A 57671-nucleotide genomic window follows, 5' to 3' on the forward strand; every position below is an offset into this window, starting at 1 on the left:
GTGGCGAAATAAGGTTAATCGCTGGTTTTCTTGTAGGCGCGTTTTCCAGCCACCCAGGTTTCGTCGACGTTGCGGTCGTCTCCCACGGCCATGACCCCGAACAGAAGCTCTGCGGCCTGATCCACCGTCTTTGGACCACCATCTTTTACCGTCAGGGACTGGCGCCATTGCATGGCCAGTTGCCCCGCGTTCCAGTCAAGAACCACGAAGTCGGCCTCTTTGCCCTTGTCGAAGTTTCCCAGGATGTCATCCAGATAGAGCGAATGTGCCCCGCCAAGGGTGGCCAGATAGAAGGCCCGATAGGGAGAGAGTTTGTTGCGTTCGGCCTCGGCCGGGTCCTGTTCACGCTGGCCCACCGAACCGTCGAGCATGGTGATATTGCACATGCCCACCTTGTAGGCTTCCTCAAGCACCCGGATCAGGGTGAAGGAGTTGCCGCCGCCCACGTCGCAGCCCACGGAAAGGCGCACCGGGTGTTCAGGGTCCTTGGCGCGGCCCAGGGGGAAAAGGCCGCTACCAAGGAACAGGTTCGACAGCGGGCAGAAGGATATGGCCGCACCTGATTTGGAGAAACGGCGCATCTCGTCGCGGGAAAGCCACACTCCGTGTCCGGCGGTGAATTTCGGCCCCAGCAGGCCATGTTTCTCCTGCACATGGGTGTAATCGGCGCAGTCAGGGAACAACTTTTTCACTGTACGGATCTCTTCGGGAGTCTCGGAGATGTGCGTGTTGATCCAGCAGTCCGGATACTCGTCCTTCAGGCGACGGCAGCAGGCCAGCAACTCGTCCGTGCACCCCACGGCGAAGCGGGGGGTGATGGCGTAGAGATTCCTGCCTTTGCGGTGGTACTGTTCGATCAGACGTTTGGACTCTCTGTGGAAGTCCTCGGGTGTGTTCAGATAGTCCGCCGGCGCGAAGCGGTCGATGCCGGTAAGCCCCGCGATCACTCGCATGTTGCGGCGGCTTGCTTCCTCGAAAAACTCCTCGGAAGAGACAGGGCTGGAGGTGGTGAAGGCCTGGCAGGTGGTGGTGCCCCCGGCCAGCAGGGCATCAAAGAAATGTTTGGCTGCCTCGCGCGCGTAGTCGCGGTCGCGGTATTTCAACTCCTCGGGGAAAACCCAGGTTTTCAGCCAGTCCAGCAGCTGGTTCCCGTAGGAACCAAGCACGCGCACTTGCGGGAAATGGACATGGCCGTCGATGAATCCCGGCAGAATGAGACGATCCGGCAGGTGGGTGAAATGGATTCCTGGATGGCGCGACGACACCTCGGCATAGGGGCCGAAGTCCTCGATGATTCCGTTTTTAACAACCAGCAAACCGTCCCGGATGAACCTCGCGGCTTCCTGTTCTTTCCCGGGATGATCCCACGGGTCGGCCACCAGGTCGAAAAACGATCCTCGGATCGCGCAAGAAGCGCCTGTCATAGTAAGTCCTGTAATACGGGCCTCAGCGCGTGTCGCAGTTCCCGGTTATTCTTTTTCGACTCTAACAGCGGTTCCATAGCACAGCACCTCGGTGACCCCTGCGGCCACCTCGTTGGCGTCGTAGCGCATGCCGATGATGGCGTTGGCGCCTTTTTCCATGGCGTGTTCCACCATGAGGTCAAAGGATTCCTGGCGGGTCCGCTCGCACAGCTGGGTGTACATGGCTATCTTGCCGCCAAAAAGCATCTCGAAGCCAGCTATGATGTTGCCCACTATGCTCCTGGACCGGACGATGATCCCACGCACAACGCCCAGGTGCTCCACGATGCGGTAGCCTTCGAATGAGAACGAGGTGGTCACGAATCGGTTGTTCATCTCTTTGGCACTCCAGTTTGTACCCACAAGAAGAAAGGGAAGCGTGGTTTACACGCTTCCCTAATATACCAGTTTGAAACCAGCCAGTCGATGCTCGCCGCAAAGCGAATGCGGGGTCTGGGGGGATCATCCCCCCAGCGGGTGCAGGGCAGCGCCCTGCCGGAACCAGCATGAAGCCACTGTCCCGTTTAGCCCTGGGGCAACCCTGGATCGGTCTTAAACAACGTGACTTCTCTTCTACGACTTTTCTACGAGCGATAGTCTCCGTTTATCTTCACGTAGTCGTACGTCAAATCCGAAGCCAGCAGCACATACTCTCCGTTGCCCGCGCCCAGGTCGATGCTCACGGCGATCTCGGTGCGGCGCATGTGCGGGGCGAGCAGGCTGTCCAAGTCTCCGGCCACGGGCTGGCCGTTCACAAACACAGGAATGCCGCCGATGGCCACTGTTACGTTGTTCGGATCGAACTCCGCCCCGGAACGGCCGACCGCGGCCACTATGCGGCCCCAGTTGGCGTCGCGCCCGAACATGGCCGTCTTCACCAGTGGAGAGTGCCCCACGGCCCTGGCGCAGGCCTCGGCCTGCATGTTGTCCTCCGCGCCGATGACGTCGATCCGGATGATCTTGGTGCCGCCCTCGGCGTCCTCCACGATCATGTAGGCCAGGGCCTGGCAGACTTCATTGAGCGCGGCGGCCAGTGCGGCCAGTTCCTCGTCCGAGTGGGCTTTCACCTTGGAGGCGCCGTTGGCCATGGCCAGGACGCAGTCGTTGGTGGAGGTGTCCCCGTCCACGGTCACTGCGTTGAAGCTGGCGTCCACCGCTGCGGCCAGCATGGCCTGCCAGCGGTTTTTTTCCACCTCGGCGTCACAGACCACGAAAGCCAGCATGGTGGCCATATTGGGGCAGATCATGCCCGCGCCCTTGGCCATGCCAAGAAGCCGCACCTCGCGCCCCCCGATCTCCACCGAGCCCCAGGCCATCTTGGGGAAGGCATCGGTGGTCATGATGGCCTTGGCTGTGTCCAGGGGGCTCGACTGGCCGAGCTTGGCCGCGAGCGCCGGAACTTCGTCGCGCCAGATGTCCATCTTCAGCTGAGGCCCGATGACCCCGGTGGAAGCGGGCAAGATCTCAGAGGCACCGAGTCCCAGGCGTTCGGCCGCGAGCTTCAAGGTCTCGCGGCAGTTGGCCTCGCCTTCCTTGCCCGTGCAGGCGTTGGCCTGTCCGGCGTTCACCAGGAAGGCGCGGATCGCTGCTGACTTCTTGAGGTTCTCTTTGGCCACCAGAACGGGCGCGGCCTGGAACAGATTCTTGGTGAAAACGCCAGCTCCCACCGCCGGGCGGTCGGAGACCAAGAGCGCCACGTCGTCGCGGCCCTGATAGCGAAATCCGGCGTTGTGCGCGGCAAAGCGAAATCCTTTGGGGATCGGTACGATCTGGTCCATGTTATTCCAGCCCCCTGGCTTCCCTGACCACTTCCATCAGGTACTGCCCGTAGGAGTTCTTGAGCATGTCCTGGGCGAGGTGCTCCAGTTGTGTATCATTAATATACCCCATCCTGAAGGCGATTTCCTCCAGGCAGGAGACCTTGAGGCCCTGCCGGTCCTGGATGGCCTGCACGAAGCTGGCCGCGTGGTGCAGGGACTCGTGGGTGCCGGTGTCCAGCCAGGCGAAGCCCCGGCCCAGAAACTCCACCTTGAGCTGGCCTCGCTTCAGGTACTCGTTGTTCACGTCGGTGATTTCGAGTTCGCCACGGGGCGAGGGTTTCAGGTTCTTCGATATCTCCACCACTTGATTATCATAGAAATAGAGGCCCGTGACGGCATATTTGCTCTTGGGCTTGGTGGGTTTTTCCTCAATGGATATGACATTCTTCAGGGCATCGAACTCCACCACGCCGTAGCGTTCCGGGTCGCGCACCTTGTAGCCGAAGACCACGCCGCCCTGCTCAACTTCGGCGCAGCGCTGGAGCACCTTGGCCAGACCCTGGCCGTAGAAGATGTTGTCCCCGAGCACCAGGCAGACCTTGTCGCGGCCTATGAACTCCTCGCCCAGAATGAAGGCCTGGGCCAGGCCTTCGGGCTTGGGCTGCACCTTGTAGGTGAGCTTGAGCCCAAGCCAGGAGCCGTCCCCGAGCATCTCCTCGAAGCGAGGCAAGTCGTGGGGAGTGGAGATTATCATGATCTCCCTGATGCCTGCCAGCATGAGCACGGACAGGGGATAGTAGATCATGGGTTTGTCGTAGATGGGCAGGAGCTGCTTGCTGACGACTCTGGTAATGGGGTAGAGCCTTGTGCCAGAGCCGCCGGCCAGGATGATGCCTTTCATGCACGTCCTCGCATGTGCGTGTTTTTTTGTAGTGGGCTTGTGGCCCATGCCCGCCAAATTTGCAACCGTCAAGGTGGTTTCCCATGAACGGCTCGGTTCTGCTCGCAGTAACCCAGGACACGACCATACTTCCCGGCCAGAGGGTATTCATCACCGCCGGAGCCCCCTCGGGCGGGCTCTCTCCCATACTCCCGGCCGTGGGTTCGCTCCCGGATCTCAAGGTGGGCGCCCACCTCGGCCGCATGTCCGATACGCCCCTGTTCCAAGTGGCCGGGCGCATGCGCTGGCCCGAGGGCGGGGCGGCACCCGCGCTCGAAGTCATCCTGGCCGACGCCCTGGTGGAAGTCTACCTGCCCACCGGGGCCACCACTTTGAGGTCCTGGACGAACGGTTACAGCTTAGCTTGGGTCACGCTTTCGGACAAGGGCGCCGCCGGACTCAGAGACGATGCGTCAGGCCCGCTCATCGGCGACATGGTGGCCACGGAAATCGGACTGTCCGTCATCCAGGGGCACATCCTTCCCGATGACCAGCGCGAGCTCAAGGCTCTCATAACCGACCTTGCCCTCTCACAGCGCTTCGACATCGTGGTCACCACCGGCGGAACCGGAGTGGCCCCGCGCGACATCACCCCGGAAGCGACGCTCGCGGTGATCGAAAAACGCCTGCCCGGATTCGAGGCGGCCATGACCCTGGCTGGAATCCAATCTACCCCACGAGCGGTGATCTCACGAGCCGTGGCGGGGCTTCTGGGCGAATGCCTGGTGATCAATCTGCCCGGCTCGCCCAAAGGGGTGCGCGAAACCCTTGCCGCCATACTGCCCGCCATGGAGCACGCCTTGGAGAAATGCCAGGGGGACCAGGGAGACTGCGCCACAACGTAATGGTGCTCGGGAATATTTTTCAACCGCGTCCCGTGTTGCTCCTGGAAATATTACTGGGAAAAGCATTTTCACTCTCCAATCTGTTCTTACTGGCCACGCATTGCCCGGAGTGTTCTGGTTCAATTAAGCCATACGTGATTCCCTACCTCCGTATTGCACGCCCTCCTGCTTGCCAGCTCCAGTGCGAGTGATTAGGTTGCTCCAGTCGCACCGGAGAAAAGTAGTATGCGCTTGTTTGATATGGCTGGATGCCTCTCCAGCGCCATGGACCTCGTCAGCCCGGAAGTTGTCGGTCACCACCGTCGCGTTGGGCTCATAGCCTCCAAACTCGCCGAGATCGCCGGACTTTCCGGACAAGCCAGGGCCGACCTGGCATTGGCCGGCATGCTCCACGACGTGGGGGCCTTTTCCTTAAAGGACAGGCTTTCCGCCTTGCACTTCGACACCTCCGACCACTCCCACGCCCAGACAGGGTACAGGCTGCTCTCAGGGTACCCAGGGTTCGCCCGGGTGGCCGAGCTGGTGCGCCTGCACCACACCGCCTGGGGGAAAGACGTTGCTACCAAGGGCGAGTCCTCCGAGTCCGCCCTCGGCAATCTCTTATGCTTGGCCGACAGGGTGGACACTTTGCTCCCGAGGACTCCGGGAGTGCCTGTGGACCGTGAGGCCACCGTCACCAGAATCGGGGCAGGACGCGGCTCAATGTTCGACCCCGTGTGGGTGGACGCTTTCGACGAACTGGCCGCCAGAAAGGGTTTTCTGGAAGAAACCGCCACCAGCGGAAACAACGGCCATCCGCTTATCCCGGACGAACACAACCCCGAACTCTCCGGCAAGGAGATATCGAATCTTTCCAGGCTGTTCAGCCAGATCATAGATTTTCGATGCCGCTTCACCGCCACCCATTCCCGTGGAGTATCAGCCACGGCCATGGCGCTGGCTCACGAACTGGCCTTGGAAGGTGACACCCGGGACAAGCTCGAAATCGCTGGAGAACTGCACGATATAGGCAAACTGGGTACCCCGGCTGAGATCATCCTCAAACCCGCAGCCCTGAACCATGCTGAAATGGCCACCATACGGCTGCACGCCGAGAACGGATTCAAGGCCCTTTCCAGCGCCCCTGGCTTGGGGGATGTGGCCGGGATTATGGTGAAGCACCACGAACGCCTGGACGGCACGGGTTATCCGCATGGATTGAAGGCATCACAACTAGGCCTTGCCGCACGGATTCTGGCCGTGTCGGACGTATTCACCGCTCTGGCCGAGGACCGTCCTTACAGATCCGGAATGGAACTTGGCAGGATTGTGGGTATGCTCGAGGATATGGCCCGCAACAATTCCCTGGACTCGGACGTGGTGAGCCTGGTGTCCTCCAAGCGCTCCCTCATCGACGAAGCCAGGCGTGCATCCCAGGCCCAAGCCCAGAAAGATTTTGAACGTTTTGCCGGAAGCCTTGCCCAGTAGGCTCGAACAGCCAGGACACCTCAAGCCTTAGCATTGTGCAAAATTCTTAAGCGTCACAGTATACTTTTTAGCAATAGGGGGGGCCGTTTCAGGACTAGAACATACGAGCAACTCGGACACCACATACACATCGATAAGACAACTGACGATACAACACTGAAAACTCCATAGACAGCTCTCAACCCTATCAATACACTCCCCTTTCATTCAAGTACATACCAAGAGCCTTGTCTTTTTCCATGAGATGGTCCGACAGCCACTTCCTTATAAATTTCTCGACAGCATCAGGTGCGTTTACCTCATCATAATGAAATGTCGACATCATGTTGATTAATACGATGAACTGTGAATGGTCGGTCTCATGTTCACTCGCATCAGGATATTGATGCTTCCTCATCAAGTCTTCTTCATATTTGAAATGATCCTGATAGCTTGATATCAACCTGAATACCAAGTCTTGATAGTCTTCATCGAATTCACGCGCATGCGTGATGCGTATGAAATCGTTCAACAAGCCTATTAAGTACTCATGCTGAGCATCTAAAGACTCTATGCCGACAGTCAGCTCATTACTCCATTGCACCTCCATAGCCCCCCCCTTTTCAAGGAAACGATGCGGCTCAGAAATCTGTATTATTCTTGTAATTCCGGCACGAATCGTGGGCAAGAAATATTTCATTAATGGAGGAAGGTTTTATTCTATAGCCATAACATGAATTCCTGCAACATGTTGCGGGAATTTGTAAAGAAGCTCACTGCGAGTACACTACACGAGCTCAGCTTCGTTTGCTGAAGGCCGGAGCAACGGGCATCGCAGAAAGCCTTCTGCCAGCAGCGGCCACCCAACATCCTAAAACCATACGCAAATCATTTCGGCCTAATGCCTGCCGGAGGCCTTGCCCCGTAGCCTCGAAGGCGCTAGGTTGCCTCAAGCGTCAGAGCGGGGTGACATGGATCAATACCGGGCCGACCTCCACGTACACTCAAAATATTCCCGGGCCACCAGCAAGGGCCTGACCCCGAGGCATCTGGCCGCGTGGGCCAGGGTCAAGGGCATCGACGTGGTGGCCACCGGGGACTTCACCCATCCGCAGTGGCTTGCCGAGTTGGAAGAACAGCTCGCGCCGGACGGCCACGGGCTCTTGCGCCTGAAGGATTCCAAGGATCTTGAGCCGGAAATCCCCTGGCTCTCCGGCTATCCCCTGCCAGGCCACGCCAAGTTCATCCTTTCGGCTGAGATAAGCTCCATCTACAAGCGCGGCGGCAAGGTCCGCAAAGTCCACAACCTGGTCTACGTCCCCACTTTCGACGCGGCCAAAAAGCTCAACGAGAAGCTTTCCCACGTGGGCAACCTGGCCTCGGACGGCCGCCCCATCCTGGGCCTGGACAGCCGCCACCTCTTGGAAATGGTCCTTGAGACCGATCCCCTGGCCTTTCTTGTCCCGGCCCACATCTGGACCCCCTGGTTCTCGATCTTCGGATCCAAGTCCGGGTTCGACTCGGTGGAAGAGTGCTTCGGCAGCCTGGCCCAGCACATCTTCGCCCTTGAAACCGGACTGTCCTCCGACCCGGAAATGAACTGGATGCTCTCGAGCCTGGACCGTTACCGGCTGATATCGAATTCCGACGCCCACTCGGGTGAGAAGCTCGGCCGGGAGGCCAACCTTTTTTCCGGCCCCGTTTCCTATGAGGGCATCTACCGGGCCCTGCGCGGCGAAGGGGTGGGACACGATTTTCTGGGCACCATCGAATTCTTCCCTGAAGAGGGAAAATACCATCTGGATGGCCATGTGGACTGCGGTGTGGTCATGGACCCCCACGAGACCAAGGCCAAGCGAGGCATCTGCCCGGTGTGCGGCAAGCCTCTCACCGTTGGTGTGCTGCACCGGGTGCTGGACTTGGCGGACCGGGAACAGCCAGTGCGGCCCCAGGGACAGCCCGGATTTGTCTCGCTTATTCCCTTGAACGAGGTGCTGGGGGAAATCCACGGGACGGGCTCGCTGTCCAAGAAAGTCCGGGCCAACATGTCCCGGTTGCTGGGCCGCCTTGGCCCTGAACTGCACATCCTCTCGGACGTCCCCCTGGAAGACCTGGCCAAGGATTCCCCTGTTTTGGCCGAAGCCGTGAACCGTATGCGCCGGGGCAAGGTGTTTCGCCAACCCGGATTCGATGGTCAGTACGGACGCATCCGGGTTTTCAGCCCGGACGAGCTGACCAGCATGATGCGCGGCGCGACGCTGGTGAGTTCGCCCAAGTCCGTCAGGACGACTCCCGAGAAAACCGCTGGCAACGCCGTATCCGGTGGCTCCCCCACTCTTTTTGAAACCAGTCCGGGAGATGGTACAGAAACCGCCGTGCAGCTCCCGGCCCCGTCCCAGGCCGTTTCCGCAGCCCCTCCCTTGAATGGTCGCCAACACCACGCCGCTACCAGCAAGGACCCCCGCCTTCTGGTTCTGGCCGGGCCCGGAACGGGCAAGACCCACACCCTCATGGCCCGCATACGGCATCTGCTCGAATCCGAAGTCGATCCCCGCAGCCTGCTGGTGGTCACCTTCACCCGGCGCGCCGCCCAGGAACTGAAGGACCGCCTGGGCGAGGCCCCGGTGAGGGCAGACACCCTCCACGCCATGGCCCACGAGTACTGGACCGAGGCTTACGGGGAAAAGCCTGTGATCCTCTCTGAAGAGGCCGCCCGCAGGCTCTTCGCCGAGGTGAACCCGGAGCTCACCGGGCCCAAGCTCAAGCAGGCCTGGCAGCAGCTCACCCTGGACCGCGAACGCATGCGCCGCCGGCCGCTTCCCGTATGGCCCAAGGCGCCTGGCCAGCCCAAGGAAACCCCTGAAGCCCCCTCCCCGGAGGACCATGCCGCGCGCTACGCCAAACAGAAGGCTTCATGGAACCTGGCGGACTACACCGACCTGTTGGAATTCTGGCTGGAAAAACTCGAGACCGGCATCTACGAGTCGGTTTTCAAGCATGTCCTGGTGGACGAGGTGCAGGACCTCTCCCCGTTGCAGTTGGCCATCATCCGGGCCCTGGCCAACGGCCCCACCCGGACGTTCTTCGCCATCGGGGACCCCAACCAGTCCATCTACGGGTTCAGGGGCGCCGTGAGCGATGCCACCCGGGAGCTCAAGGGTTTCTGGCCCGAATTGACCGTGGTCACCCTGGACGAAAACTACCGCTCCACCCAGCCGATTCTCGACCTGGCCCACGGCCTGTTCCCGCAGTCGGCTACTCTTACGGCCAAGCGGTCGGGGGATCCGGGCGAGATAATGGAGTTCACCGCACCCCAGGCCCTGCGCGAGGTGTCCTGGATGGGCGAGAAAATCAGGCAGCTTTTGGGCCCCACCTCGCTCACCCTGACCAAGGGCCAGGGCCAGACCCTCTCCCCAGGCGACATCGCCATCCTGGTGCGCTTCAAGGGGCTCATGGACCCCATCCAGAAGGCTCTCAACCGCTACGGCGTGCCCTGTTCGGTTCCTGAGTCCGAGGCCTTCTGGGCGGATTCGCGCGTGAAGGCCATCCTGAACGCCGCAGGGCGTTTTTTGGGCATGGCCGGGATGGAAGGTGCGCTCACCGTGGCCTGCCCGGACCGCCTGCTGGCCAAGGGGCCCAAGGAAATCGCCTTCTATCTGCGCGACGTGCCCCCCTTCGACCATCTTTTCTGGCAGAGCCCCGAATTCGGCGAACTGGTGAACACCTACACCAAGCAGGGAGGCTGGGCCGGACTTTTAAGCTTCGTGAACGCCCAGAGCGAGCTGGAGCTGGTGGGGCGGCGTTCCGAAAAGGTTCGCATCATGAGCCTGCACGCGGCCAAGGGCCTTGAATTCGAGGTGGTCTTCCTGCCGTCCCTGGAAGACGGCATCCTGCCTTTCGCGGGCATGGGCATGCTGACCGGCAAGCTTTCCCCCTCCGAGGTCCCGCCGGACGAGAATGAGGAGGAGCGGCTCTTCTACGTGGGGCTCACCAGGGCCAAGTCCCGGCTGTATTTGAGCCACGCCGAAAAACGCGAGCTATACGGAAGGCTTCTCATGCTCAAGCCATCGCGATTCCTGAAAAAACTCGACCTGGAGGCAGCCAGGCGCTCGCACCTGGTAGCCAAGACCGTACGCAAGGAGAAGCAGCTGGACCTCATCTGAGACCCTGCGCGTCCCCGGCACAAGCCTTTGGGAACGCGTCAGCCAAACCTGCCGAACCAAACCCGCCCTTTCCGGTCGCACTTGCCGAAATCCGTCCGGATGGCTATCTGCTGCGGGTACTTCGCAAACCTTCGGAGAAATCATGTCCCAGACCTACACCATCCACCCCATTGTTGCCGGCACCAAGCGTTTCGACAAAGGCTACATGACCTACCAGCAGGAAATGGGCACGCCCTACGTCATCCCGTTGTACGCCTGGCTGATCCTTGGGGGCGACAAGAAGATCCTGGTGGATACCGGGGAGCTGAAGCCCATCGTGAGCCCGGACCGCGAGGAGTTCATCGGCGGCAAGATCGAGACCATAGAGGAAGGCCTTGGCCGCTTCGGGCTCACTCCGGCGGACATAGACATCGTGATCCATACCCACCTGCACCGCGACCACTGCGAAAACGACTACAAGTTCGAGAATGCCAAGTTCTACGTGCACGAGAAGGAACTGGAGATCGTCCACGACCCGCATCCCATGGACTACCGCTACCAGGAGGACTTCATCCTGGACGTGGAGGAGAACGGGCAGATCATTCCTCTCACTGAAGACACCGAGGTGGTTCCGGGCATAAAGATGATCCACACCCCGGCCCACACCGAGGGCAGCATGAGCGTGCTGGTGGACACGGCCAAGGGTAAGGCGCTCATCACGGGTTTCTGCTGCATCATGGACAACTTCTACCCGCCCAAGGAAGTGAAGGGGCTGGGCATGGAGGTCATCCCGCCCTCCACCTGCTTGGACATAAAAGAAGCTTACGACATCGTGCTCAAATGCCGGGACATGGCGGACATCATCCTGCCTCTGCACGAGCCGCGCTTCGCCAAGGGCGAGCAGATCGGCTAGGAACAGAAACGGCCGGGCTCCCGGCCGAACAATGAACTCTCGCCGGTCAAGCCGGCGTCCGGAGCCTTGCCGCCATGATTACACGCCTGCTTCTGCTCTGCCTGCTGACGTTTCTTGCCGCCTGCGCCCGCCCCCAGAGCCCGAGCCTCTACCAATACGCCATCTTCGACTCCTTCGCGGCCGGGGAGTACGCAGGCAAGATCCCGCTGTCCGAGCTCAAGACCCACGGTGACTTCGGCTTAGGAACCACCGACGGTTTGACAGGGGAGATGATCGTCCTTGACGGGGTGTTCTATCTGGCGGACGCCCAGTGCCGTCTCACCCGGCTCGATATGTCGACACTTTCGCCCTTCGCCTCGCTTGCTTTCTTCAAGCCTGACGCAAAGCAAAGCATCTCACTAAACGACATCCCCGCGCTTATCGCGGAGCTCGACGCCCGGTTGCCCAAGGGCACGTTCGCTACCGCCAGGATCACCGCCCGGTTCAAGAAGCTGACCATCCGCAGTGTTCCGGGGTATGCGAAGCCCTACCCGCCTCTTGGAGAGGCACTAAAGACCCAGTTCGTCATGGAGTTAGATGACGTGAGCGGAACTCTCGTGGGCCTGCGCGGACCGGCCGAACCCACGGGTGCCTGGGTGGCTGGGTGGCATTTCCACTTCGTAAGCTCGGACGGGAAAGCCGGGGGGCACGTGCTCAAGGCCGTGGGACTATCCGGAGAAGCGGCCTGGATGGCGGCCAAGCGGTTCGAGCTAGAGCTTCCTTAATTGTTCCACTCACGAATCCCGCGAAGCTATCGCCGGGTCCAGGGGGATCATCCCCCTGGCCGCAGGAGGCATCCTGTTCTCTCTCAAGCAATCTCCGCCTTACATCTTCAGTGGGTCCCGACCGCTCTGCTTGAGCGCGGCCATGCCGCCGTGCAAGTTCTGTACGTCCTTGAAACCGGCCTGCTCCAGGGTGATCTGCCCCTCGTAGGAGCGGATGCCCGTATTGCAGATGAGCACCACGGTCTTGTCCTTGGGAATCTCGCCCAGGCGTTCACGAAGCTTGCCCTGGGGGATGTTGTGCCATTTGCCCGGATGGCGCTCCAGGTAGGGGCCGGCGTTGTCCGGCTCGCGGCAGTCCAGGAAGAAACAGGAATCTCCGTTGCCCGCAAAGAGCTTCTCGAACTCCTCGGGAGAAAGCCCCTGGTTCATACCGGCCAGCATGTTCTCGGCCACGGTTCCAAGGGTGTTCACGATGTCCATGGCCGAGGAGAACGGCGGCGAGTACGGGTATTCAAGCACGGACAGGTCCTCGGGCACGCACCCTTTCTGCATGAGCGCTGCCACGGCGCCAACCCGGCCCACCAGGGCGTCCCCGGAAGGGGCGAATCCCTGGATGCCAAGGACCTTGCGGGATTTTTTGTCCACTGTGAGCTCCAGGGTCATGAGCTCCTTGCCCGGGAAAAAATGCGCCCGGTCGAACTGTATCACCAGCGCGCTTAAGGCGTCGTACCCGGCCTGTTTGGCCTGTTCTGGTGTGAGCCCGGCCCCGGCGATGCTTCGTTCGAAAAGCTTCACCGCGAAAGACCCCACCGCGCCCGGGAACACCGCCTCCCCGCCCGCCAGGTTGGTGCCGATTATCCGGCCCTGACGGTTGGCCATGGACCCGAGCGGCAGGTGGATGGAGCCGCCGGTGACGGCATTGGCCACTTCCACGCAGTCCCCGCCCGAATAGATGTCCGGGTCCGAGGTGCGCATATACTCATCCACCAGCACGCCGCCGCGGGGCGACACCGTAAGCCCGGCCTCCCGGGCAAGCTCGCTGTTTGGCACCACGCCCGCCGCCAGGACAACCAAATCAGCATCCAGGGTGCGCTTGTCCGTGACCACGCGCTGGGCCTTGCCGTCGCCCTCGATGGCCAGGACTTTTTCCCCGAAATAGAGCTCGACGCCCTTTTCCAAAAGATGATGGCTCGCCATGTCGGCCAGCACAGGGCTTATGTTGCGGGGCAACAGGTGGTCCATCAGCTCCACCACGGCCACCTCCAGGCCCCACATCTCGGCCAGGGCTTCGGCCACTTCCAGCCCGATGAAGCCGGAGCCGACCACCACGGCCCGCCCTGCCTTGCCCGTGCTTATGAGCCCGCGGATGGCCGTAGCGTCGTGCAGGTTGGCCACGGCGTGCACCCCGGGCAGGGACTCCCCGGGGATGTTCAGCTTCCGGGGAGATGCCCCGGTGGCTATAACCAGTTTGTCGTATGGGATTTCGGATTGAACGCCGGTGTCCAGGTTGCGGGTATGAACGAGCTTCTTGTCCCGGTCAATCCGGGTTGCTTCAGTGCGGGTAAGAACATCTATATCCTTGCATTCCCTGAAGAATGCCTCGTCACGCACCAGTTTGAAGCTGGTGGTGCGCAGTTCCTTCAAGTCCGACACGTCACCGGAGATGAAATAGGGAATGCCGCAGCCGCCATAGGAGACGATCTGGTCGCGGTCTATCATGGTCACTTTTGCTTCTGGGCGCAGGCGTTTGTAGCGGCAGGCGGCCTTGGGGCCGAGAGCCACCGCGCCGATGATGACGACGTGCTCGGACATGGGCTGGACTCCTCATTATTCTTGAGGGCCCCTTGTACGGCACTTGGCCCGCCAAGCCAAGGAGTAGAGGACAGGAATTGGACTCGGTTCAGTTGGGGAGCGGATCCGGCTCTGCAGCGCCAAGGACGAGCCCGGCCAATGCCCGCTTGAGCAGATTGATATCGAGAGGCTTGCTGATAAAGGCCAAGGGGCTTGTTTCCTCGGCGCGCTGGCGGGTGGAATCGTCTGAAAATGCGGAAACGAATATTACGGGAACGTTCTTGAGCTTTTTGAGCAGATGCGTGGTTTCGATGCCGTCGAGCTTGCCGTCCAGGCGGACGTCCATGATGACCACGTCTGGGCAGTCCCCTCCAAACGCTTCCAGGGCTTCTTCACCGGAAGTGACATTGCCGCACACGATGAACCCAAGCTTCTTGAGCATCTTCTCGGTGGCCATGGCGGCTATCACCTCATCTTCCACGATCATGACTTTGGCTGGGCTCATGAGAGCTTCGCCTCCTTCAGAGGAAATACCAGCGAGAACAGCGTGCCCGTATCGGTCCCGACTTGCAGCTCGCCCCGCAGCTGCCGGGCAAGCTGCACGACGAGCTGCATCCCCAAAGTTTGCGTCCCGTTTATGTCAAAACCAGCTGGCAATCCTACTCCGTCATCTGTTACATCCGCTTGGATGTTTCCGTCAACACGCTTGACGAATACGCCAATCTTTCCTGAGCCACGCCCGTTGAAGGCATGCTTGGCCGAATTGGTCACAAGTTCATTGAGAATAAGCCCGAACGGGATGGCCTGATCGATAATAAGCGAGACATCCTGGACATCGACGGTACAGCCGATGCTTCTGCCTCCGCAGAAGGTGGACACCAGCCGGGGAACGAGCTTCTGGAGGTATTCGCGTATGTTCACCCGGGACAGGTTGTCCGACCGATAGAGCTCTTCGTGCACCAGGGCCATTGAGGAGATGCGGTTTCGGCTCTCCACGAACAGGTCCAGGGACTCCTGATCGCTCACCCGGTCGGCCTGAAGATAGAGGAGACTCGATATGACCTGGAGGTTGTTTTTGACCCTGTGGTGGATTTCACGAAGCAAAACCTCTTTTTCCTTCAAGGAATCGCTTACCGTCTGCTCGGCCTGTTTGCGCAGGGTGATGTCCTCCGCGACTCCGACGAAATACACCGCCTCGCCGGCATCGTCTCGTACAGCCGAAACCGTCAGGCGCACCCAGATAAGGCTCCCGTCTTTTTTCCGGCAGCGCTTGTCCATGGCGTAATTGCTGAGTTCCCCGGCGAGCATTTGGCGGGCATACGTCAGGTCGGTTTCCAGATCTTCTGGGAGGGTAAGAATGTTGAAGGTTTTACCGCGCAATTCCTCCATGGAGTAGCCACTGATATCCTGGAACCGATCATTAATCCTAAGGAACGTACCGTTCAAACTCAACTGCATGATGCCAACAGCAGCCTGTTCGAAGATGGCCCTGAACCGTCTTTCGCTTTCGCGCAGCTGCGTCTCTCCCGCCAGGATGCGCCCAGCCATGTCCTCTATCGCCAGCTCGAAACGGTTAAGCTCCGCGAATGCCGGTTTACGGTGGGCGCAGTACCCACTTCCCTCGGGAAGGCATTCCAGGTTCTTCGCGGATTCCGCCATGGGCCTGGCAATGGTTCTGTCCAGCTCACGGCGCAGAAGAATGGTCAGCATGATGAACACGGCCGACATCACCAACGCTACTCCGGCCACCGGAGCCAAAGTCGGCGCGAATGCCGTGATGGCGCGGGTGCGGACCAGCACCTTCCAGCCAAGGCCAGGCACTGCGGCCTGGGCTCCCAGATAGAACCTCCCGTCTTCTTCGAAAACGAGTCCTCCGAGTCCTTGTTTGGACGCCCTAAACAGGGGTGAATCCCCAATGTTGGCCTGGGTGGCCACCATTGCGGCGTCCGGGTGAGAGAGCACATTCCCGTAAGCGTCGCAGATGATCACCTCACCCCGCCAGGGTGTGGAAAGAGTTTCCACATAGTTGGTCATTTCGCGCAGGTTCAGCTCCCCGGCCAAAGTGACGCCGGTGTCGGTTGCCACGCCTATAAACACGGTCATGTTTCCGGACTGGGGAGACGGCAGGGGACGAGACAACAGCAGCCTGCGTCCTGCCGCGCTGTCGAAGCGGATGGGAAAATCCAGCCCTCTTGTGCCCTGCGGTTCAACCGAGACAATGGTGTTGTTTTTGTCGATCAAGAGGAGGCGTTCCATGACCGGCAGGACCGCGAGCATGTCCTTGAGTGACTGTGGAGATGCGGTGGCTGCGAAGTGCTCCAGCGAGTGCCACACCCCGTCCATATATCCCTGAGTGAAGATCGCCAGAGTCTTGGCGAACTCCTCGTTCTGACGCTCCACGGATCGTTTTTGCTGCACCCCGAGGTACAGTGTCAGAAGCCCCAGGCAGACCACGGCGGGAAAAAGCATGCGGAAAAACAGGCTGGTCTGGAGGATCTTGGCGATGGGTTTCGGATTCATCTGGCTCCGGCTCACTTCTGCACTGTGCGGAAGCGGGCGTCACGAATCGTGACGATGAAGTTTTCCCGGTTGACGTCGCCAGCTTGGTCCAAGGCAAAGTCACCGATCACGCCCTGAATCTGTCCGGTGGAAACCAGGGCCTGTTCGAGCCCCTGGCGTTGACCCTTGGTTATGCGCAGGGCCTGGGCGATGAGCTTGACCGCTTCGTAGGAATAGGCCGCAGCGAAATTCGCAGGCCAGCCGAAACGATCTTCGTAGCGTTTCCGGAAATCCTGAAAGGCGGGGGAATCGTTTTCCTCCGTATAGCTGGTGGAAAATATGATCCCTTCCACGCTGTCGCCGCCCGCAAGGAGTATTTCCCGGGTGTAGGGCCAAGTGGGGCAGAGAATCCCCATGCCGCTCCCAGCCAACGCTCGTGCCTTGGCGAACTGGGCCACATCTCTGGCGGAAGCGGCCATGACCACCGCCTGCGCTCCGGATGCTTCGGCTCCTTGCAAGAGTTCCCGCCAATCCGGCTTGTCCTTCGAGGAAAAATGGACGCTACCGGCCACGGCCCCACCCATTTGGGTGAAGAATTTCATGAAAGCCGTATTGAAGCTCTCCACATAGGAGATATTGTCCGAATCCCCTAGCATGTAGACCTTGCTTAGACCGAGCTTCGACCTGCTGAACTCGGCCAGAGTCTTCGCCCAGCTTTGGTTGTCCGGTATGAGGCGGAAGAACATATCCGTTTTTCCTGTCAGGGCCGGAGTGGCCGTGGTGGGAGAGACAAGCACGGCTCTTCGCTCTTCGATCAAGGGCATTGCCGCCATGGTCTGCGAACTGGTCATATGGCCGACAATAGCCACGGCTCCGGATGCGAGCAGGGATTCGTCAGCCTTTATTGCCCCCTCGGGGGTGTTGCCGTCGTCCACGGCAATCAGTTTCAGCCTGGAGCCGGCAACTCCTCCAGACGCATTCACATCCTCAATGGCCAAGGTCGCCCCGTTGCGTCCCTGGACGCCGAGGTCAGAGAACGTCCCGGTCAGTTGCCCGGAAAAACCGATGACTATGGCGGGGTCGGAACGACAGAAAACAGCAAGCATTGCCGCGGCGATGGTCAAGCCGACCAGGAGTGTTTGCCGTTTCATCCGTATCGCCGCCCATGTCCAGGTTAACGAGTCTTGCGGAGATTAACGACCCGGGGCCCGCCCCGGAGTCAATCACGGCAAACATTACGCCAGCCAAAGTATGTTGGCAATCTATTGGAGGAAAATATGCGGGACGATTCCTGTTTTCGTCCGGCTCCAGAGATGGTGCAGGAACTGCGGAGCCCATAACGAACGTGGGACGGGAACTTGGATGAGAGGAGAAGCCGTTTTAGCCGTTTCGCAGGAGGGCCTGGGCCTGATTCACCGCCAGTGGATGGGCATGGAGATACCCCTGCTGCAAACCGCATCCCAGCTCCAGCAGCATATCCCGCTGCCGCCCTGTCTCCACGCCCTCGGCCACCACGTCCAGCCCCAGGGCCCTGGCCATGGTCACCACGGCCTTTACCACCGCAAGATTCCCGGGCTGGTCGTCCATGGCCATGACGATGGACAGATCGATCTTCAGGTTCGAAACTGGCAGTTTGGTCATCAGGGCCAAGTTGGAATACCCGGTCCCGAAATCATCGATGGAGAGGTGCACGCCGAGCGAAGCCAGCTCGTTCAAGCGATCTATGTTCTGGCTGGAGGCCTCCATGATGGCCGTTTCCGTGATCTCCAGATGGAGCTTCTCCGGGTTCAGGCTGTGCTTGCCAAGGATTTGGCGCACCATGGGCGTAAAACCTGGATCCGCGATCTGACGGGGTGAGACGTTCACCGAGAGAAAGATGTCACTGGCACACTCGCTGTCGTCCACCCAGGCGGCCAGGGTTTGGCAGGCACAGTCCAGAACCCACTCGCCCAGGGTGATGATGAAGCCGGTGTCTTCGGCCAGACGGATGAATTCCATGGGCGCTATGGCTCCCCGCTGCGGGTGATGCCAGCGGCTGAGCACCTCGAAACCGGCCAAAGCCCCTCCCCTTCCCGCATCCACTATTGGCTGGAACACCAGATAGAACTGCCCGTTTTTAAGCGCTTCGGGCAACTCCTGTTCAATGAACTGAAGAGACTTGATGTTTTCCAGAAGTCTGGCGGTAAACGCCTTAGGACGTCTTCTTCTGAATTGCTTGGCGTGGTGCATGGCCAGATTGGCATTTCGGATGAGTTCATCCGGCGACGGGTCGCTTGGCGGATTGAGTTCGATTCCAATGGAAACGCTTACCTGCACACGCGTCCCATCCACCTCAACCGGCTGTGCGAGTGCCTTGGTCAGCCTTCTGGCCAGCCTGATGGATTCGCGCGCCGAGGGGATGGCGCGCACTAGCACCACGAAATCGTCCCCCCCGTACCTGGCCAGCGTGTCTCCTTCGCGCAGCATCGCCTGAAACCTTGCCGCCACCTGCTGCAGGATCACATCCCCTGAGGCGTGCCCAAGGCTGTCGTTTATGACCTTGAACCTGTCGATGTCGATAAAGAGTACCGAGTAGCATTCCTTGGGATTGCGCTTGGCCCAGGAGATGGCCTGCTGGATCCGGTCGCGCAGGAGAGTCCGGTTGGCCAGGCCGGTCAGCGGATCATGCAAGGCCATGTGGCGAAGCCTGGACTCCATGACGTAGCGCTCAGTGATATCACGGCCCTCGGCGATGAGCAGCAGAGGCTCCCCGACTTCACTCAATACGCCTTGCAGGGAAAACTCCACATGGAGAAGCTGCCCCTCGGCCCCCCTGTGGTTTGTTTCAAAAGTGACCACTCCGCCGGACTGAACCTTCTCAATGGCCTGTTTGAGCTGGAGTTGCTTTTTGGGGTCATCATTCCACCAGGGTGTTTCCCAGAAAGGCTTTCCCGCAACAGAATTCATGTCGACACCCGCCGCGCTGAGGGCGGCCGGATTGGCTTTCAGCAACAGGCCCTCTGGCGAAAGAAGCCCTATGAGCTCCTGAGTATGCTCGAAAAGGGCTCTGAATTTCTTTTCGCCATCAGCCAGCGCGGATTCGGCGATGAAACGCTGTTTCTCCCTCAGAAGCAGACTGTCGGCCATTTCGTTGAATGAGCGAGCCAGCACACCCAGCTCGCCCCCGGGGACATCCCCTTCCGCGATCGGGTGCAGGTTGCCCGCGCCTAACCGTTTTGCCGCCTGCACCAAGGTTCCGGCCGGGCGCAACAAGGCGCGGGTTCCGAGATAACGGGCCAGGCCCAGAGCAAGCAATGCCGCGACAGCCAACAAGAGCATGTTGCGCGCCAGCAGGTCAGTAGACATGGTCTCGATAGATTTGACCGGAACGGCAAGCACCACCGCTCCATATGGGCGCGGTTCCCCTTCCAGCCATAAGCGCATGAACGTATAAAAACGCGGTGTCCCATCGTACCCGGGGGCTTTGAAGAAACCTGAAGCCCCACCCTTATCCAACAATTCTAGTATATTACTTGCCACTGGCTCGCCTTCAGGACGTGAAGGCGACCTCGGATGGCGAAGCAGGCGGATTCCCTTGTTGTCCACAAGCAATAGAGCCCCGCCCTGGGGCATCTGGAACTTGTCCAGATACTGCTCAAGGAAATTCAGCTTAACCGCGGCGACTAACATGCCGCTGAACTCCCCTGCCTTGTCCCGCCTGGGTAAGGCGAAGTGGAAGACTGGCTCCTCGGTGGTGTGGCTGATGGCGTATTCCCCGGCGCTGAAACGCATGCTTTGTTTGCCCAGGACCCAGTAACGCCTGTTGGCCACGGAAATGTTTTTGGATACCGGCTTTGCCCCGGCCACGAGCAGGCCGTTGGAATCGACGACGGCGAACGTGACGTATGCCGGGTTGGCTGCGAGCACCTCGCGGAGGATCCGCTCGTTTCCGGCAATATCATCTGGGGGGATGTCCGCCAGGAGGCGATCCAAGGTCTCAAGCAGATTTTTCGTCTTGTCCGAGAACTGGCGCTGGAGGGTGAAAACAGCCTCAACCACATCCAGCGAGTCTCGCTTGAACTCGTCCACAATGAGCTTGCGCTGCTCCAGCCCGAGATAGGCTATCAAGCCCAAGGCCGGTACGGCTGCCGCCAGGGAGACGACGATGAGGGTCCGCCGAATATGACCAGCCAGACAATGGATTTTGACAGACAGCTTGCTCATGCCAGTATTGGAAAGCCTTGCTCTCTCTTCGAAATAAAAGGGTAGAGAGAATCCATTCTCATTAGATCATACGTGAAACCCTACCACAAACTTGCTCCTTACCCTACCTTCAGTTTCAACGAAATGCCAGACTGAAACTATTCGTTCTTTCTGTATTTTGTGTATTTTTCGCACCCGTAATCAATAATAACAGGCACAAACTCACCACGTTTCTTCAACGTGGTTGCGGCAAAAGAAACAGCCCCGCCAGCAGAGATGCTGACGGGGCCGTACACATAGAACAGAGGAGCCTTCTTACGCCGCGCCACCACCCACAACGAAGCCCTTGGGAACTCCGCCCGTGGCGGAAGGGGTCCCGGCGATTTTCGAAAGATAGGTGTCGCCCAGACTCTTGATGTGGCCGTCCACATTGTCGAAGTAATTAAAGTGCGCCTGCTCTTCGTCGATGATGGTCTCGAAGAGCTTTGCGCTGACACTGTCACCGCTTTCACGGCACACATTCAAAAACTGGTTGTACTGATCCACGGTTTCGTCTTCCAGATTGGAGTCGAAGGGGAAGATGGCTTTCACATCCTGGCCCTTTTTCACTTTGCCCGCGCTGTCGGTGGACGGCTCGCCGCCCAGCTCCTTGACGCGCTCGGCGAACATTTCGGCGTGTCGCATCTCGTCGATGGCGATAAGCTTCATGTTCTTGGCCAATTCCCCATAATCCATATTGTCCAGGTTGTAGTGCTGGTTCATGTACTGGGTGATGGCGTAGAGTTCCATGGACCGGGCCTTGTTCAGGACCTCGATCACCTTTTTCTTGCGGGCCTGCCTGTCTGCCATGAGTCTCTCCTTTTGGCGCCATGAAACCGGGACGCCTGGGTGTTCGAACCAATGAAGCTGTCAGCTGGATTGTCGCTTCGAGTACTACACGAATCCAAGCCTCAGAGGCAACCCACAGGCTCCACGATACGCACGACCGGCTTCAAACCCTGGCCGGCACACTCCAAATAACAAAACTCGGATTCACGCTGCGTGAATCCGAGTTCCAATGCGGGAGGGTTCCCGTCGGCCTTTTCACCATGAGATGGGGTGAGGCTGCAAGAGAACGTGTGTATCTCTTATTTCCCGGACAGACCGAAGTACCACTCAGCGGCCATTTCCAGGCCTTCCTTGATCTGAACCACTGGTTCATAGCCCAGGAGAGATTTTGCCAGGGAGATGTCCGCCAGGGAATGGCGAACGTCTCCGGGGCGCTCGTCCCGGTGCGTTGGCCGAGCGGTGGAAGCCTCGGGCTTGCGGGTCGCAACCAGGTCTCGCAGGAGAAAGTACAGTTCGTTTAGCGTGGTACGTTGCCCGCAGGCCACGTTGTAGGATTTTCCGGGAGCCTCAGGATGTTTGGACACCGCTGCCAGGATGTTGGCCCTCACGGCGTTCTCCACGAAGCAGAAGTCCCGGCTGGTCTCGCCGTCGCCGTTGATGAAGACCGTCTCGCCGCTCAGCAACGCAGCGAACCATTTGGGGATGACCGCAGCGTAGGCTCCCTCAGGGTCCTGCCTGGGGCCGAAAATGTTGAAGTAGCGCAGCCCTATCAATTCCATGCCGTAGCAGGAACCGAACACGCCGGCATAGAGCTCGTTGGCCCGCTTGGTAACGGCATAGGGGGAAAGCTGGTTTCCGATGCGCTGTTCGAATTTGGGAAGATCGGGATGGTCGCCGTAAACAGAGCTTGAAGACGCATAGACGAAGCGCGCCACCTTGGCGTCCTTTGCGGCTGTGAGCATGTTCACGAACCCGCCGAGGTTGACCGAATTCGAGGTGACCGGGTCTTCGATGGATCGCGGCACGCTGCCAAGGGCAGCTTGATGGAGAACGTAGTCGACGCCCTGGCAGGCCTTACGGCAAGCCTCAATGTCCTGAATATCCCCCTCGATCAATGAAAACCTGGTCCAGGCCTCTTCACCCACGGAGTTTCTCACAGAGTCCAGGTTGGAGCGGTGCCCGGTGGCGAAGCTGTCCATCACCACCACGGTCTGGCCCAGTTTCAAGAGCTTCGCCGTCAAATTGGAACCAATAAACCCGGCTCCGCCAGTTACCAGCCATTTCAAAGGAGACTGCTGCAGGGACAGGGCTACGGTATCGAACACTCTGAGGACCTCCGCATCAAACGATTATTCACTAGGACTATTCTGGGCCGTATGGAATCTAGGACGAGGCGCAAGTGCCCCGCTCTAGTGAACCACTTCTTTGGTCTTGGCAATCAAGAAAGCACACCATTGCCCACAATGGGAAGCAATGAAGCGCAACCGGCGAATAATGCAAAGGGGAGGAAGCCCTCAACAGGAATACATGGCTCAAGGCGTCGCCGGATAATCAGCGGGACAGACTCAGGCCGTGGCCTCGAAGCGCCCGGCAGCCCTGTTCTTGCGGACCTTTCCCGCTTCGAACACCACGCCGTTCATGCTGATGTAGACCCCGGGGGGAAGCGACTGCACCGCGCCCACGGCGCAGCCGATGTTGAAGCCCGCGTCCGAGCCCTTGAACCGGGCCGGGCTCAAGGCTCCGGTGAACACGATCACCTTGTCCGTAAGACCCATGAGGGCCTTGGCCGTTTCCGCCATGGTGTCGGTGCCGTGGGTGACCAGGATAAAAGGGCACGGATCGGCAGCGATGCGTTCGCGAAGCAAGGCTCTGTCCTCATCGGTCAGGTGCAGGCTGTCCTTGCGCAGCACCTCGTTGACCGAGAATTCGAACGCTGCCTGGGCTTCCTTCAAGATTTCACCCGCCTGGGGTTCGCCCACCACATAGTCCGAGAGGTCATCGAAGTAGATTTTGTCGATGGTGCCGCCCATGGTGTAAATTGCTATCTTCACGCTTATTCTTCCTTGCCGCTCGTGGAGGCCTGGGTCCCAGGGCGGTCCGAAGTGAAACAGACGTATTCGCGATTCGGCTGAGAGGGACGCAGCATGTGCTCGGGATTCAAAACATCGCCAAGTTTTGCGTCATCCCATCCCAAAAGCGTCTTGGCCGCTTCCTGCACCGTGAGGTTCTCCCGGGCAGCGTGTTGGGCCACTTTGGCCGCAGTGTCGTACCCGACGTAGGGGCACAGGGCCGTGGCAAGCCCCAGGCTCTGCTCCACGTTGCGGCGGCAGCGTTCCTCGTCGGCCTCTATGCCCTTAATGCATTTGTCAGCCAGCACCACGCAGCCCCGGCGAAGGAGCATGAGCGAATTGAACAGGTTGTGGGCCAGCACCGGTTCCATGGCGTTCAGTTCAAGCTGCCCGGCCTCGGCGGCCATGGTCACGGTCAGGTCAGAGCCGATCACCTGGAAGGCGATCTGGTTGACCACCTCGGGAATGATGGGGTTCACTTTGCCAGGCATGATGGACGAGCCCGGGGCCATCTTGGGCAGACGAATCTCGCCCAGGCCGCAGCGCGGGCCGGAGGACAACAGCCGCAGGTCGTTGCATATTTTGGAAAGCTTCACGGCCGTACGCTTGAGCACCCCGGAAAACTGCACGTATGCGCCCGTGTCCTGGGTGGCCTCCACCAGATTTTCGGCCAGAAGCATGCCCTGGCCGCTCACTTGGTTTAGGAGGGCCACCACCAAGGGGGCATACTCGGGCGGGGCGTTGATACCCGTGCCGATAGCCGTGCCGCCCAGGTTGATCTCCCGGACCAGGTCCAGGGCTTCGAGCAGGCGCTGGCGATCTTCCTCCACCATGATACCCCAGGCTTTGAACTCCTGGCCCAGGGTCATGGGCACGGCGTCCTGGAGCTGAGTACGCCCGATCTTTATCACATGGGCGAATTCCCGCCCTTTTTCCTCCAAGGCCTGGCTCAGACGCCCCATGGCCTTGTGCAGGGCCTGGCCCATGATCACCAAGGTGAGCCTGATGGCCGAGGGATAGACGTCGTTGGTGGACTGGGAGAGGTTGACGTGGTTGTTGGGATGCAAAAACTGGTAGTCGCCGCGCCTTTTGCCCATGAGCTCCAGGCCCAGGTTGGCGATAACCTCGTTGGCGTTCATGTTGCTGGACGTCCCTGCCCCGCCCTGGATCACGTCCACCCGGAAATGTCCCCGATGCTTGCCGGCCATGAGCAGATCGCAGGCCCGGCAGATCGCGTCCATGCGTTCGGAGTCCAGAAGCTCCATCCTGTGGTTGGCCAGGGCCGCCGCCTTCTTGATGGCGGCCAGAGCCTTGATGAACTCAGGGTAGTGGGAGATGCGCACCCCGGTTATGGGGAAGTTGTGGATGGCCCGCAAGGTCTGGACCCCATAGAGCACGCCCGCAGGGACCTGCATCTCGCCCAGGGAGTCGGATTCCAGGCGGTACTGTCCTGACGCGCCGCCGGAACGTGTGTCGACCATGGGATTATCCTCCCAGATAGGCTTCGCAGACGCGCTTGTCGGTGCAGAGTTCCTCGCCGGTTCCCTGCAGCACGATGGTACCTGTCTCCAGCACGTAGGCGTAATGGGCCACCTTGAGAGCGGCGTAGGCGTTCTGCTCCACGAGCAGCACGGTCATGCCCTTCTGGTTGATGGTCTTTATGATCTCGAACACGTCCCGGACCAGAAGCGGCGCCAGGCCAAGGCTCGGCTCATCCAGCATGACCACTTCGGGAGCGCTCATGAGCGCGCGGCCCACGGCCAGCATCTGCTGCTCGCCGCCCGAGAGCGTGCCGCCCCGCTGCTGCATGCGCTCGCGCATGCGGGGGAAAAGCTCGTACACCCATTCCAAGTCCTTTGCGATGCCGTCCTTGTCGCTTCGGCTGTAGGCCCCAAGCATGAGGTTCTCGTACACCGAGAGATGGGGGAAAATGCGCCGCCCCTCCGGAGACATGACAATGCCTGACTTCACGATATCCACCGGGTTCATGGCCCCGATGTCCTTGCCGCTGTAGGTGATGGACCCCTTCTTGTTCTTCACGAGTCCGGCGATGGCCCGAAGCGTGCTGGATTTTCCAGCGCCGTTGGCCCCGATCAGGGTGACGATCTTTCCTTGCGGCACTTCCAGGCTGACGCCCTTCAAGGCGTGGATGCCCCCGTAATGCACATGGAGGTCGGTGATCTTAAGCATCGATGTGGACCTCCTCTCCCAGGTAGGCCTCGATGACCTTGGGGTTGGACTTGATGGCCTCGGGAGCTCCTTCCGCTATGGTAACGCCGTAATCCAGCACCCACATGTGTTCGCAAATCTCCATGACCAGTTTCATGTCGTGCTCGATGAGAAACACGGTAAGCCCGAACTGGTCCCGGATGTCTCTTATGAACCGGATAAGTTCCTGGGTTTCCTGGGGGTTCATGCCCGCGGCCGGTTCGTCCAGGAGGAGAAGGCCTGGTTGGGTTGCCAGGGCCCGGGCGATCTCCAGCCTGCGCTGGGCCCCGTAGGGAAGGCTGTTGGCCTGCTCGTCAGCCAGATGGCCAAGCCCCACCACTTCCAGAAGCTCCATGGCGCGCTTGCGCATGGCCTTGTCTTCCTTCAAGTAGGCGGGAGTGAAAAATACGGCCTGGATCCAGCTGGTTTTCTGGCGCAGGTGGCCGCCGATCATCACGTTCTCAAGCACGGTCTCGTTGCCGAAGAGGCGGATGTTCTGGAAGGTGCGGGCTATGCCCTGTTTGCAGACCAGGTACGGGGGCAGCCCGGTCATCTCCTGGCCCATATAGAAGGAACGGCCTTCCGTAGGCTTGTAGAATCCGGTGATCATGTTGAAGCAGGTGGTCTTACCTGCCCCGTTGGGCCCGATGAGCCCGGTGATGCTGCCCTGGTGCAGCGAGGCCGTAAATCCATTGACCGCAGTGAGGCCGCCGAAGCGCATGGTCAGGCCCTTGACCTCTAAGATGATGTCCTTACTCATTACCGCTCCCCCTTCTTGCCAAGGAGCCTGGCCCAGCTGAACTCGCGCATGCCCATGAGCCCCTCGCGTCTGAAGAGGATGATGACGATGAGCGCCAGCGAGAACACCACCATGCGCATTCCGGGAATCCCGGCCACTTCGAAGCTGCCAAGCGAGATGGGGTTTTCCACCACACGCAGCCACTCCAGCAGCACAGTGATGCCCACTCCCGCCAGAACCGAGCCGGTGAGCGACCCCAGTCCGCCCGTGACCACGATCATGAGCACGTTGAACGTCAGGGTAAAGAGGAACATCTTGGGATCTATCGTGGTCACCAGGCTTGCCAGAAGCGCTCCGCCAATGCCCGCGAAGAAGGAGCCCACCGTGAAGGAGAGCAGCTTATAGCGAAAGACGTTCACGCCCATGGCCTTGGCCGCGATCTCGTCGTCGCGGATGGCCTTCAACACGCTTCCCGTATTGCACTTGAGAAGGCGCACGATGACGTAGAGGGTCACCAGGCACCAGCCGAAGTTCCACCACAGGTTGGCATGGGCCGGTATGCCCTTGAGGCCAAGCGAGCCGTTGGTGATTCCGGAAACGTTGGTAGCCACTACCCGCACGATCTCGGCAAAGCCCAAAGTGGCGATACCCAGATAGTCGTCGCCAAGGCGAAGCAGCGGAAACCCGACGATGAAGCCGAACACCGCAGCCACCAAGCCTCCCGCGACAACCGCGGCCAGGAAGGGGGCCTGGGCGTTCTGCACCCATTCGTAAGCGCCGCCCAGGATGTACATGGTGTCCTTCTGATCCGGGGTGAGGATCAAAATGGAGCACACATAGGCGCCGATGGCCATGAATCCGGCGTGGCCAAGGCTGAACATGCCGGTGAAGCCGTAGATGAGGTTCAATGACAGGGCCAGGATGATGTTCACCGCGATGAGGTTCAGTATCTGAATCTTATAGCCGTCCAGGGAGCCTTCGGCCCACCAAAGGAAAAGCCCCAAGACCGACACGGCCGCGATATTGAGGAGGAATATGGCGCTCTTGTTCATTATACTTTGTCCTCCACTCTCGCTCCGAACAGGCCCGTCGGCTTAATCATAAGAACCACTATGAGCAGAACAAAGGCGAAGGCGTCGCGGTAGCCGGCCAAATCCGGGAAGAAGGCCACGGTCATGATCTCGATGAACCCCAGAATGACGCCGCCCACCACCGCGCCGTGGATGGAACCGATGCCGCCGAACACGGCGGCGATGAAGGCCTTGAAACCTGGGATGGTTCCCATGATGGGCTGGAGCTGCGGATACCGGAGCGCCCACATGATGCCGCTGGCCGCAGCCAGGGCGGAGCCGATGCCGAAGGTGATGGCGATGACCCGGTTGACCGGCACGCCCATGAGGTAGCTTGTCTCTATGTCCTTGCTGATGGCCCGCATGCCAAGGCCCGTCTTGGTGCGGTAGACGATGTACAACAGCCCGAGCATCAAAACCACCGACAGCACCGGAACGAAAAGCGTGATGGGCAGGATGCGCACATTGCCCAGGATGAAGGGCTGCTCCATCCACTCGGGGCGGTAGACCGCGCGGGGTATAGCCTGAAAGAACACGATGGCCACGTTCTGCAAAAAGAATGAAACACCGATGGAGCTTATCAGTGCGGAAATTCGGGGCGCGTCGCGCAGGGGGCGGTAGGCCACCTTGTCCACCATGATGCCCACCCCGGCCGTGAAGGCGATGGAGAGGGCGATGGCCAGGGGCCAGGGCAGGGCCAGAAGGGTCACCCCCCAGAAGACGAAATAGGCGCCCAGCATGAATATTTCGCTGTGGGCGAAGTTGATCAGGCGCAGGATGCCGTAGACCATGGTGTAGCCTATGGCGATGAGCGCATAGAGGCTGCCCAGGGTCAGGCTGTTGAGCGCGTGTTGGATGAACGTTTCGACATTCATTGGTGAAAGTCCTTTTGTGGTGCCGTGAAAGGGCGGGGAGCCTTACGCCCCCCGCCCGGATCGTCGTCAACGGCGCGTGATGCGCACCCGGCTAAAGCTCGGGAGCGACTTCGCCCACGTAAACCTTCTTGCCGTCCTTGATCTCGATGAGACCGATGGGCTTCACCGCGTCATGGGTCTCGTTGATGGTGGTGGAGCCGGTCACGCCCATGAAGCCCTTGGTCTCGGCCAGGGCCTTGGTGATAGCTTCAGGTTCAGCCTTGCCGGCACGCTTGATGGCGTCGATGATGATCATGTAGGCGTCGTACCCCAGGGCGGCGTTCACGTTGGGTTCCTTTGAAAGGAACGTCCTCTTCCATTCCTCGGTGAACTTCTTGGCGGTGGCGTTCATGTCCTTCATGGAAGGATCGTAGGGGAAGGTGGTCTGCACGAAGCCTTCCACGGCCTTGCCGCCGATCTTGGTGATCTCGGGGTTGTCCATGGCGTCGCCCCCCATGATCTTGAAGGTCGCGCCAAGCTCCTTGGCCTGCTTCATGATGATGGCGCCTTCAGCAAAGTAGGAGGGGATGAACAGGACGTCGGGCTTCTCGGAAATGATCTTGGAGAGCTGCGCGGTGAAGTCCTGGTCGCCGGACTGGTAGTTCAGGGTGGAGACCACCTGACCGCCCATCTTGGTGAAGGACTTCTTGAAGAAGTTGGACAGGCCCACGGAATAGTCGTTGGCCACGTCGACCAACATGGCGGCCTTCTTCAGGCCAAGGGTCTTGTAGGCATACGTTGCCGCACCGGCGCCCTGCAAGGGATCGATGAAACACACGCGGAAGATGTACTTCTTGCCCGCGGTCACCAGGGGATTGGTGCAGCTGGTGCCCACCTGGGGGATGCCGGCCTTTTCGGACACTTCTCCGCCGGCCATGGCCAGGGAGGAACCGTAGGTACCGATGATGGCCTGAACCTTATCCTTCTCGATCAGGCGCTTGACCGCGTTGGCGGCTTCGACCTTGTCGGACTTGTTGTCCACAGTGACGATCTCGACCTTCTTGCCAAGGACGGTGTTCACTTCCTTGTTGGCCAACTGCACGCCTTCCAGCTCGAGCTGACCACCGAAGGCATTCTGCCCGGTCAGGGGCAGGAACACGCCGATGCGAACCGTGTCGTCAGCGGACCAGGCCAGACCCGCAAAAGCGAAGACCATGGCCATGCACAGGGCAATAATCCTTTTCATCGACATTCCTCCACGTTGTGCGTTGCACCCGGGGACCGCCCGCGCCACCGCGCGCACGGCCGGATGATATTCAAAGATTCCGGGCCGTTCCCCTGGAGGGGGAGACATCCTCCCCCTCCGTACTGCCGCCGCACCCAACGGTTCGCGTCCTGTTCACTTCCCGTGGAATGCGGACAAATACCAAAATTCAAGAAACAGGATACCGCGGCTATAGAGAAACCACGGCTGAAATCTTTTTGGCCAATTCCACCAAATAACCGACGAACCTGGCCTCGAATTCCTTCATGGAATACTGGTCCGTGGTGGAGTCGAAGCTGACGCCACCAACCACCTTGCCAGTGCGCAAAGAAAACAGGGGAGCTCCAATGGCTATGAGCCCGGGCACGAACTCCTCGTTGTTGACCGAATACCCCTTCTCACGCGCCGTTTTGAGGTCAGCCAGAAGTTCGCTCTTGTCCGTGATGGTCTTCTCGGTTTTGGCTGTAAGGTCCAGACGGTCGAGAAGCTGGTTTAAGTCCGTAGGGTCCATAAAGGCCATGGCCGCCTTGCCCGTGGCCAAATAATAGGGCTCGGAGGAATAGCTGAAGGAGCGAAACACCGAGGTGTCCTTGGATTCGTGCCTGTAGATGAGGTAGATGGCGTCTCCGGCCACAATACCCACGTCAACGTGGACGCCGTGTTTGCGGAAGGCCTCTTCCACGAACGGCTTCACCTGCTGCACCATCTCGCTCTTTTCCATAATGGAATGAGCCAGCGAGAGGGAGCGCACTCCCAGATGGTACAAGCCGGTTCGCTCGTCGCGGCGCAGGTAGCCCAGCTCGCGGAAAGTATTGACGTAGCGGTAGACGGAGGTCTTGTTGAGGCTGACCCTGCCGGCGATCTGGCTTAAGGTGAACCCCGCATCCTCGACGCCGAAGATGTCCAGGATTCTCAGTCCCTTTGCCAGAGTTTCCGAGGCGTTGTCCTTCCCCTTCACGAGCGTGCTCCTGAAACCGGATTGTAGCGAAATGATTTGGAATATCAGCGTGCTCGCCGCGCCCAGGCCGTTTCTCTCAGCGAAACGATTGATGCACAGCAGGAACGATCTATTCCTTTCAGGGCGACTTTGTCAACAAAGTTACGATCAACAATTCCGTTAAATTGGCGAGACTCACCCCGCCACCGAATCGCGAGTTCGCGCAGCCTGCACCAAGATGACGTACAGCCAGAAGCATTTGGGATCACGCCATTTTTGACCAAGCTTTTCCCGGATTCAGCAGCAATAAAATGGCGCCGACCTCCGAATACCGGAGACCGGCGCCATAAAAGGGATCACAAAGATTCACTCCCCGAAGCGAACGACCAGAGGGGAGCGCCCTTCCGGCGACCCGGGACATCGTCCCTCTTTTACTCAGTCCAATCCAGGATGACCTTGCCGCTTGATCCGCTCATCATCGCTTCGAAGCCTTTCTCAAACTCCTCGGCCGCGAAGCGGTGGGTGATTACGGAGCTTATGTCCAGGCCGCTTTGGAGCATGGCCACCATCTTGTACCAGGTCTCGAACATCTCGCGCCCGTAAATGCCCTTTATTTCAAGCCCCTTGAAAATCACATGATTCCAGTCGATGGCCGTGTTCGCAGGCGGAATCCCCAAAAGCGCGACCTTGCCGCCATGGTTCATGTTCTCCAGCATGGACACAAAGGCCTGCGGGGCGCCGGACATCTCCAGGCCCACGTCAAACCCCTCGGTCATGCGAAGTTCCTGCATCACTTCGGGAAGCTGCTGCCGGGCGACGTTCACTGCCCGGGTGGCGCCCATGTTGCGGGCCAAATCCAAACGGTAGTCGTTCACGTCGGTTATGACCACATGGCGCGCGCCGACATGCCGACAGATGGCCACGGCCATGATTCCTATGGGTCCGGCGCCGGTAATGAGCACGTCCTCGCCCACCAGATCGAAGGACAGGGCGGTGTGGGCCGCGTTTCCGAAGGGATCGAAAATGGCGGCCAGGTCGTCGCTTATGTCGTCGGGAATCTTGAAGGCGTTGAAGGCCGGTATGGCCAGATACTCCGCGAAGCATCCAGGCCTGTTCACCCCCACTCCGAAAGTGTTGCGGCACAGGTGCCTGCGCCCGGCTCGGCAGTTGCGGCAGAACCCGCAGGTCACATGGCCCTCGCCGGAAACCCGGTCGCCTATTTCAAAGCCGCGCACCTCCTGGCCGATCTGCACGATCTCGCCAACATACTCGTGCCCCACGTGCATGGGGACGGGGATGGTCTTCTGGGCCCATTCGTCCCATTTCCAGATGTGCACGTCCGTGCCGCAGATGGCGGTCTTTTTGATCTTGATGAGAACGTCGTTGTGCCCCACTTCGGGCTTGGCGGTCCGGATGAGCTTGAGTCCGGGACCGCGCTCGGTCTTGGCTAGCGCTTTCATATGGTGTGTCGCCTTGTCGTTTGCCTATTGTATCGCGCCCAGGGTCTTGCCCACTTTGGCGAAGGCCGCCACGCAGCGGTCGATCTGTTCGGGGGAATGGGCCGCGCTCATCTGGGTGCGGATGCGCGCCTTGCCCTTGGGCACCACGGGGTAGGAGAACCCGACAACGTAAATCCCTTCCTTAAGGAGTTCCTCCGCCATGCGCCCGGCCAGCACGGCATCGCCCAGCATGACGGGGATGATGGGGTGATCACTGCCGGCCAGGGTGAATCCCAGCGCGGACATGCCGGCCCTGAACCTGGCCGCGTTTTCGCGCACCCGGTCGCGAAGCCCGGCCCCTTCCCCGCTGCCCAGCAGCTCGAGCACCGCCAGGGAGGCGGCCGCGATGGACGGGGCCAGGGAATTGGAGAAGAGATACGGACGGGAACGCTGGCGCAGAAGCTCCACTATCTCCCTTCGCCCTGAGGTGTAGCCGCCGGACGCGCCGCCCAGGGCCTTGCCCAGGGTGCCGGTGATGATGTCCACCCGCCCCAGCACACCGCAATGCTCGGGCGTGCCGCGTCCTCCCTGGCCTATGAACCCCACGGCATGGGAGTCGTCCACCATGACCAGGGCGCCGTACTTGTCGGCCAAGTCGCAGACGCTCTTCAAGTCGGCGATGATGCCGTCCATGGAGAAGACTCCGTCCGTGGCGATCAGCTTGAACCGCGCTCCTTCCGCATCGGCCTGCCTGAGCTTGGCTTCCAGGTCGGCCATGTCGTTGTTTGCGTAGCGAAAGCGCTTGGCCTTGCACAGGCGTACGCCGTCTATGATGGAGGCGTGATTGAGTTCGTCGGAGATCACGGCATCTTCCGCGGAAAGGATGGTCTCGAACAGCCCCCCATTGGCGTCGAAACAGCTGGAATAGAGTATGGTGTCGTCGGTTTGAAGGAACTCCGACACCGCTGCTTCAAGCTTTTTATGAACCGTCTGGGTGCCGCAGATGAACCTGACGGAAGCCATGCCGAAGCCGTAACGGTCCAGGCCGTCTTTGGCGGCCTTTATGAGCCGGGCATCGTCGGCCAGGCCCAGGTAGTTGTTGGCGCAGAAATTCAGCACATCCTGCCCAGCCGCCAGGTGAATGCTGGAGGACTGGGGACTCTCTATCACGCGCTCGGATTTATAAAAGCCGTCAGCGCGTACCTGCTCCACGGTTTGGCGCAGTTGGTTCAGGAATTTTTCACGCATTGGGTGCTCCTTGCCCCTAATGGATCGTTCCATCAGGGAATCGTCCCTCTATCCCTCCCGTCAACCACAGGCAACACCTTGTGTGAGCTCAATTCTCGGGGAATGATCTCAGGGACTTCCAGCCCGAGCTGACTCGCTGGATTCAGCCGATTGCATGTCGAATAGACCTCTTTGCGAAAGAGAAACCCGGGTAAAGAAACGATCCTGTAACGCCAGTTGCTTGCACGCCTCAACACACTCCGGTTCGGCAACTTTCAGGGAATCATTCGTTGATGAAGGGATAAATCGTCATATTCTCGGACTATTCCCTGGCCAACATATTCGGCACAAAAACACGTAACAGCCCTTGGAATCAGTCTGTTTCGCCAGAGGCACTCAGGGGTTCTCAACGAGACATGGAAACAACCTTGTCACTGTAGGTATTTTAGAGTATTCAATGAATAAAAACCAATATGGCAGATATATGACCCTATTCTCCAGCTCCCCGCTCCTACTGCGCAAAACTACGCCCATCAGCGACGAAGAGTTCCGACAACTCCGCGACTTCATCTATTCGAAATGCGGCATATGGGTGGACGAAAAGCGCAAGTATCTTTTCGAAAACCGGTTCCAACCACGCATAGCGGAGTTGGGACTGAAAACATTCGGCGAATATATCAAGCTTTTGAGTTATGGCAGGGACAGCGTCAAGGAGCTCGAACGGGTTTACGAGCTTGTCACCACAAACGAGACGAGCCTGTTCCGAGACACCAAGCAGCTCGACGGCTTTACCGCAAACGTGTTGACCCCGCTTATAAACGACCTGCGGCAAAAGAATAAATTCGAATTGAACATCTGGTCAGCCGGGTGCTCCTCCGGTGAGGAACCTTACACCCTGGCCATAATCATCCATGAACTCCTTGGGCTTGAGCTTAAGCGCTGGAGAGTGAACATCACAGGAGTGGACCTTTCCCCCCCAATGATCGCCAAGGCAAAGGAAGGCGTCTTCGGCGACTACTCCTTCAAAACAACCCCCGACGCCATAAAAGCCAAGCACTTCACCAAGTGCGCGACCGGCTACAAGATTTCGCCCGCAGTGGCCAGCTTGGTGAACTTCCAGGTAATGAACTTAAACGACTCCCTGGCGCTTAAAAGGCTTCCCAAGTCCCACATCGTCTTTTGCCGGAACGTCATCATCTATTTCGACGTAAACATGAAGAAGAAGGCCCTTGCGGCGTTCTACGACAACCTTCTTCCTGGTGGAACGCTCATGCTCGGGCACTCTGAATCCCTGCACAGCATAACAAACGTGTTCAGGCCGAAAATGCTTTCGAACTGCATCGCGTATCTCAAAGTATAGAACGGAGTTCCTGCAACCATGCCAACGATAGGGATCAAGCAACTCCAGCCTGGCGCGACAACAGCAAAGGACGTCACTTCCCCCGACGGCCGCGTGCTCTTGGCCAAAGGCTGCACGATCGAACCCTGGCACCTAGGACTTTTTCAGGGACTCGGCATCACGGACGTGGAGATCGAAGATCCGAACGCGCAAAAACGCAGGGATCAGGCAATAGATTATGTCCGGGAATTTTTCGCCTTCGTCAATCCAGACAATCCGACCGTCATTTCGTTGTACAATTTCGCGGTGGACCTTGTTGAACAAAAGCTGGACCAAGGCTGGTCCCTGCCTTCCCTGTCTGTGCGCCGCGCGGAAAACGTGGAACACCTTGCGGACGTTTTCCCCATGGAAATCGTCAAGCCGGAACGCATCGTCGATCACGAGACAAAACTGGCCAGCTTCCCCGACGTCTACTTCAGGCTGAGAAAGGAAATAGACACCCAGAAGGCCTCGGTGAACCGCCTGGGCGCACTTGTGAGCCAGGACGTCGGACTTGCCTCGAGGCTGCTCAAGCTGGTCAACAGTCCCATGTATGCCGTGGCAAAACCTGTCGAAAGCATTGACAGGGCCATCTCCATCATCGGCATCAACGAGCTCTCGACGCTCGCCCTTGGGATTTCCGCGATCAACTATTTCAAGGGCATCCCCCCCGAGCTCATCGACATGGCCACGTTCTGGCGCCACTCCATCTCAAGCGGAATATTCGCCAACATACTGGCCAAGGCCATGGGCGAAAAGAACACCGAGCGCTTTTTCATCGCCGGCCTTCTGCACGATGCGGGCAGGCTCATTCTCTTCAAGGAAATGCCGTATGCCTCCTCGGACGCGCTGATCTTCGCGCGGGAGAACGTTCTGCCCATTGTCGAAGCCGAACAGACCGTCTTCGAATTCACGCACACCTCGGTGAGCGAGCACCTGCTGCGTCAGTGGAATTTCCCACCCCAGCTCTCGGACCTCATCAATTTCCACCACGACCCGCTTTCGGCCTCGAATCCTCGGGAAGCGGCAGTCATCCACGTGGCGGACGTGTTTGCCAATGCGATGGATATCGCAACGGGGGGCATGTACGTTCTGCCTCAGTTTGAGGAAAAGGCATGGGATCTTCTTGGAATTCCGGCTGACTCGGTGGCCAATATCTGCCGGGAGCACGAGACTCAGGTTGATCAAACCGTGAAGGCCTTCTTCTAGCGCTCCACGGTCAACCGAAACGCCGTAAAGACCCTTCTTTCACTGACCAAGCCATGACGCGCTTTGCCCCCCTCGGGTATTGGGCAAAGCGTGCACTCTCTTCATTTACCTTTGCTGTCCGGAATGATGGTGGCTGCGAGTTCAAGCCTGGCCCGTCTGGGCTTTTGCCTCAAGCCTCTGGCAATGCGCCAGAAACGCCCTGGCCTCTGTGAACTCCGGATTCACGGCCAGGGCTATGTTCAGATGACGGGTGCACTCCTCGATCATCTGTTTTTCATAGAAAGCCCTGGCCATGTTGAAATAGACATTTTCATCCATGGCATTGAGTTCGAGGGCTTTTGAGTAGAAATTCAACGCCTCGTCGAACATCTTGTTCTTACGCAGATTGATTCCGAAACTGTTGAATCTCTCCCTGTGCTCCTCACCGAAAGCTTCATCCAGGTTGAGCAGTGTGTTCAGCACTTTCCTGAGCTTGGAGAAGTCCTTCTGCTCGGAATAGACGTCGCCCAGCCCATAATTCGCCGTAACGTTGAGATCGTCTATCATGAGCGCCTTGATGAAAGACTTCTCGGCCTCGTCTATCTGCCCGTTCTCAAGCTGACCCTGCCCCTTGGCGAGCTTTTGCGCCAAGCTGTTCAACGCCGGGACAGTGTACACCTTATAATACTGCGGCTCCGGAGTGTAATTCACCAGGAAATCCCTGGCCCCCAATTCTTTTTTCACGCCAGACGGTACGTGATGGACATTGAGCGGCTGCACGTCGAAACGCTCCTTGTCCAACTGCCGGGCGAACCAATAGGTCACGGTCTCGCGCTTCATGGCGGTATCGCCCACACCGACCGCGGTCTCCTGTTTCAGGGAGTAGACGCCAAGTATGACGGGATACTCAACCATGCCTTACGTTCTCCTCGTCCGTCTTGTGAAAGAAGAATGCAGCAACAGGACTTTCCAGACCGCCCAGGTAGCAAGAGACGATACTCGTGCCGTTGCTCATTTGTGGTGTACTCTCATGCGGCTTGCCGCCGCAAGTACCTTGAAAGGCTCCTTTCCCGCTACTCCGCCCCGGAAGGATCACGCTTGCGGAACCAGCTAAGAGTCCGGACACCGTCAGCCGTGTACAGCGCCACTCCGAGCCAGATGAGGACAAAGGTGGCCGACTGGGACACCCCGAACGGTTCTCCGTAGGCCAGCACGCCAAGCAGGAACATGCCTGTGGGACCTAGGTACTGCAATACGCCAAGGGTCGTCATGGTGATGCGCCGCGCCCCGAAAGCAAACGCCAGCAGAGGCGCCGTCGTCACCACTCCGGCTCCGGCAAGGAGCACGTCGATAGCCAGGCCCTGATGCCCGAATTCCCCGGAGTCCGTGGCGGCAAGGTACGCCAGGTACGCCCCGGCAGGCACGCTGAGAATCAGGGTCTCGGCGAAGAGCCCCTGCAGGGATTCCATGGACATGAGTTTGCGCACCATTCCGTAGAGTCCGAAGGTCATCGCCAGGACCAAGGCAACCCAGGGCAAGCGACCCTGAACGGCCACCTGCACGGCCACTCCAGTCGCAGCCAAGCAGACCGCCAGGGTCTGGGCCCGGTTCAGGCGGTCGCCGAAAACAGCCATGCCCAGGACAACGTTCACAATGGGGTTGAGGTAATACCCGAGGCTTGCCTCAAGCACATGCCCCTCATTCACGGCCCAGACGTAGAGAAGCCAGTTCACGCCGATAAGGCTGCTGCTGCAGGCCAACAGGAAGAGATTCCTGCCGGAGCCCAGAGCGCTCCGAAGCGTACCCAGGCCGCCCAGAAAAACGAGGAGAACCCCTGTACAGGCCAGGGACCAGACGATGCGGTGGCAGATGATCTGCAAAGCCGGCACCCCTGAGAGGGCTTTCCAATATATGGGCAGGAGTCCCCAGCACAGAAACGCCGAGGCAGCAGCCAGGACTCCGGGAGTAGAATGCTTCATTTGCATGGTCACATCCAGTTGAAAAGGGATGCACATTGCCCCTTTCCATCAGGTTTGTGAAGTCTAGAAATGGCCTTCCGATGCAGGCTCCGTCCTGGTCTGCCCGCCAGGTTCCAGGGGGTTGAGGCCCCAAGGGACTCAAGGGCCCACCACAGTCACATTCCAGATCTCCAAGAACCGACCTTTCGTGAGGGTTCTCCAGGTGCGAACGACGTGGCGACAGTCATCGCCGGGTTGCCGTCCAGCCTTACCGGTACTCGGTCCCCGGGAAAGGATACTCAGGTGGTAGGTATTGTACTGACATCAGCCAACGGAGCAGACATAGGAAAAAAATGCATAAAATTGAAATCAGGGGTTGCATTACTTTGCACAGTAGCGCAAAAGAGGTGAACCCTACCGATAAAAGTGACGTGGACGGATCATTATCCGGCCATGATATCTGCCTCGCTGATGATACGGGCTGTACCCGTGATGCAAGCCCTCGTGCGTTTGCTGTCGCGGAGCTTACAGACATTCACATATCTCGATGCTCTTTTGTTGCCTCCTTATTCCGGAGGTGTTCTCTGACGTATCTGAGCTACTACAAGGAGTGATCTTCGTGGCAGACTACGCAACGATCGATTTGCTTTATGTGGCTGCGTTCTTTCTCGGCGGATTAAGCTTCGCGATTGGTCCCTTTGTCATAGTATACTTTCTCTCCCCACGCTCGACCAGGAACACTAAAAAGAAGACAACGCAGTTGATCGAGTGCGGCATCGACCCTATCGGGGACGCCTGGATCAAGTTCGGTGTAGTTTACTATCTTTACGCATTGATGTTTGTCGCCTTTGCTGTGGACATACTGTTTCTGTTCCCGGCGGCAATTGTCTACAACAAACCAGGTATTGTTAATGACCTGCAGGCCTTCATTGAAATTCTGATGTTTGTCGGCATCCTCTCTCTTATTATACTCTATGCCTGGAAAAAGGGAGTGTTCAAGTGGGAACGCAAGATTTACAACCATCAGTAGTCCAATTTGCCCAGCTCGACAAACTGCTGGCTCTTTGCCGGGCGAACTCCCTATGGCCCATGACTTTCGGCCTGGCGTGCTGCGCCATTGAGATGATGGCCACAGGCGCGTCGCGGTTCGATCTTGCCAGATTCGGCGCCGAAGTGTTCAGGCCCTCTCCACGCCAGAGCGATGTGATGATCGTCAGCGGAACCATCAACAAGAAAATGGCTCCCGCCGTCGAGACTCTCTACGACCAGATGCCTGAACCGAAATGGGTTATAGCGATGGGCAACTGCGCCATCTCCGGGGGGCCTTTCGTCTTTGAAGGCCAATACGGAATAGTCGAGGGAGCACATAAACTCTTTCCTGTAGATGTAATAATTCCAGGCTGCCCGCCCAGGCCGGAAGCACTTATAGAAGGAATACTGACCCTTGAGGAAAAACTGACCGGCTCCCGCAGGTGGCCTAGAGTGGAGGCAGGTTGATCATGAAGCTTTCCTCGATAAAACAACATCTGGAAGCCGTACCCGGCGCAAAAGTACAAGAAACAGAATACTCCAAAAAAGGGTACTTGCTGGACGTCGCGGTATCCCCCGAGCACCTCGTGGAGGCCGTGACCATAGTCGACAGGGAAGGATTCTTCATCGAGACCATCACCGGCGTTGACTGGCTCGGGGAAAAGGAAGCCGCCGTCAAGGAAGCGGCTGCCAAGGCGGCTGCGATTGCGGAAGCCAAGGCCAAGGCCGCTGCGGCCAAAGCCGCCAAGGCGGCGGAAGAGGCCGCGGCTGCCGGAGAAGAAGTTCCGCCCCCGGCTCCAGTGGAGGCAGCGCCCGAGGCCGCACCGGAGCCCGCCCCTGCCGCCCCGGCGAGCGTGCAGATCGACGACCTGGAAGCCGTGTACGACTTCAACCGTTACGATGAATTCTGCCGGGTGGTGATCAGGGTGCGCACTCCTCGCAACAATCCCGTGATACCAACCATTTCCCACATATACCAAGCCGCGCATTGGCACGAAAGGGAAACCCACGATTTCTTCGGCATCAAGTTTGCCGGGCATCCGTATCTTGTGCCGCTGCTCTTGCCTGAAGACGCCGACTTCCATCCTCTTCTGAAGGATTTCAACTCATGAGAGCCTACGCCCAAAGCACCTGCAACGAGACGTTCGTTTTGAACCTTGGGCCGCAGCATCCGGCAACGCATGGCGTTCTTCGCGTCAAGCTGACCATGGACGGCGAGTACATCGTCGAAGCCGAGCCCGTGCTCGGCTACATCCACCGGATGCACGAGAAGATGGGCGAAAACCGGACCTGGCTCCAGTTCATGCCCAATACCGGGCGGATGGATTACCTGCACGCCCTGGCCTACAACCATGGTTTCGTCTGCCTGGTGGAACGTGCCATGGGCATCGAGGTGCCGGAGAGGGCCGAGTACATCAGGGTGATCACCTCCGAACTGAACCGGATATCAAGCCATCTCCTCTGGTTCGGGGCCTACATCCTGGATCTGGGCGGCTTCTCCCCCCTGCTCTACGCCTTCGACGACAGAGAGCAGATACTGGACCTTTTGGAATCGGTGACCGGCTCGCGCCTCACCTACAGCTACTTCCGCTTCGGGGGCGTTTGCGACGACATCGACGAGAACTTCGTGGCCGGGGCCAGGGCGTTCGTCACCCGCATGCGCGAACGCATGCCCATGTACCACAGCCTGGTCACCAAGAACATCATACTCATGAAGCGCTTGCAGGAGATCGGACCCATCTCCGCCGAGATGTGCCGCAAGTACGGCGCCACCGGCCCCGTGGCCAGAGGCTCGGGCATCGACTTCGACGTGCGCAAGCACGAGCCCTATTCGGTGTACCCGAACCTGGATTTCGACATCCCGGTATACACCGAGTGCGACTCCATGGCCCGCTACATGGTCCGCATGGACGAGATACTGCAAAGCCTGCGCATCATCGAGCAGGCCCTGGACAAGCTGCCGGAAGGCCCCATCATGCCGCCCAAGGCTCCCAAGGTGATAAAACCGCCCAAGGGGGACTACTACCAAGCCGTGGAGACGGCGCGCGGCTCCCTGGGGATGCGGGCTGTCAGCGACGGCACCAACACCCCGTACCGGCTGAAGCTTCGGACCCCCGGTTATTCCAACCTGATCGTGTTCGGCGAGGCCTGCCGGGGGATGCTGCTCCCCGACGCCCTCGCGCTGTTGGGCAGCCTGGACCTGGTAATTCCCGAGATAGACCGGTGAGGAGCATTCGCTATGAGCATTCATCCTGAAGTGTTGCGCCTGCTGGCATTCCTGCTCGGGATCATCGGATTCGTGGCCATGAACGCCGCGTACCTGGTGTGGCTCGAGCGCAAGGAAGCAGGCCATATCCAGCGGCGCATCGGCCCCAAGGAGGTCGGTCCTTTCGGGCTCTTGCAGCCCATGGCCGACGGCCTCAAGCTGATGACCAAGCAGCTCATCGTTCCGGAAGGGGCGGACGCCATCCTCTTCAAGCTGGCCCCAATCCTGGTGATGACTCCGGCCATCATGTCCTTCGTCACCATTCCCTACGGAGAGACCCTGGTCCCCAGGAACTTGGACGTCGGCCTCCTGGCCGTGTTCGCCTTCGCCTCGGTGAACGTGCTCGGGCTTCTGCTGGGCGCCTGGGGCTCGCGCAACAAATACGCCATCATCTCCGCGGCCCGCGTGGTCTCCCAGAACGTGGCCTACGAGATCCCCATGCTGGTGGTGGTGGTCACCCTGGTCATGATCACCGGGACGCTCAATCTGCAGGACATCGTCATCCAGCAGGCCGGCGGATTCTGGCACTGGAACGTGTTCAAGCTCTCGGCCAGCCCGCTCATGCCGGTGGCCTTCATTATCTTCTTCATCTGCATGCTGGCCGAAACCAACCGGGCCCCCTTCGACATGGCCGAGGCCGAGAGCGAGCTCATCGCCGGGGCCTTCACCGAATACCCCGGCATGGGTTTCGGCGTCTTCTTCATGGGCGAGTATGCCAACATCGTGGTCGGCACCAGCATCGCCACCATCCTGTTCCTTGGAGGCTGGCAATGCCCCTTCGGGCTGTTCCCCGGGGTGCACTGGTTCATGATCAAGATGTACTTCCTCATCTTCACCGTCATCTGGATCAGGTGGACTTACCCGAGAACCACTTTCTACGGGCTTCTGAACCTTTCCTGGAAGATTTTGATCCCGATCTCCTTCTTCAACCTGATTCTCACCAGCGCCATGTTGAAGGTTTTCTAACATGATCAAGTACACCCAAGAGATCGTCAGCGGGACATGGAGCCTGATCGTCGGCCTGGCCATAACGATCAAGTACTTCTTCATGCCAGTGGTCACATTGCAGTATCCGCATGAGACCCTGCCCATGACCCCGCGCTATCGCGGCCACATCGACCTGGTGTTCGACGAGAAGCTCGGCGGCACCAAATGCATCGTGTGCGGCAGCTGCCAGAAGGCTTGCCCGTCGAACTGCATCACCGTGGCCGGAGAAAGGCCGGAAGGCGCCAAGCTCAAGGTGCTGACCCAGTTCACCCTGGACTTCACGAAATGCAGCCTGTGCGGCCTGTGCGTGGAGAGCTGCGCTCCGGGAGCCATCGACTTTTCCAAGGAGTACAACTTGGCGGGCTACAAGAATGAGGAATTCATTTTTGACCTCCTGAAACGGCTGGAGGCGAAGAAATCATGACTCCTTCCCTGATCTCGGCCGAGAGCCTTTCCGGCCTGTTGTTCCTGGGCTTTATAGGGATCACGCTCTTCGGCGCCCTGGTGGCCACCGGCGCCAAGCGGCTCATCCGAAGCGTCGCGGGCCTTGCCCTGTGCTTTCTCGGAGTGGCCGGACTCTACTACTACCTGGCCAGCCCCTTTTTGGCCTTGATGCAGCTCCTTATCTACGTGGGCGCGGTGTGCGTGACCATCATCTTCGCCGTAATGCTCGCTGAGACTTCCGAGAACAAACGGGTGGTAAGGCGAAACCCCTCGGCCATGGCCTTGGCGATCATCGCAAGCGCCGGGCTCGTGTGGGCGCTCGTCACCCTGGCCTTCAAGACGGAGTGGAAGTCCTTCCAGGCTCCGGATGCAAGCGGCAGCATTGAGAAGATCGGCCAGTCGCTGCTTACCACGTACAATTTCAGCTTCGAACTCATCTCCGTGGTGCTTCTGGTGGCCATTGTCGGGTCGCTGGTGCTGGCCCGGTCCGGAAGGAGCAAGACATGAACATACTCCTTATAAGCAACTGCCTCACCACCTACCTGGTGATAGGCGCGCTTCTTTTCGGCATCGGCGTTTACGGCATGGTGCAGCGCCAGACCTTCATCGGCATGCTGATTTCCGCGGAACTCGTATTGAGCGGGGCCTCGGTGAACTTCATGGCCTTCAACCGCTTCCTGGCTCCGGACCCGGTGGTCGGCCAGGTGTTCACGCTGTTCATCATGGCCATCGCCGCTGCCGAAGCAGCCATTGCCTTGAGCATCATCATCGCAGTCTACCGCAACTATAAATCCATCGAGACTGACGAGACCGTGGATTTGAACGGCTAGAGAGGAAAGGGAGGGTCGTAATGGATGTTATTGTTTCCATAAAGCCGCTGCTTGCCATTCTTGCGGCCCTGGCAGGCTCCATGTTTGTCTTGATTTCAGGGCGCAATCCCAATGTCCGGGAGTCCTGGTCGTTCGTCGCCGCGGTGGTCATGTTCTGCATCATCGCCTCGATGGTGCCCACGGTCGCTCCCGCCCCCCTGGGTTTGGGCAAAACGCTGGTGTACCAGCTATTCAAGATCCTGCCCGGGCTGACCGTCACCTTCAGAGTGGACGCCTTTTCCATGGTGTTCGCCCTGGCCGCCTCCTTCCTCTGGATACTCGCGGTCTTTTATTCCGCAGGCTACATGAGGGGGCTGCACGAGCACGCCCAGACGCGGTTCAACACCTGCTTCGCCCTGGCCCTGTTCGGCGCCATCGGCGTGGCCTTCTCGGACAACCTCTTCACCCTCTACCTCTTCTACGAGATCGTCAGCGTCTGCACCTACCCCCTGGTCGCACACCACCAGGACGAGGAGAGCTACGAGGGCGGCAAGAAGTACATCCTGTACCTGACCACCACGGCCAAGGGCCTTGTCCTGCCGGCCATGATTTTAATCTACGTGCTCACCGGCACGCTCGATTTCGCGCACAACATCCACAGCGGCATCTTTGCTTCCGGCACCAACGGAACCTTGATCACCATACTCTACGCCTGCTGCATCCTCGGGTTTGCGAAAAACGGCATCATGCCGTTCCACAACTGGCTGCCAAGCGCCATGGTCGCCCCGACCCCGGTCTCGGCACTGCTGCACGCGGTGGCGGTCGTCAAGGTCGGCGTGTTCTGCACCACCCGGGTCATGCTCTACGTGTTCGGCACGGACACCATGCAGGCCCTGAACCTTGGCATACCGACCGCGTACTTCGTCTCCTTCACCATTCTCACCGCATCGATCATCGCCCTCACCAAGGACAACCTGAAGGCCCGGCTGGCCTACTCCACAGTGAGCCAGCTGTCCTACATCGTGCTTGGCGTGTCGCTTCTGACCATCGACGGCATACAGGGCGGCATCATCCACATCGCCAACCACGCCTTCTCAAAGATCACGCTCTTCTTCTGCGCCGGCGCCATCTACGTGGCCACGCACAAGAAGGCCATCTCCGAAATGGGAGGGCTTGGCCGCACCATGCCCTTCACATTCGCGGCCTTCGCCATCGCCTCGCTCAGCATGATCGGGGCGCCGCCGGTGGCCGGTTTCGTCACCAAGTGGAAACTCCTGGTGGGCGCCATGGAGATGCCCTCGCACTACATAGGCATTCTCCTTATCCTTCTGGCCAGCACCATGCTGAACGTGGCCTACTTCGCCCCCGTTACCTTCAAGGCCTTCTTCGGAAAGCCTCCCAAGGGCGAAAAATTCGAGGGCATCAAGGAAGCGCCCCTGACCATGGTGATCCCCATCATGATCGCGGCGCTCATCTCGGTGGCCATCGGCATCTTCCCTGACTTCTTCATGACTTTCGTAAAGGCGGTGACAGGATGATAGCCAAATTCATTACTTTCCTCCGCGACCGTTTGAAGCTGGTCATCCGGTGCTGCTACGTTGCACTGGCGGCTCTCGTGGCCTGGGACCTGGCCTTCGTGGACAAGTCGCACGCCCACACCTTTGCGGAAAAGATTCCCGGATTCTGGGCCGCGTTCGGCTTCGTCGCCTGCGTGCTGATCATAATCGTCTCCAAATGGTACGGCCATCTGGGCATCATGACTCGCGAGGACTACTATGATGAATGAGTACTGGTTCCACCCGGCACTGATTCTCATCGCCGGAGCCTTCATCCTTCCCTTCATTCCAAGGGCGCTGAAGAAGGCCTACCTGGTCACTGTGCCGGTGCTGGCGTTCATGGCGGTGCTTCGCATGCAAGGGCACTACGGCACCTACGGCGTGGTGCAGTTCATGGACTGGACCCTGACCTTCGGTCGCGTGGACGCATTAAGCATGGTGTTCGCCTACATCATGACGCTCATGTGCATCATAGGCTCCATCTACGGCATGCACGTTGAGGAGGATTTCCAGCACATCGCGGCCTGGACCTACGTGGCCGGTTCGCTAGGGGTCATCTTCTGCGGAGACTACCTGGTGCTCTTCCTGTTCTGGGAAGTGATGGCCTTCTCCTCGGTCTTTCTGGTCTGGTTCCGCAGGCGCAAGGAGTCGTTGTGGGTGGGCTACCGCTACCTCATGGTCCACACCGCGGGCGGGCTGTTTTTGCTGGCCGGCTTCGTGCTGCGCTACCATGCAACAGGCGGTGACCTGTCTTTCGGCCCCATCGGGGTGGATAACCCGAGCCTGTACACCTACCTGATCATGATTGGGTTTATCTTAAACGCCGCGGTGCCGCCCTTCCACGCATGGCTGCCGGACGCCTACGGCGAAGCGACCGTGAGCGGCGCGGTGTTCATGTGCGCCTTCACCACCAAGACGGCCGTGTACGCCCTGGCGCGCGGCTTCGCGGGCATGGAGATCCTGGTGCCCTTGGGGGTGTGCATGGCGCTCTACGGCGTTGTCTACGCCGTGCTCGAGAACGACTCCAGGCGACTGTTGGCCTACCACATCATAAGCCAGGTCGGGTACATGGTGGCCGGCGTCGGCATCGGCACGCAGCTGGCCATCAACGGCGCCTGCGCCCACGCCTTCGCCCACATCCTCTACAAGGGCCTTCTCTTCATGGGGTGCGGAGCCGTGCTCCACATGACCGGCAAGAGCAAGTTCTCCGAGCTTGGCGGCCTGTACGCCAAGATGCCCCGGACGTTTATCTTCACGCTCATAGGCGGGCTCTCGATCTCCGCGTTCCCGCTGTTCAGCGGCTTTGTGAGCAAAGCCATGATCGTGGCCGCAGGCTTCGAAGAGCACAACTACTGGGCGGCCTTCCTGCTCACCCTGGCCTCGGCCGGAACCTTCCTGCACACTGGCCTCAAGGTCCCCTACTTCATCTGGTTCGGCAAAAACAACTGCAGCAAGGAAACCATGGCCAGGGCGGCTGATCCGCCGATGAACATGCAGGCCGCCATGATCGCCGCCTCCATCCTGTGCATCTTCATAGGCTGCTACACGCCGTACCTGTACGACATGCTGCCCTACCCCGAGGTGGCGGCCGGGTACCACCCCTATACCGCGTACCACATCTCCGAGACCTTGCAGATTCTCCTCTTCACGGCCTTGGGCTTCTTCCTGCTGATTAAGAAGCTGACTCCGGAACCGTTGATCAGCATCGACATGGACTGGTTCTACCGCATGGGCGGACGGGCCTTCTACTGGCTGGCCAAGAAGCCCATCCAGGGCGCGGACAACGGCGTGAACGAAGCCTACCGCGTCATCGGCCTGGTTCCTCTCATGAAGACAGCGCGCTTCTGGTCCTGGTTCGACTGGCACGGCATTGACGGCGTGGTGGACGGAATCGCCCACGCTGTGCGCGGCGTCGGCACCACCCTGCGCCACATGCAGAGCGGCCGGCTCCAGTACAACATCATCTATGCGATGTCCCTCGTTGCCATTGCGCTCGTCGTATACGTTTTCGCCTGATCCACAACCGGGAGGAAAGAGGGAATGGACGTTTTGATCATGAACGAGATGGGGTTTCCCATCCTGAGCACCCTGATCTTCCTGCCCCTGGCCGGAGCGCTGGCCCTGTTGTGCATTCCCGGGGACAGTGCCGCGAAGATCTGGTCCTTGGTAATCACCACGGTAACCGCGGCCATCTCTCTGCCGTTGTACTGGAACTTCGATCTGACCACGGCCAAGTACCAGTTTGGTGAGCACACCCCCTGGATCAGCTCCTTAAACATCAACTATACCCTTGGGGTCGACGGCATTTCCCTGCTGCTCGTGCTTTTGACCACCCTGATCATGCCCCTTTGCGTGCTGGGATCGTGGAAGTACATCAGCAAGCGGGTCAAGGAGTTCATGATCTGCCTGCTGCTCATGGAAACGTCCATGCTGGGCGTATTCATGGCCCTGGATTTCGTGCTCTTCTATGTGCTCTGGGAAGCCATGCTCATCCCCATGTACCTGCTCATCGCGGTCTGGGGCGGGCCGAGGAAGGTGTACGCCTCCATAAAGTTCTTCCTCTACACCCTGGCTGGCTCCGTGCTCCTTCTGGTTGCCATCATCGCCCTCTACCTGAGCCAGGGGACGTTCTTCATCCCGGCCATGATGGGCCAGGCCTACTCCACCAACTTCCAGATACTGGTCTTCCTGGCATTCTTTTTGGCCTTCGCTATCAAGGTGCCGATGTTTCCCTTCCACACCTGGCTGCCGGCCGCGCACGTGGAAGCCCCCACGGCCGGAAGCGTCATCCTGGCCTCGGTGCTTCTGAAGATGGGCACTTACGGATTCCTGCGCTTCTGCCTGCCTATCACCCCCGAAGCCACCATGATCTTTTTGCCCTATGTCCAGTGGCTGTCCGTGGCCGGCATTCTCTACGGCGGGTTCACGGCCCTGGCCCAGCAGGACATGAAGAAGCTGATCGCCTACTCCAGCGTGGGGCACATGGGATTCGTCACCCTGGGCATCTTCGTCTTGAACCAGCGCGGCATCGAAGGGGCCATCCTCCAGATGATCAACCACGGCATCACCACCGGCGCGCTGTTCTTCTGCGTGGGCATGATCTACGAGCGCACCCACAGCCGCGAGCTGGCCTCGGCCGCTGGCATCGGCAAGTTCATGCCCTTCTACGTTACCTACTTGGCCTTCTTCTCGCTTTCCTCTCTGGCATTCCCGGGAACAAACAGCTTCGTGGGCGAATTCCTTATCCTGGCGGGAAGCTTCGCGGACAACAAGATACTCTCCGCCTGCGCCATACCCGGCGCCATTCTCGCAGCTGCCTACATGTTCAGGATGCTGCAGCGGGTGGTCTGGGGCGGCACGAAGAATCCCGGCCATCCAGGCCTTCTGGACCTGAACCTTCGCGAGATCATTACCCTGGCCCCGCTTCTTGTGTTCGTTTTCTGGATAGGGCTTGCGCCTGAGCCGTTCATGGATGTGATGCACGTAAGCGTTACCCAACTGATCAAACAGACCGGCATTGCCTCGCACGGAAGTGTTTCCGTTACGAGCCTGATGATTCCGTAGGCATTTAAGAACACTTAAGGACCAAGCAAAGGCTACAATATGAAGCTCACGTTGTTTGCCCCTGAATTGCTCCTCTTGATGGGCGGCCTTGTCCTTTTTCTGATGAGCACCGGCAAGACCAGCGGCAGGACAGCCAGGGCGATCACCCTGGCCATGGCCCTGCTCAACATTGCCGTCTGCGTCGGCTGCCTTCGCTTCGAGGGGGCGCTGTTCTACGACGCCTACAAGATCGACCTGTTCTCCCAGTCCCTCAAGCTCGTCATATCCGTAGGCTTCGCCATTGTGCTGCTTTTCGGCACCGAGCTCAAAGGAGTCGCCGACGATGTCCGCCCGGAGTACTACTTCTTCCTGACGTTAAGCACGCTCGGCCTTCTCATGCTGGTCAGCAGCGTCGAGCTGCTTACCATGTTCATCGCCCTTGAACTGTCGTCCTACTCGCTCTACCTGCTGGTCCCCATGCGCGACGACCATTCGGGTCTGCGCATGCAGATGGAATCCGCCATAAAGTACGTGCTGTTCGGTGTAGTGGCCACCGGCGTGATGCTTTTCGGCATGAGCTACATGTTCGGCCTGACCGGCACCACGTACTTCGTGAAGCTTCTGCCCGCCCTGCAGCAGATGATGGGCAACCCTGTGGCCATCGTGGCCATCGCCATGGTCATGGGCGGCTTCTTCTTCAAGCTGGCGGTGTTTCCCTTCCACTTCTGGGCGCCGGACGTCTACCAGGGCGCTTCCAACGAGACCACCGCCTTCATCGCCTCCGTGCCCAAGATAGCCGCAGTGGCCATTCTGATCCGCATCGTCACCTTGGTGACCCCTGAGGGGCAGGCCATCATCACAATGCTCATGGTGTTCTCCATCTGCTCAATGTTCTACGGCAACCTGATCGCCCTGGTGCAGACCGACGTCAAACGCATGCTCGGCTTCTCCGGTATCGCACACGCGGGCTACGTTTTGCTGGGTCTGGTCACCCTGCAGGACGCCGGGTACGCCACCTCGCTCTACTACATCGTGGGTTATCTGGTCATGAACATCGCTGGCTTCCTTGTGGTGTGCAAGGTGTCGCAGCAAGGTGAGAACGTGCGCATCAGCGACTTGAGCGGCCTCTACAAGCGCTCGCCCCTGCTGGCCTTCACCATGGCCGTCAGCATGTTCGCCATGGCAGGCATTCCGCCCTTCGTCGGCTTCATGGGCAAATTCATGCTCTTAACCGGCGCTTACAAGGCCGGCTACGTGACCCTGGTCATCCTGGCGGCCATCAATACGGCCATATCGCTCTACTACTATCTGTCCGTGGTCCGGGTGACCTACACGGCCAGCCCTGGCGACCGCCCCGCTCTGGTGGTGGACGGCACCACCAAGGCTGTCAGCCTGGCCCTGGTGGTCATCATCATCGCATTGGGCGTCGCCCCGGACAGCATCCTGAAGATCGCCACCGATGCGGTGCGCACCATCCTGTAGGACCGATCATATTTAACGCTGACAAAATGCCGCAGGCGCCCTGAGCGGACGCCTGCGGCATAAATTGTTTGGGGAGGCTCTCTCCCCTATTGGTTAAAGTTCGTCTGAAAACGAGGGCTCTTCACTTGCTCCGCATCCGCTTCAACGGATGTCTCCCGCCTCAACCGGCGATATCCTCGCACAGATACCGGCCTATCGAGCATTTGAACCTGTATTTGTCTCCCCGGTAGATGGCGTGGGTGAATTCCACCGCCCGCCCCTTGTCGTTGAACACCACCCCTTCGGACCAGATGCACGGGCATCTCTCCCCAATCTTCAGAAGCTTCCGCTCGCTCTCGCTTGGCATGACGGCGCCTATCTCCTGGCGTGAATGGATGAGGTTCATGCCGTATACGCTGTCGATTATTTTATACAGAACAGTGTCCAAGGAAAGCGTCAGCAGATCGGGAAACAGCTCGGCCGGAAGAAAACAATGCTCCAGAACCAGGGGGACGTCGCTTGCGAGCATGAGACGATACAGGGAGATGACCTCCGACCCCACAGCGACCTTGAGATGCGCCGCAACCGTTTCATCGGCAGGGATGGTCTTGGCTTCGAGTGTTTTGTAGCGCGGCACCAAACCCGCTTTGGCGATATCGTCGTGGTAGGTGGAGATAGTTTCCAGGGACCGGGTGAGCACCGGCCTTTTTTCGGAGAGCAGATACGTTCCCTTGCCGCGCTTGCGCACCAGCATGTGGTCGCTCACGAGCTTGTCGATGGCTTGGCGCACCGTCATCCGGTGCACTCCGAACATCGTGGAAAGCTCGCTCTCGTTGGGGATTTTGTCGCCAGGGCGGAACGCCTTGCTGGTTATCTGTTCGGAGAGCCATTCGTAAATGGCCATGTATTTCGATTTGGTGGTCAAAATCGCCTCCGTCAAGTTTTCATGCTTTCCGAGAATACCATGCGCTGATGCCTGCCCCATCGCAAGAACCAGCAGAGCACAGACGCTGCGGCTTTTCACTCTGTGCTTGCAGCACACCATAGCCGGAAAGAACGGTCATGGTCGAGCCTGTGTTGCCTGGTGTTCCAGTCTTCTTTTCCACTTTCCTCCTCCTGGCGGATATCGCCATTTTTTTATTAAACGACATGGTCATTTAAATTCAAGATGTTATCGCAGCACCACACATTGAATTTGCCAATATTTTTTCATTATTGAAAATTTTTGCACTCGCAGCTTGACAAATTCACGCTAGCCCTCCACCATATTGTCTAGACAACCTGGAGATCTTTTTCCGCTCCGGGAAGACCATGGGATTTTCTAAAAACCGCTTGACAAAAAAATAACAACCTCACATCATCATGTCTAGACAAAGTTTGCGCAGGCTTCCTGCACTCCCAGGAAAGGCAAACACCCGCGCAGGCACAGGAGTCGAAATCGAACCCAGGGCGGATGAATATCCGTCACCCGAGATACTCCGAGGAGGGACATGATGAACAAGTCCGAAACAGTAAGCCCGGAAGCCTATGCCCAGTCCGACCTCACGCACGTGTGGCACCACCTGGTGCAGCACCAGGCCTTTGCCGCCAAAGGGCCAATGATCGTGGTCGAGGGTGACGGATTGCGGCTCAAAGACATTAACGGCAAGGAGTACCTGGACGCCACCTCCGGCGGGGTTTGGTGCGTGAACGTGGGCTACGGCAGGGACCGCATCGCGGACGCAGTCTGCGCCCAGATGAAGAAGATGCCCTACTACGCTGCCACCGCAGGCAACATCCCCTTCATCGAGCTCGCCGAAGAGGTCACCTCCCACATGCCCGGGCTTACCCGGATTTACCTGTCCAACAGCGGTTCCGAGGCCAACGAGAAGGCCTATAAGATCGTACGCGCCCTGGCCCACATCACCGGCAACACCACTAAGAAAAAGGTCCTGTACCGCAACCGCGACTACCACGGCACCACCATTGCCGCGCTGAGCTCCTGCGGACAGCCCGAGCGCAGAGAGTGGTTCGGTCCGTTCGTTCCAGGTTTCGTGGAGTTCCCCCACGCCTGCTGCTACCGTTGCGCCTTCGGCAAGACCTACCCCGGCTGCGACATCGACTGCGCCAAGTCGGTCGAACGCATCATCCAGGAAGAAGGCCCGGAGACCATCGGCGGCCTCATCGTGGAGCCCATCACCGCCGGAGGCGGGGTGATACCCCCGGTGAGCGAATACTACGACGTGCTCGCGGAAATCTGCCGCAGGCACGGGGTTCTCATAATCATGGACGAAGTGGTCTGCGGCATGGGCCGCACTGGCACCATGTTCGGCTACCAGCAGTACGGGGTGACCCCGGACATCGTGACCATGGCCAAGGGCGTGGCCAGCGCCTACATGCCGATCTCCATCACCGCCACCACCGAGGACATCTTCAAGGCCTTCCTGCACGACCCGGCCGACAAGCTGGCCTACTTCCGCGACATAAGCACCTACGGCGGCTGCGCCGCCGCCTGCACCGCCGCCCTGGAGAACATGAAGATCATCGAGGAAGAGAATCTCCTTTCTAACGTCACGGCCATGGGCGCCTACCTGCTGGATGGGCTCAGAGGCCTCCTTACCCATCCCAATGTCGGGGACGTGCGCGGCAAGGGGCTCCTGTGCGGCGTGGAATTCGTCGAGGACAAGAAATCCAAAAAGCCCCTGCCCGAGAGCAAGGTCATCCAGATCGTCGGTGAAGCCGCCGCCCAGGGCGTGCTGCTCGGCCGGACCAACCGCAGTTTCCCTGGACTCAACAACATCATCAACATGGCACCGGCCTATGTGGTTACCAAGGCGGACATCGACGCCATCGTTTCCACCCTTCGCCAGGCAATTGCCAAAATCCTGGGCTGACGCGCCAACCTGCAAGGAGACACACACATGAAAGTCGGCGTTTTAAAAGAGATAAAAGTCAAAGAGAACCGCGTTTCCATGACCCCGGCCGGGGTGCTGGCCATGCGTTCGGGCGGGCACGAAGTTCTTGTGGAAAAGGGAGCAGGGGCCGGGGCGGGCTTTCCCGACGACGACTACACCGCTGCCGGGGCGTCGCTGGCCACGGCCGACGAGATCTTCGCCCAATGCGGCATGGTCATGCACGTGAAGGAGCCCCAGCCGTCGGAATTCGGCAAGCTCCGCAAGGACCAGATACTCTTTACCTACCTGCATCTTGCCGCGGACGAAGCCCAGACCAAGGCCCTCATGAAGGCCGGCAACGTAAACATCGCCTACGAGACCATCCAGAAAAAGGACGGCAGCCTGCCGCTGCTCACTCCCATGTCCGAAGTGGCCGGGCGCATGGCCATACAACAGGCGGCCAAATACCTGGAAATCCCCACTGGCGGCATGGGCAAGCTGATGGGCGGAGTCCCCGGGGTGGAGCCGGCAACCGTGGTGGTCATCGGCGGAGGCGTGGTGGGGCTCAATGCCGCCAAGATGGCCTGCGGCTTAGGCGCCCTGGTCTACCTGCTGGATATGAACCTCGACCGCCTGCGCCACCTGAATGACATCATGCCCCCCAACTGCATCACCATGATGAGCGGGGCCTACAACATCCGCAAGCTTCTGCCCCTGGCCGACGTGGTGGTGGGCGCCGTGCTCATCCCGGGTGCAAAGGCTCCCCACCTGATAAGCCGGGACGACTTAAAGCTCATGCGCAAGGGCGCCATCCTGGTGGACGTGGCCATCGACCAGGGAGGCTGCTTCGAGACATCACGGCCCACCACCCACAGCGACCCGGTCTACGAGGTGGACGGTGTGCAGCACTACTGCGTGGCCAACATCCCCGGTGCCGTGGCCATCACCTCCACCTTGGCCCTGACCAATGCCACCCTTCCCTATGCAGTGAAGATCGCCAACATGGGCTGGAAGGACGCCTGCCGCGCCAATGAAGACATCCTGAAGGGACTCAACGTGGTGGACGGCAAGATAACGTACGCCGCGGTGGCCGAAGCCTTCGGGCTGCCCTACACCCCGGCCGATCAGGTGCTGTAGCCGCAACAACAGGGGGAGCCCGCCGTGGAAGAGAAGGACCAGCGCAAGGTCAAGATCGAGGTCAAGAACCTGACCAAGAGGTTCGGCGAGCTCTTGGTCCTCGACGACATCTCCTTTGATGTGGCCGAAGGTGAATTCGTGGCCATCGTCGGCCCGACAGGGTGCGGCAAGACCACGTTTTTGAACGCCCTGTCGCGCCTCATTCCCATCACGAGTGGCCAGATTCTCATAAACGGCGAAGACGCGGACCCCAAACGCCACAACATATCCTTTGTTTTCCAGGAACCCACTTGCATGCCGTGGAGCACGGTGCGCGACAACGTGGCCTTCGGCATGGAAATCAAGGGACTGCCCAGGAATGAGATAGAAAAGCGCCTGGACCGCATCCTCGAAATGGTGGGCCTTACCCAGTGCGCCCATCTGTTCCCCAACCAGGTCTCGGCCAGCATGATGCAGCGCATCGCCGTGTCGCGCGCCTTCGCCGTGGACCCGGATCTTCTGCTTATGGACGAACCTTACGGGCAGCTCGACGTGAAGCTCAGGTTCTACCTTGAGGACGAGCTGGTCAACCTGTGGCGAGACCTCAAGAGCACGGTGCTTTTTATCACCCACAACATTGAAGAGGCAGTCTACGTGGCCGAGCGCATCCTGGTGCTCTCCAACAAGCCCACCACCATCAAGGCGGAGATCAAGGTGGACCTGCCTCGGCCCAGGGACTTCATGGACCCGGAATTCGTGCGGATCCGGCGGCAGGTCACGGACCTGATCCGCTGGTGGTGATCCCCGCGCCCGGCGCGGGATATGCGGCGTAGGAAGTCTAAAGCTCAAGACTCGAAACAACGGCCGACAACGAGGAGGTTCGCGTATGCTTCAAACGAAACGTTGGATGGCAGCCCTCGCAGCCTGTGCGCTCCTACTGGCTCTGTCGATCTCCGCCCAGGCTCAAGGCACGCCCAAAGTTCTCAACACAACCTGGCAGGCCGAACACGAGACCTTCGTCCCGTGGTACGCCAAGCAAAAAGGCTGGGACAAGGCCCAGGGATTCGAATTCAAACTGCACATGTTCGATTCGGGCATGGCCCAGATCGAAGCCCTGCCCGCCAAGCAATGGGTGGTCGGCGGAACCGGCGGCGTGCCCATGATGTTCGGGGCCCTGCGCCAAAACGCCTATCTCATTGGCATCGGCAACGACGAATCCGTGACCAATGCCGTGCTCGTGCGCCCGGACAGCCCCATTTTGAAGGCCAAGGGCGCCAACCCCAAATACCCTGACGTGTTCGGCTCGGCCGAAACCGTGAAGGGCAAGACCATCCTGTGCACCACCATCTCCTCGGGCCACTACGCCATGAGCCTGTGGCTCAAGGCTTTGGGCCTCACCGACAAGGACGTGGTGATAAAGAACATGGACCCGGCCCAGTGCGTGGCCGCATTTGAGAAGGGCATCGGGGACGCCGTGGTCCTCTGGGCCCCCCAGATGTACAACGGCCTGAAAAAGGGCTGGAAAGTGGCCTCGGACGTGAAGAAGGCCGGCGGGTTCGTGCCCATCGTGCTCATCGGCGACAAGGACTACTGCGACAAGAACCCCGAAGAAGTGGCCAAGTTCTTGAAGGTCTATTTCCAGGGCATCGACCTTCTGCGCAAGGAAGGCGTCAAGCTGGCTCCGGAATACGCCAAGTTCCTCAAGTGGGCCGGCCTCAATATGACCGAGGACGAAGCCAAGATGGACCTGGAGCTGCACCCGGTGTTCACACTGGAAGAACAGCTCAAGATGTTCGACTCTTCCAAGGGCGAAAGCCAGGTGCAGGCCTGGCAGAAGGATCTGGTCAAATTCTTCACCGAACTCGGCAAGCTGAAACCCGCCGAGGGCGAGAAGCTCCAGACCGGCTTCTACATCACCGACAAGTTCCTGAAGATGGTTCCCAACGTAAAATAAACGCGTAAGCCCGCCCGGGAGGCCTTTACAGGAGGGCCTCCCGGGCGATCCAACCCTTGATAGAGGGGGATGCATGACAGCCTACAGGGAGATCAAAGTCCACACGCCGCTGGCTCTGAAGATTCTGCCGGTGGTGAGCGTGGCCGGGTTCTTCGCCGTCTGGGAGTTCGTGGTGCGCACCGGCATGGTGCCGGAAACCATGCTGGCCGCCCCGAGCACTGTGGTGGAGCTGCTCTTTCTGAAGCTGTGGAACGCCGATCCGGATGGCGCGCTGCTGCACGAGCATGCCTGGATAAGCATTCAGGAAGCCTTCAGCGGCTACTTTCTGTCCCTCATGGTCGGGCTGCCTTTGGGATTAGCCATGGGCTGGTTCGTGGCGGCCGAAGGTCTGGCCCGTCCCGTGTTCGAAATCATCCGCCCCATACCTCCCGTGGCCTGGATTCCCCTGACCATCTTCTGGTTCGGCATCGGCCTGCCAGGCAAGATATTCATCATCTGGATAGGCGGATTGGTCCCCTGCGTCATTAACGCCTACGTGGGAGTGAAGATGACCAACCCGACGCTTATCCAGATGGCCAGGACCTACGGGGCAAGCGACTGGCAGATCTTCAAAAGGCTGTGCATCCCCTCGGCCCTGCCCATGGTTTTCGGAGCCCTGCAGATCGCCCTGGCCTGCTGCTGGACCAACCTCGTGGCCGCGGAGCTTCTGGCCGCCGACGCGGGGCTCGGATTCATGATCACCATGGGCCGCAGGCTGGCCCTGCCGGAGATGGTGGTGCTCGGCATGTTCATGGTGGGGCTCACGGGCGCGGTCATCGGAGTGGCCATCGACAGGGTGGAAAAACGGCTCCTGGCCGGGATCAGGAGATAACTCATGTCCAAAAAAACACCACACTGCACCGCAGTAGCCAACGAAACCGTCTCGGGGTGTTCGGACCACGGCCCACTTACCCTGAGGAGGGTGCTCGGCAACCGCTGGTTCCTGTACTGCGTCTCCCTGGTCGCGTTCTTCACCACCTGGGACACGGTGGCCCGCTTCGGAGCTCTCGGCGGCGGTACCAGCGCCCTGGCCACTCCCGTGGAGGTACTCGAACAGCTGGTGTACCTCTGGGACAACGAACTGGCCGAAATGACCCTCTGGGGTCACATCTGGGCCAGCACCCAGCGCGTGCTGGTCGGCTTTTCCATAGCCGCGGCCATCGCCGTGCCCCTGGGCCTGTTCATGGCGCTCAACCGCTACGTGAACGCCCTGGTCAAGCCGCTCTTCGACCTTTTGAAGCCCATGCCGCCCATCTCCTGGATATCCATCTCCATCCTGTGGTTCGGCATCGGAGAGACTTCCAAGGTCTTCATCATCGTCCTGGGAACGTTCGTGCCCTGCCTGCTGAATGCCTACAACGGCGTCCGCCTGGTTGAACCCGAGCTCTACGACGTCATCCGGACCCTGGGCGGCAACCGGCGCGACGAAATCCTGCACGTGTGCTTCCCGGCCTCGTTCCCGGCCATCTTCGCCGGGCTTCAGATTTCGCTCTCCATAGCCTGGACCTGCGTTCTGGCCGCCGAACTGGTCAGCGCCCGGTCCGGGCTCGGGTTCATCATCGTCCAGGGCATGAACCTCTCCCAACCGGCTCTCGTGATGGGCGGCATGGCTGTCATCGCCATGGCGGCCTGGGGCACCACGCTTCTGGTCACCGCCTTGGAGAGAAAGCTGTGCCCGTGGAAACGAAAG

The 57671-nt window shown here is 59.4% G+C and carries 52 protein-coding genes (1 of these 52 cut by a window edge); 26 read left to right on the forward strand and 26 right to left on the reverse strand.

Annotation, left to right across the window (positions count from 1 at the left end):
* Window positions 1-14 precede the first annotated feature (14 nt).
* From guaD to rfbA, 4 genes are all read right to left on the reverse strand, one after another.
* Window positions 15-1424, reverse strand: a complete 1410-nt coding sequence (gene guaD, locus HY795_12265) for a guanine deaminase (protein MBI4806000.1) — start codon at window positions 1422-1424, stop codon at window positions 15-17.
* Between the two features lie 45 nt (window positions 1425-1469).
* Window positions 1470-1799 (reverse strand): YbjQ family protein, encoded by a 330-nt coding sequence (locus HY795_12270; GenBank protein MBI4806001.1) that lies wholly within the window; start codon window positions 1797-1799, stop codon window positions 1470-1472.
* A gap of 248 nt (window positions 1800-2047) precedes the next feature.
* Window positions 2048-3241 (reverse strand): bifunctional glutamate N-acetyltransferase/amino-acid acetyltransferase ArgJ, encoded by a 1194-nt coding sequence (argJ, locus tag HY795_12275; protein MBI4806002.1) that lies wholly within the window; start codon window positions 3239-3241, stop codon window positions 2048-2050.
* A gap of 1 nt (window position 3242) precedes the next feature.
* Window positions 3243-4124, reverse strand: coding sequence for a glucose-1-phosphate thymidylyltransferase RfbA (gene rfbA / locus HY795_12280; GenBank protein ID MBI4806003.1), 882 nt, complete (start codon window positions 4122-4124; stop codon window positions 3243-3245).
* Between the two features lie 83 nt (window positions 4125-4207).
* Between rfbA and HY795_12285 the strand changes: the two genes are divergently transcribed.
* Both HY795_12285 and HY795_12290 read left to right on the forward strand, forming a co-directional pair.
* Entirely contained in the window at window positions 4208-5008 is an 801-nt protein-coding gene (locus HY795_12285) for a MogA/MoaB family molybdenum cofactor biosynthesis protein (GenBank protein MBI4806004.1), read from the forward strand.
* 225 nt (window positions 5009-5233) lie between these two features.
* Window positions 5234-6475, forward strand: a complete 1242-nt coding sequence (locus HY795_12290) for an HD domain-containing protein (protein ID MBI4806005.1) — start codon at window positions 5234-5236, stop codon at window positions 6473-6475.
* Window positions 6476-6662: 187 nt separating this feature from the next.
* Here the strand turns inward: HY795_12290 and HY795_12295 are convergent, their stop codons facing one another.
* The gene (locus tag HY795_12295) at window positions 6663-7142 is read right to left on the reverse strand and encodes a bacteriohemerythrin (GenBank protein ID MBI4806006.1); all 480 of its coding nucleotides are present in this window, start codon (window positions 7140-7142) and stop codon (window positions 6663-6665) included.
* Window positions 7143-7425: 283 nt separating this feature from the next.
* Here HY795_12295 and HY795_12300 point away from each other — a divergent pair, with 283 nt between their 5' ends.
* From HY795_12300 to HY795_12310, 3 genes are all read left to right on the forward strand, one after another.
* The gene (locus HY795_12300) at window positions 7426-10617 is read left to right on the forward strand and encodes a UvrD-helicase domain-containing protein (protein MBI4806007.1); all 3192 of its coding nucleotides are present in this window, start codon (window positions 7426-7428) and stop codon (window positions 10615-10617) included.
* Between the two features lie 142 nt (window positions 10618-10759).
* Window positions 10760-11509, forward strand: coding sequence for an N-acyl homoserine lactonase family protein (locus tag HY795_12305; protein MBI4806008.1), 750 nt, complete (start codon window positions 10760-10762; stop codon window positions 11507-11509).
* Between the two features lie 74 nt (window positions 11510-11583).
* Window positions 11584-12273: an acetolactate decarboxylase gene (locus tag HY795_12310; protein MBI4806009.1), complete on the forward strand. Its 690-nt coding sequence runs from the start codon at window positions 11584-11586 to the stop codon at window positions 12271-12273.
* Window positions 12274-12372: 99 nt separating this feature from the next.
* Here the strand turns inward: HY795_12310 and HY795_12315 are convergent, their stop codons facing one another.
* The 17 genes from HY795_12315 to HY795_12395 all read right to left on the reverse strand — a co-directional run bounded on the left by HY795_12315 (window position 12373) and on the right by HY795_12395 (window position 33401).
* A complete protein-coding gene (locus HY795_12315) occupies window positions 12373-14085 on the reverse strand; it encodes an FAD-dependent oxidoreductase (GenBank protein ID MBI4806010.1) in 1713 nt (570 codons plus the stop codon).
* An 88-nt stretch (window positions 14086-14173) separates the two neighbouring features.
* The gene (locus tag HY795_12320) at window positions 14174-14569 is read right to left on the reverse strand and encodes a response regulator (GenBank protein MBI4806011.1); all 396 of its coding nucleotides are present in this window, start codon (window positions 14567-14569) and stop codon (window positions 14174-14176) included.
* Window positions 14566-16584 (reverse strand): PAS domain S-box protein, encoded by a 2019-nt coding sequence (locus HY795_12325; GenBank protein MBI4806012.1) that lies wholly within the window; start codon window positions 16582-16584, stop codon window positions 14566-14568. The genes HY795_12320 and HY795_12325 overlap by 4 nt, the downstream gene beginning before the upstream one ends.
* Window positions 16585-16595: 11 nt before the next feature.
* Complete coding sequence (locus HY795_12330) at window positions 16596-17714, reverse strand: ABC transporter substrate-binding protein (GenBank protein ID MBI4806013.1); 1119 nt, start codon at window positions 17712-17714, stop codon at window positions 16596-16598.
* A 229-nt stretch (window positions 17715-17943) separates the two neighbouring features.
* On the reverse strand, window positions 17944-20766 hold the full coding sequence (locus tag HY795_12335; protein ID MBI4806014.1) for an EAL domain-containing protein: 2823 nt from the start codon (window positions 20764-20766) through the stop codon (window positions 17944-17946).
* Between the two features lie 294 nt (window positions 20767-21060).
* Window positions 21061-21594: a bacterioferritin gene (locus HY795_12340; GenBank protein MBI4806015.1), complete on the reverse strand. Its 534-nt coding sequence runs from the start codon at window positions 21592-21594 to the stop codon at window positions 21061-21063.
* A 278-nt stretch (window positions 21595-21872) separates the two neighbouring features.
* Window positions 21873-22898, reverse strand: coding sequence for an SDR family oxidoreductase (locus HY795_12345; protein MBI4806016.1), 1026 nt, complete (start codon window positions 22896-22898; stop codon window positions 21873-21875).
* Window positions 22899-23138: 240 nt separating this feature from the next.
* Window positions 23139-23624, reverse strand: a complete 486-nt coding sequence (locus HY795_12350; protein MBI4806017.1) for an asparaginase — start codon at window positions 23622-23624, stop codon at window positions 23139-23141.
* 2 nt (window positions 23625-23626) lie between these two features.
* Window positions 23627-25123 carry an aspartate ammonia-lyase gene (locus HY795_12355; GenBank protein ID MBI4806018.1) on the reverse strand — a complete coding sequence of 499 codons (1497 nt, stop codon included), beginning with the start codon at window positions 25121-25123 and terminating at the stop codon, window positions 23627-23629.
* 4 nt (window positions 25124-25127) lie between these two features.
* The gene (locus HY795_12360; GenBank protein MBI4806019.1) at window positions 25128-25832 is read right to left on the reverse strand and encodes an ABC transporter ATP-binding protein; all 705 of its coding nucleotides are present in this window, start codon (window positions 25830-25832) and stop codon (window positions 25128-25130) included.
* Complete coding sequence (locus HY795_12365; protein ID MBI4806020.1) at window positions 25825-26610, reverse strand: ABC transporter ATP-binding protein; 786 nt, start codon at window positions 26608-26610, stop codon at window positions 25825-25827. Before HY795_12365 ends, HY795_12360 begins: the two co-directional genes overlap by 8 nt.
* Window positions 26610-27641 carry a branched-chain amino acid ABC transporter permease gene (locus HY795_12370; GenBank protein MBI4806021.1) on the reverse strand — a complete coding sequence of 344 codons (1032 nt, stop codon included), beginning with the start codon at window positions 27639-27641 and terminating at the stop codon, window positions 26610-26612. The genes HY795_12365 and HY795_12370 overlap by 1 nt, the downstream gene beginning before the upstream one ends.
* Entirely contained in the window at window positions 27641-28534 is an 894-nt protein-coding gene (locus HY795_12375; protein MBI4806022.1) for a branched-chain amino acid ABC transporter permease, read from the reverse strand. Before HY795_12375 ends, HY795_12370 begins: the two co-directional genes overlap by 1 nt.
* 91 nt (window positions 28535-28625) lie before the next feature.
* Complete coding sequence (locus HY795_12380) at window positions 28626-29759, reverse strand: ABC transporter substrate-binding protein (protein ID MBI4806023.1); 1134 nt, start codon at window positions 29757-29759, stop codon at window positions 28626-28628.
* 208 nt (window positions 29760-29967) lie between these two features.
* Window positions 29968-30735, reverse strand: a complete 768-nt coding sequence (locus HY795_12385) for an IclR family transcriptional regulator (protein MBI4806024.1) — start codon at window positions 30733-30735, stop codon at window positions 29968-29970.
* A 410-nt stretch (window positions 30736-31145) separates the two neighbouring features.
* Window positions 31146-32174, reverse strand: a complete 1029-nt coding sequence (gene tdh / locus HY795_12390) for an L-threonine 3-dehydrogenase (GenBank protein MBI4806025.1) — start codon at window positions 32172-32174, stop codon at window positions 31146-31148.
* A gap of 24 nt (window positions 32175-32198) precedes the next feature.
* Window positions 32199-33401, reverse strand: a complete 1203-nt coding sequence (locus HY795_12395) for a glycine C-acetyltransferase (protein ID MBI4806026.1) — start codon at window positions 33399-33401, stop codon at window positions 32199-32201.
* Window positions 33402-33864: 463 nt separating this feature from the next.
* Between HY795_12395 and HY795_12400 the strand changes: the two genes are divergently transcribed.
* Both HY795_12400 and HY795_12405 read left to right on the forward strand, forming a co-directional pair.
* Window positions 33865-34740 carry a protein-glutamate O-methyltransferase CheR gene (locus HY795_12400; protein MBI4806027.1) on the forward strand — a complete coding sequence of 292 codons (876 nt, stop codon included), beginning with the start codon at window positions 33865-33867 and terminating at the stop codon, window positions 34738-34740.
* Window positions 34741-34758: 18 nt separating this feature from the next.
* The gene (locus HY795_12405; GenBank protein MBI4806028.1) at window positions 34759-35967 is read left to right on the forward strand and encodes an HDOD domain-containing protein; all 1209 of its coding nucleotides are present in this window, start codon (window positions 34759-34761) and stop codon (window positions 35965-35967) included.
* 141 nt (window positions 35968-36108) lie between these two features.
* On the opposite strand, the gene HY795_12410 is transcribed toward HY795_12405, so the two are convergent.
* Both HY795_12410 and rarD read right to left on the reverse strand, forming a co-directional pair.
* The gene (locus HY795_12410; protein ID MBI4806029.1) at window positions 36109-36861 is read right to left on the reverse strand and encodes a hypothetical protein; all 753 of its coding nucleotides are present in this window, start codon (window positions 36859-36861) and stop codon (window positions 36109-36111) included.
* A 158-nt stretch (window positions 36862-37019) separates the two neighbouring features.
* The gene (rarD, locus tag HY795_12415; GenBank protein MBI4806030.1) at window positions 37020-37931 is read right to left on the reverse strand and encodes an EamA family transporter RarD; all 912 of its coding nucleotides are present in this window, start codon (window positions 37929-37931) and stop codon (window positions 37020-37022) included.
* 520 nt (window positions 37932-38451) lie between these two features.
* On the opposite strand from rarD, the gene HY795_12420 reads away from it, so the two are divergent.
* The 13 genes from HY795_12420 to HY795_12480 are packed head-to-tail and all read left to right on the forward strand — an operon-like array spanning window position 38452 to window position 50020.
* Window positions 38452-38934, forward strand: a complete 483-nt coding sequence (locus HY795_12420; protein ID MBI4806031.1) for an NADH-quinone oxidoreductase subunit A — start codon at window positions 38452-38454, stop codon at window positions 38932-38934.
* Window positions 38904-39401 carry an NADH-quinone oxidoreductase subunit NuoB gene (gene nuoB, locus HY795_12425; GenBank protein MBI4806032.1) on the forward strand — a complete coding sequence of 166 codons (498 nt, stop codon included), beginning with the start codon at window positions 38904-38906 and terminating at the stop codon, window positions 39399-39401. Before HY795_12420 ends, nuoB begins: the two co-directional genes overlap by 31 nt.
* Window positions 39402-39403: 2 nt before the next feature.
* Window positions 39404-40045 (forward strand): NADH-quinone oxidoreductase subunit C, encoded by a 642-nt coding sequence (locus HY795_12430; GenBank protein ID MBI4806033.1) that lies wholly within the window; start codon window positions 39404-39406, stop codon window positions 40043-40045.
* A complete protein-coding gene (locus HY795_12435) occupies window positions 40042-41160 on the forward strand; it encodes an NADH-quinone oxidoreductase subunit D (protein ID MBI4806034.1) in 1119 nt (372 codons plus the stop codon). Before HY795_12430 ends, HY795_12435 begins: the two co-directional genes overlap by 4 nt.
* Window positions 41161-41172: 12 nt before the next feature.
* Window positions 41173-42165 carry an NADH-quinone oxidoreductase subunit NuoH gene (nuoH, locus tag HY795_12440; protein ID MBI4806035.1) on the forward strand — a complete coding sequence of 331 codons (993 nt, stop codon included), beginning with the start codon at window positions 41173-41175 and terminating at the stop codon, window positions 42163-42165.
* A gap of 1 nt (window position 42166) precedes the next feature.
* The gene (locus HY795_12445; protein MBI4806036.1) at window positions 42167-42610 is read left to right on the forward strand and encodes an NADH-quinone oxidoreductase subunit I; all 444 of its coding nucleotides are present in this window, start codon (window positions 42167-42169) and stop codon (window positions 42608-42610) included.
* Window positions 42607-43137, forward strand: a complete 531-nt coding sequence (locus HY795_12450) for an NADH-quinone oxidoreductase subunit J (protein MBI4806037.1) — start codon at window positions 42607-42609, stop codon at window positions 43135-43137. The genes HY795_12445 and HY795_12450 overlap by 4 nt, the downstream gene beginning before the upstream one ends.
* Window positions 43134-43460, forward strand: a complete 327-nt coding sequence (gene nuoK / locus HY795_12455; GenBank protein ID MBI4806038.1) for an NADH-quinone oxidoreductase subunit NuoK — start codon at window positions 43134-43136, stop codon at window positions 43458-43460. The genes HY795_12450 and nuoK overlap by 4 nt, the downstream gene beginning before the upstream one ends.
* Before the next feature lie 20 nt (window positions 43461-43480).
* Window positions 43481-44977: a monovalent cation/H+ antiporter subunit D family protein gene (locus HY795_12460; GenBank protein MBI4806039.1), complete on the forward strand. Its 1497-nt coding sequence runs from the start codon at window positions 43481-43483 to the stop codon at window positions 44975-44977.
* The gene (locus tag HY795_12465; GenBank protein ID MBI4806040.1) at window positions 44974-45225 is read left to right on the forward strand and encodes a hypothetical protein; all 252 of its coding nucleotides are present in this window, start codon (window positions 44974-44976) and stop codon (window positions 45223-45225) included. The genes HY795_12460 and HY795_12465 overlap by 4 nt, the downstream gene beginning before the upstream one ends.
* Window positions 45218-47011: a Na(+)/H(+) antiporter subunit D gene (locus tag HY795_12470; protein MBI4806041.1), complete on the forward strand. Its 1794-nt coding sequence runs from the start codon at window positions 45218-45220 to the stop codon at window positions 47009-47011. Before HY795_12465 ends, HY795_12470 begins: the two co-directional genes overlap by 8 nt.
* 24 nt (window positions 47012-47035) lie before the next feature.
* Window positions 47036-48559, forward strand: coding sequence for an NADH-quinone oxidoreductase subunit M (locus HY795_12475; GenBank protein MBI4806042.1), 1524 nt, complete (start codon window positions 47036-47038; stop codon window positions 48557-48559).
* A gap of 39 nt (window positions 48560-48598) precedes the next feature.
* Window positions 48599-50020, forward strand: a complete 1422-nt coding sequence (locus tag HY795_12480) for an NADH-quinone oxidoreductase subunit N (protein ID MBI4806043.1) — start codon at window positions 48599-48601, stop codon at window positions 50018-50020.
* A gap of 160 nt (window positions 50021-50180) precedes the next feature.
* Here HY795_12480 and HY795_12485 read toward each other — a convergent pair whose 3' ends face one another.
* Both HY795_12485 and HY795_12490 read right to left on the reverse strand, forming a co-directional pair.
* The gene (locus HY795_12485) at window positions 50181-50984 is read right to left on the reverse strand and encodes a GntR family transcriptional regulator (protein ID MBI4806044.1); all 804 of its coding nucleotides are present in this window, start codon (window positions 50982-50984) and stop codon (window positions 50181-50183) included.
* On the reverse strand, window positions 50944-51105 hold the full coding sequence (locus tag HY795_12490; protein ID MBI4806045.1) for a hypothetical protein: 162 nt from the start codon (window positions 51103-51105) through the stop codon (window positions 50944-50946). The genes HY795_12485 and HY795_12490 overlap by 41 nt, the downstream gene beginning before the upstream one ends.
* A gap of 387 nt (window positions 51106-51492) precedes the next feature.
* Here HY795_12490 and HY795_12495 point away from each other — a divergent pair, with 387 nt between their 5' ends.
* The 6 genes from HY795_12495 to HY795_12520 all read left to right on the forward strand — a co-directional run.
* Entirely contained in the window at window positions 51493-52872 is a 1380-nt protein-coding gene (locus HY795_12495; GenBank protein MBI4806046.1) for an aminotransferase class III-fold pyridoxal phosphate-dependent enzyme, read from the forward strand.
* Window positions 52873-52899: 27 nt separating this feature from the next.
* The gene (gene ald, locus HY795_12500) at window positions 52900-54009 is read left to right on the forward strand and encodes an alanine dehydrogenase (GenBank protein MBI4806047.1); all 1110 of its coding nucleotides are present in this window, start codon (window positions 52900-52902) and stop codon (window positions 54007-54009) included.
* A gap of 24 nt (window positions 54010-54033) precedes the next feature.
* Entirely contained in the window at window positions 54034-54789 is a 756-nt protein-coding gene (locus tag HY795_12505) for an ABC transporter ATP-binding protein (protein MBI4806048.1), read from the forward strand.
* A gap of 85 nt (window positions 54790-54874) precedes the next feature.
* Complete coding sequence (locus tag HY795_12510; protein MBI4806049.1) at window positions 54875-55942, forward strand: ABC transporter substrate-binding protein; 1068 nt, start codon at window positions 54875-54877, stop codon at window positions 55940-55942.
* A 73-nt stretch (window positions 55943-56015) separates the two neighbouring features.
* Window positions 56016-56813 (forward strand): ABC transporter permease, encoded by a 798-nt coding sequence (locus HY795_12515; protein ID MBI4806050.1) that lies wholly within the window; start codon window positions 56016-56018, stop codon window positions 56811-56813.
* A gap of 3 nt (window positions 56814-56816) precedes the next feature.
* A protein-coding gene (locus tag HY795_12520; protein MBI4806051.1) for an ABC transporter permease crosses the window boundary here: on the forward strand, window positions 56817-57671 show its 5' portion. The gene runs 15 nt beyond the window's last position; the window shows 855 of its 870 coding nt (coding positions 1-855); the start codon lies at window positions 56817-56819; its stop codon lies beyond the right edge, outside the window.

Origin of the sequence: Desulfovibrio sp. (assembly GCA_016208105.1) — a bacterium.
In the GTDB taxonomy this organism is placed as follows: Bacteria; Desulfobacterota; Desulfovibrionia; order Desulfovibrionales; family Desulfovibrionaceae; genus Fundidesulfovibrio.

Excerpts from the sequence above, each read along its gene's own strand:
- HY795_12365 (MBI4806020.1), bottom strand. The coding sequence starts at position 26,610 with ATGAGTAAGGACATCATCTTAGAGGTCAAGGGCCTGACCATGCGCTTC.
- HY795_12320 (MBI4806011.1), bottom strand. The coding sequence starts at position 14,569 with ATGAGCCCAGCCAAAGTCATGATCGTGGAAGATGAGGTGATAGCCGCC.
- HY795_12460 (MBI4806039.1), top strand. The coding sequence starts at position 43,481 with ATGGATGTTATTGTTTCCATAAAGCCGCTGCTTGCCATTCTTGCGGCC.
- nuoH (MBI4806035.1), top strand. The coding sequence starts at position 41,173 with ATGAGCATTCATCCTGAAGTGTTGCGCCTGCTGGCATTCCTGCTCGGG.
- HY795_12330 (MBI4806013.1), bottom strand. The coding sequence starts at position 17,714 with ATGAAACGGCAAACACTCCTGGTCGGCTTGACCATCGCCGCGGCAATG.
- HY795_12335 (MBI4806014.1), bottom strand. The coding sequence starts at position 20,766 with ATGAGCAAGCTGTCTGTCAAAATCCATTGTCTGGCTGGTCATATTCGG.
- HY795_12290 (MBI4806005.1), top strand. The coding sequence starts at position 5,234 with ATGCGCTTGTTTGATATGGCTGGATGCCTCTCCAGCGCCATGGACCTC.
- HY795_12395 (MBI4806026.1), bottom strand. The coding sequence starts at position 33,401 with ATGCGTGAAAAATTCCTGAACCAACTGCGCCAAACCGTGGAGCAGGTA.
- HY795_12420 (MBI4806031.1), top strand. The coding sequence starts at position 38,452 with ATGCTCTTTTGTTGCCTCCTTATTCCGGAGGTGTTCTCTGACGTATCT.
- rfbA (MBI4806003.1), bottom strand. The coding sequence starts at position 4,124 with ATGAAAGGCATCATCCTGGCCGGCGGCTCTGGCACAAGGCTCTACCCC.
- HY795_12355 (MBI4806018.1), bottom strand. The coding sequence starts at position 25,123 with ATGGTCGACACACGTTCCGGCGGCGCGTCAGGACAGTACCGCCTGGAA.
- tdh (MBI4806025.1), bottom strand. The coding sequence starts at position 32,174 with ATGAAAGCGCTAGCCAAGACCGAGCGCGGTCCCGGACTCAAGCTCATC.
- HY795_12515 (MBI4806050.1), top strand. The coding sequence starts at position 56,016 with ATGACAGCCTACAGGGAGATCAAAGTCCACACGCCGCTGGCTCTGAAG.
- HY795_12465 (MBI4806040.1), top strand. The coding sequence starts at position 44,974 with ATGATAGCCAAATTCATTACTTTCCTCCGCGACCGTTTGAAGCTGGTC.
- guaD (MBI4806000.1), bottom strand. The coding sequence starts at position 1,424 with ATGACAGGCGCTTCTTGCGCGATCCGAGGATCGTTTTTCGACCTGGTG.
- rarD (MBI4806030.1), bottom strand. The coding sequence starts at position 37,931 with ATGCAAATGAAGCATTCTACTCCCGGAGTCCTGGCTGCTGCCTCGGCG.
- HY795_12450 (MBI4806037.1), top strand. The coding sequence starts at position 42,607 with ATGACTCCTTCCCTGATCTCGGCCGAGAGCCTTTCCGGCCTGTTGTTC.
- HY795_12360 (MBI4806019.1), bottom strand. The coding sequence starts at position 25,832 with ATGCTTAAGATCACCGACCTCCATGTGCATTACGGGGGCATCCACGCC.
- HY795_12405 (MBI4806028.1), top strand. The coding sequence starts at position 34,759 with ATGCCAACGATAGGGATCAAGCAACTCCAGCCTGGCGCGACAACAGCA.
- HY795_12400 (MBI4806027.1), top strand. The coding sequence starts at position 33,865 with ATGACCCTATTCTCCAGCTCCCCGCTCCTACTGCGCAAAACTACGCCC.
- HY795_12430 (MBI4806033.1), top strand. The coding sequence starts at position 39,404 with ATGAAGCTTTCCTCGATAAAACAACATCTGGAAGCCGTACCCGGCGCA.
- HY795_12485 (MBI4806044.1), bottom strand. The coding sequence starts at position 50,984 with ATGGGGCAGGCATCAGCGCATGGTATTCTCGGAAAGCATGAAAACTTG.
- HY795_12480 (MBI4806043.1), top strand. The coding sequence starts at position 48,599 with ATGAAGCTCACGTTGTTTGCCCCTGAATTGCTCCTCTTGATGGGCGGC.
- HY795_12375 (MBI4806022.1), bottom strand. The coding sequence starts at position 28,534 with ATGAATGTCGAAACGTTCATCCAACACGCGCTCAACAGCCTGACCCTG.
- HY795_12370 (MBI4806021.1), bottom strand. The coding sequence starts at position 27,641 with ATGAACAAGAGCGCCATATTCCTCCTCAATATCGCGGCCGTGTCGGTC.
- HY795_12340 (MBI4806015.1), bottom strand. The coding sequence starts at position 21,594 with ATGGCAGACAGGCAGGCCCGCAAGAAAAAGGTGATCGAGGTCCTGAAC.
- HY795_12315 (MBI4806010.1), bottom strand. The coding sequence starts at position 14,085 with ATGTCCGAGCACGTCGTCATCATCGGCGCGGTGGCTCTCGGCCCCAAG.
- HY795_12300 (MBI4806007.1), top strand. The coding sequence starts at position 7,426 with ATGGATCAATACCGGGCCGACCTCCACGTACACTCAAAATATTCCCGG.
- ald (MBI4806047.1), top strand. The coding sequence starts at position 52,900 with ATGAAAGTCGGCGTTTTAAAAGAGATAAAAGTCAAAGAGAACCGCGTT.
- HY795_12305 (MBI4806008.1), top strand. The coding sequence starts at position 10,760 with ATGTCCCAGACCTACACCATCCACCCCATTGTTGCCGGCACCAAGCGT.
- HY795_12435 (MBI4806034.1), top strand. The coding sequence starts at position 40,042 with ATGAGAGCCTACGCCCAAAGCACCTGCAACGAGACGTTCGTTTTGAAC.
- HY795_12495 (MBI4806046.1), top strand. The coding sequence starts at position 51,493 with ATGAACAAGTCCGAAACAGTAAGCCCGGAAGCCTATGCCCAGTCCGAC.
- HY795_12285 (MBI4806004.1), top strand. The coding sequence starts at position 4,208 with ATGAACGGCTCGGTTCTGCTCGCAGTAACCCAGGACACGACCATACTT.
- HY795_12470 (MBI4806041.1), top strand. The coding sequence starts at position 45,218 with ATGAATGAGTACTGGTTCCACCCGGCACTGATTCTCATCGCCGGAGCC.
- HY795_12380 (MBI4806023.1), bottom strand. The coding sequence starts at position 29,759 with ATGAAAAGGATTATTGCCCTGTGCATGGCCATGGTCTTCGCTTTTGCG.
- argJ (MBI4806002.1), bottom strand. The coding sequence starts at position 3,241 with ATGGACCAGATCGTACCGATCCCCAAAGGATTTCGCTTTGCCGCGCAC.
- HY795_12270 (MBI4806001.1), bottom strand. The coding sequence starts at position 1,799 with ATGAACAACCGATTCGTGACCACCTCGTTCTCATTCGAAGGCTACCGC.
- HY795_12475 (MBI4806042.1), top strand. The coding sequence starts at position 47,036 with ATGGACGTTTTGATCATGAACGAGATGGGGTTTCCCATCCTGAGCACC.
- HY795_12510 (MBI4806049.1), top strand. The coding sequence starts at position 54,875 with ATGCTTCAAACGAAACGTTGGATGGCAGCCCTCGCAGCCTGTGCGCTC.
- HY795_12445 (MBI4806036.1), top strand. The coding sequence starts at position 42,167 with ATGATCAAGTACACCCAAGAGATCGTCAGCGGGACATGGAGCCTGATC.
- HY795_12310 (MBI4806009.1), top strand. The coding sequence starts at position 11,584 with ATGATTACACGCCTGCTTCTGCTCTGCCTGCTGACGTTTCTTGCCGCC.
- HY795_12325 (MBI4806012.1), bottom strand. The coding sequence starts at position 16,584 with ATGAATCCGAAACCCATCGCCAAGATCCTCCAGACCAGCCTGTTTTTC.
- HY795_12410 (MBI4806029.1), bottom strand. The coding sequence starts at position 36,861 with ATGGTTGAGTATCCCGTCATACTTGGCGTCTACTCCCTGAAACAGGAG.
- nuoK (MBI4806038.1), top strand. The coding sequence starts at position 43,134 with ATGAACATACTCCTTATAAGCAACTGCCTCACCACCTACCTGGTGATA.